Source organism: Tropicibacter naphthalenivorans (assembly GCF_900176475.1).
GTDB classification, from domain to species: domain Bacteria; phylum Pseudomonadota; class Alphaproteobacteria; order Rhodobacterales; family Rhodobacteraceae; genus Tropicibacter; species Tropicibacter naphthalenivorans.
The window spans coordinates 226,257-281,862 of sequence record NZ_FWXX01000003.1; the positions used below are offsets into that span (position 1 = coordinate 226,257).

At 59.0% G+C, this 55,606-nt stretch carries 58 protein-coding genes (2 of these 58 only partly in view); 32 read left to right on the top strand and 26 right to left on the bottom strand.

Features of this window, described 5'->3' with window-relative positions; translation table 11 throughout:
• The 5 genes in view from B9A11_RS09005 to rho are tightly spaced (at most 7 nt apart) and all read right to left on the bottom strand, a layout consistent with a single transcriptional unit that may run on beyond the window.
• Positions 1–166, bottom strand: partial view of a ParA family protein gene (locus B9A11_RS09005; protein ID WP_058248062.1) — the 5' end (the start) only. The gene continues 644 nt to the left of window position 1, outside the view; the window shows 166 of its 810 coding nt (coding positions 1–166); its start codon is at positions 164–166; its stop codon lies beyond the left edge, outside the window.
• The gene (gene rsmG, locus B9A11_RS09010; protein WP_058248063.1) at positions 159–776 is read right to left on the bottom strand and encodes a 16S rRNA (guanine(527)-N(7))-methyltransferase RsmG; all 618 of its coding nucleotides are present in this window, start codon (positions 774–776) and stop codon (positions 159–161) included. The genes B9A11_RS09005 and rsmG overlap by 8 nt, the downstream gene beginning before the upstream one ends.
• The gene (gene mnmG, locus B9A11_RS09015) at positions 777–2,654 is read right to left on the bottom strand and encodes a tRNA uridine-5-carboxymethylaminomethyl(34) synthesis enzyme MnmG (protein WP_083499872.1); all 1,878 of its coding nucleotides are present in this window, start codon (positions 2,652–2,654) and stop codon (positions 777–779) included. It abuts the gene before it with no gap.
• Positions 2,655–2,657: 3 nt separating this feature from the next.
• Complete coding sequence (gene mnmE, locus B9A11_RS09020; RefSeq protein ID WP_058248065.1) at positions 2,658–3,941, bottom strand: tRNA uridine-5-carboxymethylaminomethyl(34) synthesis GTPase MnmE; 1,284 nt, start codon at positions 3,939–3,941, stop codon at positions 2,658–2,660.
• Between the two features lie 7 nt (positions 3,942–3,948).
• Positions 3,949–5,220 (bottom strand): transcription termination factor Rho, encoded by a 1,272-nt coding sequence (gene rho / locus B9A11_RS09025; RefSeq protein ID WP_058248066.1) that lies wholly within the window; start codon positions 5,218–5,220, stop codon positions 3,949–3,951.
• 513 nt (positions 5,221–5,733) lie between these two features.
• On the opposite strand from rho, the gene B9A11_RS09030 reads away from it, so the two are divergent.
• From B9A11_RS09030 to dnaQ, 4 genes are read left to right on the top strand one after another with little or no spacing between them, the layout of a single operon-like run.
• The gene (locus B9A11_RS09030) at positions 5,734–6,333 is read left to right on the top strand and encodes a Maf family protein (protein ID WP_058248067.1); all 600 of its coding nucleotides are present in this window, start codon (positions 5,734–5,736) and stop codon (positions 6,331–6,333) included.
• Positions 6,330–7,163: a shikimate dehydrogenase gene (locus B9A11_RS09035; RefSeq protein ID WP_058248068.1), complete on the top strand. Its 834-nt coding sequence runs from the start codon at positions 6,330–6,332 to the stop codon at positions 7,161–7,163. The genes B9A11_RS09030 and B9A11_RS09035 overlap by 4 nt, the downstream gene beginning before the upstream one ends.
• Entirely contained in the window at positions 7,160–7,753 is a 594-nt protein-coding gene (coaE, locus tag B9A11_RS09040; protein ID WP_058248069.1) for a dephospho-CoA kinase, read from the top strand. The genes B9A11_RS09035 and coaE overlap by 4 nt, the downstream gene beginning before the upstream one ends.
• On the top strand, positions 7,746–8,477 hold the full coding sequence (gene dnaQ, locus B9A11_RS09045) for a DNA polymerase III subunit epsilon (RefSeq protein ID WP_058248070.1): 732 nt from the start codon (positions 7,746–7,748) through the stop codon (positions 8,475–8,477). Before coaE ends, dnaQ begins: the two co-directional genes overlap by 8 nt.
• 13 nt (positions 8,478–8,490) lie before the next feature.
• Here dnaQ and secB read toward each other — a convergent pair whose 3' ends face one another.
• Positions 8,491–8,979, bottom strand: a complete 489-nt coding sequence (gene secB, locus B9A11_RS09050) for a protein-export chaperone SecB (protein ID WP_058248071.1) — start codon at positions 8,977–8,979, stop codon at positions 8,491–8,493.
• A 55-nt stretch (positions 8,980–9,034) separates the two neighbouring features.
• Positions 9,035–9,529 (bottom strand): FxsA family protein, encoded by a 495-nt coding sequence (locus B9A11_RS09055; protein WP_058248072.1) that lies wholly within the window; start codon positions 9,527–9,529, stop codon positions 9,035–9,037.
• 104 nt (positions 9,530–9,633) lie between these two features.
• On the opposite strand from B9A11_RS09055, the gene B9A11_RS09060 reads away from it, so the two are divergent.
• From B9A11_RS09060 to B9A11_RS09075, 4 genes are all read left to right on the top strand, one after another.
• Complete coding sequence (locus tag B9A11_RS09060) at positions 9,634–10,293, top strand: Tim44/TimA family putative adaptor protein (protein ID WP_058248073.1); 660 nt, start codon at positions 9,634–9,636, stop codon at positions 10,291–10,293.
• On the top strand, positions 10,290–11,333 hold the full coding sequence (gene mltA, locus B9A11_RS09065) for a murein transglycosylase A (RefSeq protein WP_083499874.1): 1,044 nt from the start codon (positions 10,290–10,292) through the stop codon (positions 11,331–11,333). The genes B9A11_RS09060 and mltA overlap by 4 nt, the downstream gene beginning before the upstream one ends.
• Positions 11,330–11,917, top strand: coding sequence for a Smr/MutS family protein (locus B9A11_RS09070; protein WP_058248074.1), 588 nt, complete (start codon positions 11,330–11,332; stop codon positions 11,915–11,917). Before mltA ends, B9A11_RS09070 begins: the two co-directional genes overlap by 4 nt.
• Positions 11,918–12,065: 148 nt before the next feature.
• A complete protein-coding gene (locus B9A11_RS09075) occupies positions 12,066–12,509 on the top strand; it encodes a c-type cytochrome (protein WP_058248075.1) in 444 nt (147 codons plus the stop codon).
• Between the two features lie 67 nt (positions 12,510–12,576).
• On the opposite strand, the gene B9A11_RS09080 is transcribed toward B9A11_RS09075, so the two are convergent.
• On the bottom strand, positions 12,577–13,659 hold the full coding sequence (locus B9A11_RS09080) for a polysaccharide biosynthesis/export family protein (protein ID WP_058248076.1): 1,083 nt from the start codon (positions 13,657–13,659) through the stop codon (positions 12,577–12,579).
• Between the two features lie 119 nt (positions 13,660–13,778).
• On the opposite strand from B9A11_RS09080, the gene B9A11_RS09085 reads away from it, so the two are divergent.
• Both B9A11_RS09085 and B9A11_RS09090 read left to right on the top strand, forming a co-directional pair.
• Complete coding sequence (locus B9A11_RS09085; RefSeq protein ID WP_159452486.1) at positions 13,779–14,630, top strand: NAD-dependent epimerase/dehydratase family protein; 852 nt, start codon at positions 13,779–13,781, stop codon at positions 14,628–14,630.
• On the top strand, positions 14,627–15,244 hold the full coding sequence (locus B9A11_RS09090) for a sugar transferase (protein WP_058248078.1): 618 nt from the start codon (positions 14,627–14,629) through the stop codon (positions 15,242–15,244). The genes B9A11_RS09085 and B9A11_RS09090 overlap by 4 nt, the downstream gene beginning before the upstream one ends.
• Here B9A11_RS09090 and B9A11_RS09095 read toward each other — a convergent pair whose 3' ends face one another.
• Entirely contained in the window at positions 15,245–15,910 is a 666-nt protein-coding gene (locus tag B9A11_RS09095; RefSeq protein WP_083499876.1) for a YjbF family lipoprotein, read from the bottom strand.
• Positions 15,907–17,985, bottom strand: a complete 2,079-nt coding sequence (locus B9A11_RS09100) for a YjbH domain-containing protein (RefSeq protein ID WP_234988781.1) — start codon at positions 17,983–17,985, stop codon at positions 15,907–15,909. The genes B9A11_RS09095 and B9A11_RS09100 overlap by 4 nt, the downstream gene beginning before the upstream one ends.
• Positions 17,986–18,268: 283 nt before the next feature.
• Here B9A11_RS09100 and B9A11_RS09105 point away from each other — a divergent pair, with 283 nt between their 5' ends.
• The 11 genes from B9A11_RS09105 (at position 18,269) to B9A11_RS09155 (ending at position 31,963) form a co-directional block, all read left to right on the top strand.
• Positions 18,269–19,117 (top strand): flagellar motor protein MotB, encoded by an 849-nt coding sequence (locus tag B9A11_RS09105; protein WP_058248081.1) that lies wholly within the window; start codon positions 18,269–18,271, stop codon positions 19,115–19,117.
• A 99-nt stretch (positions 19,118–19,216) separates the two neighbouring features.
• Positions 19,217–20,521 (top strand): flagellar hook protein FlgE, encoded by a 1,305-nt coding sequence (locus B9A11_RS09110; RefSeq protein ID WP_058248082.1) that lies wholly within the window; start codon positions 19,217–19,219, stop codon positions 20,519–20,521.
• 35 nt (positions 20,522–20,556) lie between these two features.
• Positions 20,557–21,996 (top strand): flagellar hook-associated protein FlgK, encoded by a 1,440-nt coding sequence (gene flgK / locus B9A11_RS09115; protein ID WP_058248083.1) that lies wholly within the window; start codon positions 20,557–20,559, stop codon positions 21,994–21,996.
• A 12-nt stretch (positions 21,997–22,008) separates the two neighbouring features.
• Positions 22,009–23,007, top strand: coding sequence for a flagellin (locus B9A11_RS09120; RefSeq protein ID WP_058248084.1), 999 nt, complete (start codon positions 22,009–22,011; stop codon positions 23,005–23,007).
• Positions 23,007–24,113, top strand: a complete 1,107-nt coding sequence (locus B9A11_RS09125; protein ID WP_058248085.1) for a flagellar basal body P-ring protein FlgI — start codon at positions 23,007–23,009, stop codon at positions 24,111–24,113. Before B9A11_RS09120 ends, B9A11_RS09125 begins: the two co-directional genes overlap by 1 nt.
• Before the next feature lie 69 nt (positions 24,114–24,182).
• On the top strand, positions 24,183–25,052 hold the full coding sequence (motA, locus tag B9A11_RS09130; RefSeq protein ID WP_058248086.1) for a flagellar motor stator protein MotA: 870 nt from the start codon (positions 24,183–24,185) through the stop codon (positions 25,050–25,052).
• Positions 25,049–27,436, top strand: a complete 2,388-nt coding sequence (locus tag B9A11_RS09135; protein ID WP_058248087.1) for a hypothetical protein — start codon at positions 25,049–25,051, stop codon at positions 27,434–27,436. Before motA ends, B9A11_RS09135 begins: the two co-directional genes overlap by 4 nt.
• A gap of 224 nt (positions 27,437–27,660) precedes the next feature.
• On the top strand, positions 27,661–29,685 hold the full coding sequence (flhA, locus tag B9A11_RS09140) for a flagellar biosynthesis protein FlhA (protein ID WP_234988783.1): 2,025 nt from the start codon (positions 27,661–27,663) through the stop codon (positions 29,683–29,685).
• The gene (locus B9A11_RS09145) at positions 29,682–30,449 is read left to right on the top strand and encodes a flagellar biosynthetic protein FliR (protein WP_058248089.1); all 768 of its coding nucleotides are present in this window, start codon (positions 29,682–29,684) and stop codon (positions 30,447–30,449) included. The genes flhA and B9A11_RS09145 overlap by 4 nt, the downstream gene beginning before the upstream one ends.
• 6 nt (positions 30,450–30,455) lie before the next feature.
• Positions 30,456–31,547 carry an EscU/YscU/HrcU family type III secretion system export apparatus switch protein gene (locus B9A11_RS09150; protein ID WP_058248090.1) on the top strand — a complete coding sequence of 364 codons (1,092 nt, stop codon included), beginning with the start codon at positions 30,456–30,458 and terminating at the stop codon, positions 31,545–31,547.
• Complete coding sequence (locus B9A11_RS09155; RefSeq protein ID WP_058248091.1) at positions 31,544–31,963, top strand: hypothetical protein; 420 nt, start codon at positions 31,544–31,546, stop codon at positions 31,961–31,963. The genes B9A11_RS09150 and B9A11_RS09155 overlap by 4 nt, the downstream gene beginning before the upstream one ends.
• 42 nt (positions 31,964–32,005) lie before the next feature.
• On the opposite strand, the gene B9A11_RS09160 is transcribed toward B9A11_RS09155, so the two are convergent.
• Genes B9A11_RS09160 through B9A11_RS09200 form a run of 9 tightly spaced genes read right to left on the bottom strand, consistent with a single transcriptional unit; the run spans position 32,006 to position 36,602 of the window.
• Positions 32,006–32,515, bottom strand: coding sequence for a flagellar basal body-associated FliL family protein (locus B9A11_RS09160; protein ID WP_058248223.1), 510 nt, complete (start codon positions 32,513–32,515; stop codon positions 32,006–32,008).
• A gap of 12 nt (positions 32,516–32,527) precedes the next feature.
• On the bottom strand, positions 32,528–33,256 hold the full coding sequence (gene flgH / locus B9A11_RS09165) for a flagellar basal body L-ring protein FlgH (protein ID WP_234988785.1): 729 nt from the start codon (positions 33,254–33,256) through the stop codon (positions 32,528–32,530).
• 8 nt (positions 33,257–33,264) lie between these two features.
• Positions 33,265–33,681, bottom strand: a complete 417-nt coding sequence (gene flgA, locus B9A11_RS09170) for a flagellar basal body P-ring formation chaperone FlgA (protein ID WP_058248093.1) — start codon at positions 33,679–33,681, stop codon at positions 33,265–33,267.
• Entirely contained in the window at positions 33,681–34,466 is a 786-nt protein-coding gene (flgG, locus tag B9A11_RS09175; protein WP_058248094.1) for a flagellar basal-body rod protein FlgG, read from the bottom strand. Before flgG ends, flgA begins: the two co-directional genes overlap by 1 nt.
• A 12-nt stretch (positions 34,467–34,478) precedes the next feature.
• Positions 34,479–35,192 (bottom strand): flagellar hook-basal body complex protein, encoded by a 714-nt coding sequence (locus B9A11_RS09180; protein ID WP_058248095.1) that lies wholly within the window; start codon positions 35,190–35,192, stop codon positions 34,479–34,481.
• Between the two features lies 1 nt (position 35,193).
• The gene (locus B9A11_RS09185) at positions 35,194–35,463 is read right to left on the bottom strand and encodes a flagellar biosynthetic protein FliQ (RefSeq protein ID WP_058248096.1); all 270 of its coding nucleotides are present in this window, start codon (positions 35,461–35,463) and stop codon (positions 35,194–35,196) included.
• A 4-nt stretch (positions 35,464–35,467) separates the two neighbouring features.
• Positions 35,468–35,764 (bottom strand): flagellar hook-basal body complex protein FliE, encoded by a 297-nt coding sequence (gene fliE, locus B9A11_RS09190; RefSeq protein ID WP_058248097.1) that lies wholly within the window; start codon positions 35,762–35,764, stop codon positions 35,468–35,470.
• Positions 35,765–35,793: 29 nt separating this feature from the next.
• A complete protein-coding gene (gene flgC / locus B9A11_RS09195; RefSeq protein WP_058248098.1) occupies positions 35,794–36,183 on the bottom strand; it encodes a flagellar basal body rod protein FlgC in 390 nt (129 codons plus the stop codon).
• Between the two features lie 11 nt (positions 36,184–36,194).
• The gene (locus B9A11_RS09200; protein ID WP_306345507.1) at positions 36,195–36,602 is read right to left on the bottom strand and encodes a FlgB family protein; all 408 of its coding nucleotides are present in this window, start codon (positions 36,600–36,602) and stop codon (positions 36,195–36,197) included.
• A 54-nt stretch (positions 36,603–36,656) separates the two neighbouring features.
• Between B9A11_RS09200 and B9A11_RS09205 the strand changes: the two genes are divergently transcribed.
• Entirely contained in the window at positions 36,657–38,024 is a 1,368-nt protein-coding gene (locus B9A11_RS09205) for a FliI/YscN family ATPase (protein ID WP_058248099.1), read from the top strand.
• A 53-nt stretch (positions 38,025–38,077) separates the two neighbouring features.
• Here the strand turns inward: B9A11_RS09205 and flbT are convergent, their stop codons facing one another.
• The 5 genes from flbT to B9A11_RS09230 all read right to left on the bottom strand — a co-directional run bounded on the left by flbT (position 38,078) and on the right by B9A11_RS09230 (position 41,029).
• Positions 38,078–38,479: a flagellar biosynthesis repressor FlbT gene (flbT, locus tag B9A11_RS09210; RefSeq protein WP_058248100.1), complete on the bottom strand. Its 402-nt coding sequence runs from the start codon at positions 38,477–38,479 to the stop codon at positions 38,078–38,080.
• Positions 38,476–38,853, bottom strand: a complete 378-nt coding sequence (gene flaF, locus B9A11_RS09215; RefSeq protein WP_058248101.1) for a flagellar biosynthesis regulator FlaF — start codon at positions 38,851–38,853, stop codon at positions 38,476–38,478. The genes flbT and flaF overlap by 4 nt, the downstream gene beginning before the upstream one ends.
• 73 nt (positions 38,854–38,926) lie before the next feature.
• Positions 38,927–40,222 carry a flagellin gene (locus B9A11_RS09220; RefSeq protein WP_058248102.1) on the bottom strand — a complete coding sequence of 432 codons (1,296 nt, stop codon included), beginning with the start codon at positions 40,220–40,222 and terminating at the stop codon, positions 38,927–38,929.
• Positions 40,223–40,422: 200 nt separating this feature from the next.
• Complete coding sequence (locus tag B9A11_RS09225; protein WP_058248103.1) at positions 40,423–40,767, bottom strand: flagellar protein FlgN; 345 nt, start codon at positions 40,765–40,767, stop codon at positions 40,423–40,425.
• Positions 40,757–41,029 (bottom strand): rod-binding protein, encoded by a 273-nt coding sequence (locus B9A11_RS09230; protein WP_058248104.1) that lies wholly within the window; start codon positions 41,027–41,029, stop codon positions 40,757–40,759. The genes B9A11_RS09225 and B9A11_RS09230 overlap by 11 nt, the downstream gene beginning before the upstream one ends.
• 110 nt (positions 41,030–41,139) lie before the next feature.
• Between B9A11_RS09230 and B9A11_RS09235 the strand changes: the two genes are divergently transcribed.
• The 3 genes from B9A11_RS09235 to B9A11_RS21380 all read left to right on the top strand — a co-directional run bounded on the left by B9A11_RS09235 (position 41,140) and on the right by B9A11_RS21380 (position 45,189).
• On the top strand, positions 41,140–43,977 hold the full coding sequence (locus B9A11_RS09235) for a flagellar hook-length control protein FliK (protein ID WP_058248105.1): 2,838 nt from the start codon (positions 41,140–41,142) through the stop codon (positions 43,975–43,977).
• Between the two features lie 8 nt (positions 43,978–43,985).
• Positions 43,986–44,684 (top strand): flagellar hook capping FlgD N-terminal domain-containing protein, encoded by a 699-nt coding sequence (locus B9A11_RS09240; protein ID WP_058248106.1) that lies wholly within the window; start codon positions 43,986–43,988, stop codon positions 44,682–44,684.
• Between the two features lie 334 nt (positions 44,685–45,018).
• Entirely contained in the window at positions 45,019–45,189 is a 171-nt protein-coding gene (locus B9A11_RS21380; protein WP_159452487.1) for a hypothetical protein, read from the top strand.
• 80 nt (positions 45,190–45,269) lie between these two features.
• Here B9A11_RS21380 and ubiB read toward each other — a convergent pair whose 3' ends face one another.
• Together ubiB and ubiE are read right to left on the bottom strand one after the other, a co-directional pair.
• Entirely contained in the window at positions 45,270–46,802 is a 1,533-nt protein-coding gene (ubiB, locus tag B9A11_RS09245; RefSeq protein ID WP_058248107.1) for a 2-polyprenylphenol 6-hydroxylase, read from the bottom strand.
• Between the two features lies 1 nt (position 46,803).
• Complete coding sequence (gene ubiE / locus B9A11_RS09250; protein ID WP_058248108.1) at positions 46,804–47,556, bottom strand: bifunctional demethylmenaquinone methyltransferase/2-methoxy-6-polyprenyl-1,4-benzoquinol methylase UbiE; 753 nt, start codon at positions 47,554–47,556, stop codon at positions 46,804–46,806.
• 74 nt (positions 47,557–47,630) lie between these two features.
• On the opposite strand from ubiE, the gene mutM reads away from it, so the two are divergent.
• The 7 genes from mutM to gyrB form a co-directional block, all read left to right on the top strand.
• Positions 47,631–48,482: a bifunctional DNA-formamidopyrimidine glycosylase/DNA-(apurinic or apyrimidinic site) lyase gene (gene mutM / locus B9A11_RS09255; RefSeq protein WP_058248109.1), complete on the top strand. Its 852-nt coding sequence runs from the start codon at positions 47,631–47,633 to the stop codon at positions 48,480–48,482.
• Between the two features lie 62 nt (positions 48,483–48,544).
• Positions 48,545–49,321, top strand: a complete 777-nt coding sequence (locus B9A11_RS09260) for an enoyl-CoA hydratase (protein WP_058248110.1) — start codon at positions 48,545–48,547, stop codon at positions 49,319–49,321.
• Positions 49,322–49,481: 160 nt separating this feature from the next.
• Positions 49,482–49,745, top strand: coding sequence for a 30S ribosomal protein S20 (gene rpsT, locus B9A11_RS09265; RefSeq protein ID WP_058248111.1), 264 nt, complete (start codon positions 49,482–49,484; stop codon positions 49,743–49,745).
• 469 nt (positions 49,746–50,214) lie between these two features.
• Positions 50,215–51,576: a chromosomal replication initiator protein DnaA gene (gene dnaA / locus B9A11_RS09270; RefSeq protein ID WP_058248112.1), complete on the top strand. Its 1,362-nt coding sequence runs from the start codon at positions 50,215–50,217 to the stop codon at positions 51,574–51,576.
• A gap of 153 nt (positions 51,577–51,729) precedes the next feature.
• Entirely contained in the window at positions 51,730–52,848 is a 1,119-nt protein-coding gene (dnaN, locus tag B9A11_RS09275) for a DNA polymerase III subunit beta (RefSeq protein WP_058248113.1), read from the top strand.
• 53 nt (positions 52,849–52,901) lie between these two features.
• Entirely contained in the window at positions 52,902–53,987 is a 1,086-nt protein-coding gene (gene recF, locus B9A11_RS09280) for a DNA replication/repair protein RecF (protein WP_058248114.1), read from the top strand.
• A gap of 115 nt (positions 53,988–54,102) precedes the next feature.
• Positions 54,103–55,606 carry the 5' portion of a DNA topoisomerase (ATP-hydrolyzing) subunit B gene (gene gyrB, locus B9A11_RS09285; protein WP_058248115.1) on the top strand. It continues 932 nt past the right edge of the window, so only the first 1,504 of its 2,436 coding nucleotides appear in the window; its start codon is at positions 54,103–54,105; its stop codon lies beyond the right edge, outside the window.

A 55,606-nucleotide genomic window follows, 5' to 3' on the forward strand; every position in this document is an offset into this window, starting at 1 on the left:
CGGTCGAAGCATTCCCCTGCGGATCAAGGTCAACAACCAGCACATTCAAGCCCATTTCGCTGAGTGCCGCGCCGAGGTTGATCGTCGTCGTCGTCTTGCCAACACCGCCCTTTTGGTTGGCAATGGCGATAATTTTTGGCCCAGCCGGACGTGTGGGATCAGACATGCTCAATATCCTTAATTTCCAGAACAACCGATGACGGGTCAGTTACGCTTTTATGCGCCGTGTAGATAAATTTCCATGACGTCTGGGCGTCGGCAACTTCTTTTTCCCACGACTGACCTTTTTGCAGCAGCGCCGTGCCGGTCGTGTTGAGATGATGCGCAACATAACCAAGTAGCTTGGGCAGAGGAGCCAGCGCGCGGGCAGAAACGATCTGGGCATTGCTTTCAGGGCAATCTTCAATCCGAGAGGTTTTTACAAACACGTTTAACCCAAGCTCTCGGTTCACAGTCCGTAGAAAAGTTGATTTCCGCTGATCGCTTTCGATCAAAGTGATGCGGCTTTCAGGCGAAATCTCATGCAGGATCGCGGCAACAACCATTCCTGGAAACCCTCCGCCACTCCCAATATCAACCCAACTGCTATGCTCCTTTTTGGAAAGCACGACCAGCTGAGCGGAATCAATGATGTGACGTTCCCAAGCCTTGTCCAAAGTGTCAGGTGAAACCAAATTTATCTTTGGATTCCATTTTTCAAGAAGCGCGACATAAGCTTCTAGCCGCTCGATTGTTTCACGTGAAACATCAAGCCCCGCAAGATCAAGTTTAGGCATTTACGCAGAGGCCTTACGCAGACGAGAGTGAATTTTAGCAACCAAAAGCGACAAAGCGGCTGGCGTCATTCCGTTGATGCGCGACGCCTGAGAAATATTTTCGGGCCGCACAGAAGACAGCTTTAGCTGCAGCTCATTCGACAAGCCGGAGAGACCCTGATAGTCAAAATCTGCCGGTATGACCAAGTTTTCGTCCTTCCGAAGCTTTTCGACGTCACGATTTTGCCGATCAATGTAGTTTGCGTAAAGGGCTTCTCGACCAAGCTGCTCGAGCGTTTCTTCTGAAAGATCGAGGAGCCGGCTATCTAGGCGGACAATCTGCTCTGGCGAAACATCCTTGAAAGCCAGCATCTGAAATGCTGTCCGCTTAGCGCCATCAAGGTTGACCTCGATCCCGCCGGACCGCAATTGATTTGGCGAAAATTGCACTTCTGACATAAGGCGACGACCAGAATTCAATCGCTCAATTTTCTCATGGAACAGAGCTTTCCGCGCATCGGAAGCACACTCAAGAGCAATTGCCCTGGGAGTCAGACGTTGATCTGCGTTATCGGCACGTAGGGTCAAGCGGAACTCTGCCCGGCTTGTGAACATTCTGTACGGCTCTGTCACACCCTTCGTGGTAAGATCATCCACCATCACGCCAATGTAACTATCGGTCCGAGAGAATTGAACACTGTCTTGTTCCCTGGCTTTCGCAGCCGCGTTCATACCCGCGACGAGACCTTGGGCTGCTGCTTCCTCATAGCCTGTGGTTCCGTTGATTTGCCCAGCCAAGAATAGGCCGGAAACTTCGCGCAACTCTAATGTGCTACTAAGGGCGCGAGGATCCACATAGTCGTACTCAATGGCATAGCCAGGCTGCAATATCGTGACATTTTCGAGGCCTTTGATCGTCCGCACGTATGCCTCTTGGACATCTATCGGCAGTGAAGTCGAAATACCGTTGGGATAAACGGTCGGGTCATCCAAACCTTCAGGTTCCAAAAAGACTTGATGAGAGGTTTTATCGCTGAAGCGGACGACCTTATCCTCAATCGACGGACAGTAGCGAGGGCCGACCCCTTCAATATGTCCACCGTACATCGCGGATCGTTCAAGATTTTCACGGATGATATCGTGTGTCGCTTCCGAAGTGTGTGTTATCCCGCAAGATATTTGTTGGGCAATCGGGCGCTTGGAGAAGAATGAAAACATCGCGGGGATATCATCACCGGGTTGCTCATCCAAACCGCTCCAATCAATTGTACGGCCGTCCAGTCTTGGCGGAGTTCCTGTTTTCAATCGGCCCAATGGAAGATCAAGCTCATCAATGCGATTTGCAAGCATGACAGACGCGTCATCACCCATGCGACCACCAGGCTTTTGGACATCTCCGATGTGAATAATTCCACGGAGGAACGTTCCACTCGTCAAAGCAACAGCCTTTGCGCGCACCTCCGACCCATCTTTCAGCACCACACCATGGATCGCTTGAGCGTTCATAATGAAATCCGTGACCTCAGCCTCAATCACAGACAGATTGGGCGTGCCCGCAATTTCTTTCTGCATCGCCTGGCGATACAGCTTGCGATCCGCTTGGGTGCGCGGACCCTGAACAGCCGGTCCTTTTCGACGGTTCAGAAGGCGGAATTGAATGCCCGCTTGGTCTGCGATCCGGCCCATTATCCCATCCATCGCATCGATCTCGCGGACCAAGTGGCCTTTTCCCAGGCCACCGATCGCGGGATTACACGACATGACACCGAGATCACCATGGCGCAGAGTTATCAGGGCAGTTTTAGCACCCATCCGTGCCGAGGCGGCCGCAGCTTCTGTCCCAGCGTGGCCCCCGCCGACAACGACGACATCAAAGTCATAATGTTTCACGTGAAACACTCCTCACTTCCCAACGCAGAAACTTGAGAATATCTCATCCAACAAGTGTTCAACATCAACATGCCCCAAGAGTGACTCTAGAGCGCGAATCGCAACCCTGACCTCTTCGCTGGTGATATCATAAAAATCCGGACCATCATCGAGCCCGGACAGCGCTGACTGTATATGAGAAATCCCATCCGTCAGAACCGTTTTATGCCGCGCGCGGCTCACTAGGCTAAGATTTGCCGAACGTTCAGAAAGGATTGCGCGGATTTTTCCGACCAGAAAATCGACGCCGTTCCCAGTTTTTCCGGAAACGCCAAGCCCAAATCCGGGGACGTCCTGTTTTGCTGCGGCCACGATGTCTTCTTCCCGAACATCCAACAAAGGCATCTCGCCTTCCGGGACCAAGTGTATTCTCAAATCAGCTGAATCTGCTCGGCTTTTTGCCCGCTCTACACCAATGCCCTCGACCATGTCGTCGGTTTGGCGAAGACCGGCAGTGTCCAGCAATGTCACCGGCATCCCGCCGATGTCCATCCGCACTTCGATCACGTCGCGCGTCGTGCCTGCAACTTCTGACGTAATCGCGGCGTCGCGACCGGCGAGGTAATTCAATAGCGTCGACTTTCCCGCGTTCGGCGGACCAACGATGGCGACCTCAAAGCCTGATTTCACGCGTTCGGCCACCGACAAACCCGACAATTCCGATTGGATGTCTGCCAAAACGCCCGTAATCAACTCGCGCACTTCGTCCGTAACATCAACGGGCACTTCTTCATCGGCGAAATCAATGGTCGCCTCTAACAAGGCGGCGGCGCGGATCAGATTGGTCCGCCAATCCGTCACCTTTTCAGCCAACGCGCCGGACAAAACGGTCAGAGCGTGCTTTCGTTGTGCCTCCGTCTCTGCCTCGATCAGATCTGACAACGCTTCGACCTGGGTCAAGTCCATGCACCCGTTTTCCAACGCGCGGCGCGTGAATTCACCGGGCTCGGCCAAACGCAAACCGTCAATCTGACCCAGAACGTCCAAAATCGCCTGAACAACGGCAACGGATCCGTGAACTTGTAGCTCAGCGACGCGCTCTCCGGTGAAACTCGCACCAGCATCGAACGTCAGGACCAAGGCTTCGTCCAGGTGAACGCCATGCTCGTCGACGAGTTTGCACAGTGCTGCAAAGCGAGGTTTCGGCACCCGCCCCGCCAATTGCTTAACAACATCAAAGGCTTGTGATCCGGATATACGAATCACAGACACCCCGGCTTTACCCGGGGCGCTGGCGAGAGCAAAAATGGTGTCCATCACGACATCACTTGTTCATGGAATCGAAGAACTCGGAGTTCGTCTTGGTCTGTTTCAGCTTGGAAATCAGGAATTCGATGCCGTCCGTCGTCCCCATCGGGTTCAGGATGCGGCGCAGAACAAAGGTTTTCTGCAAGTCGACCGGATCGACCAGCAGGTCTTCTTTCCGGGTGCCGGACTTGAGAATGTCGATCGCCGGGAACACGCGCTTGTCCGCAACTTTACGATCGAGAACGATTTCCGAGTTACCCGTGCCTTTGAATTCTTCAAAGATGACTTCGTCCATGCGCGAACCGGTGTCGATCAGTGCCGTCGCGATGATGGTCAGCGACCCACCCTCTTCGATGTTGCGCGCGGCACCAAAGAAACGCTTGGGACGTTGCAAAGCGTTTGCGTCCACACCGCCGGTCAGAACCTTACCCGAAGACGGCACAACTGTGTTGAAAGCTCTACCAAGTCTTGTGATCGAATCGAGAAGGATAACAACATCTCGTTTATGTTCGACCAGACGCTTGGCTTTTTCGATGACCATCTCCGACACGGCTACGTGACGCTGCGCCGGTTCGTCAAAGGTCGAGGACACGACCTCGCCCTTCACCGAACGCTGCATGTCCGTCACTTCTTCGGGGCGTTCGTCGATTAGCAGAACGATCAGGTAGCACTCCGGATGGTTCTTTTCGATCGAATTGGCGATGTTTTGCAGCAGAACCGTCTTACCGGTGCGCGGCGGTGCCACGATCAGGGAACGCTGACCTTTCCCAATCGGCGAGACCAGGTCGATGATCCGGGCCGAACGATCCTTGATCGTCGGATCTTCGATTTCCATCTTCAGGCGCTCGTCGGGATACAGCGGCGTCAGGTTGTCAAAGGCAATCTTGTGACGCGCCTTCTCCGGGTCTTCGAAGTTGATCTTGGTGACATTCACCAGCGCGAAATAACGCTCTTCATTGTCAGGGGCCTTGATCTCGCCCTCGATGGTATCGCCGGTGCGCAGCGAGTGTTTGCGGATCATGTCGGGCGACACATAGATGTCGTCGGGACCCGGCAGATAGTTCGCCTCGGGCGAGCGCAGAAAGCCGAAACCGTCCTGAAGGACCTCCAGAACGCCATCACCAAAGATTTCCCAGCCTTCATCCGCGCGTTCGCGCAGGATCTGGAACATCATCTCGCCCTTGCGCATGGTCGAGGCGTTTTCGATCTCCAGCTCTTCGGCCATCGACAGCAGAACCTTGGGGCTCTGGGCCTTGAGGTCTGCGAGTTCCAGTCTTTCGTTGCTCATGGCACGCCCTGTCCGGACCGTGAACGGCCCGCCTGTCTAACTATCTTGGAAAAACGCTCCAGAAGAGGAGTTGATGCGTCCTACCCTACCCCTTGGCCTCGAGTCAATCTCGCGTTCCCGCTCTCGGGAATTCTTAAATAAAGAAAGAAAGATTTAAGGATTTTGATTTTGTATGGGGGCTCTGAAACGGTGGATAACTTGTTTTCCACGGGTTTCGTCCACAAGGAAACATCGTGTGGATATCTATGGGGCAAATCGGGAAAAAGTTAACAATTTTGTAACGAACGCCCTTTTGGCATGGGGTTTCTGCGGTGCAGAGCTTTTCCACAACGCGTGGACACTCCCCCGATCTGGTGAGTTGTCCAAGGGGGCAAGTTATCCTTTCCCACAGACTCAGAACTCTTGCGAGAGCTTGCACGACTCGGGGGGTTATCCGCACGCTTGCAAGTCAGCCCCTTTTTCCCCAGAAACATTCCTGTACCCACCAACAGGAATTTCCCCGATTTTATCCCCATGTCTTTTGACTTGATCCTCGCCTCCGGCTCTGAAATCCGCGCCGAAATGCTCCGATCTGCCGGGCTGTCGATTCTTACGGAATCGGCCCGCGTCGATGAAGATTCGATCCGCGCCGGGCTTGAGGCCGAAGAGGCCAACCCAAGGGACATTGCCGACGTTCTCGCCGAAGCCAAAGCCCAGAAGGTCGCCCGCAAGAACCCCGAGGCCATGGTCCTGGGATGCGATCAGGTTCTGGCATTCGAGCAGGAAATTCTTAACAAACCCGCAACGGTTGAAGAAGCTCGCGCTCAGATAGAACGCCTGCGTGGCAAGACGCACCGTTTGCTGTCCGCCGCTGTCATCTATCAAGGCGCAGAGCCGATCTGGCGGCATGTGGGTATCGCACGGCTGACCATGCGCGACGTGTCTGACGCGTACTTAGAGGACTATCTCGACCGCAATTGGCCCGACATCGGCACGTCCGTGGGCGGCTACAAGCTGGAACGCGAGGGCGTGCGCCTGTTTTCGCACATCCAGGGCGACCATTTCACCATTTTGGGCCTGCCGCTGCTCGAACTTCTGAACTTTCTTTCAATCCGAGGAACCATCCCAGCATGACAGTTGATCGTATCCCTCTGGCCGGTGTCATCGGCTCGCCGGTTGCGCATTCCCGCTCGCCTCGGTTGTTCAGCCATTGGCTGCGCAAGATGGGTTTGCAAGGGCATTACATCCCGATGGACATCGCGGCGGACAAGCTGGAAAGCGTGCTGCGTACCCTGCCCGATCTGGGCTTTGTCGGTTGCAACGTGACCATTCCTTATAAAGAGCGCGTGATGGAGATCGCCGATCACGTGTCAGATCGCGCGGTGCAGATCGGCGCGGCGAACACGCTGGTATTCCGTGAGGACGGCACGATTCACGCCGACAACACCGATGGTTACGGATTTGTCGAAAATTTGCGGCAAAATGCGCCGGATTGGGATCCGACCGGCGGTCCGGCGACGGTGTTCGGGGCTGGCGGTGCAGCGCGGGCGATCCTTGCATCCTTGTTGGACGTCGGCGTGCCGGAAATCCGGCTGACCAATCGCTCTCGGGATCGCGCCGAGCAGCTGCGCGAGGACTTTGGCGACCGTATTACGGTGCACGACTGGGTTCAGGCCGGGAACATCGTCGAAGGTTGCACCACCGTGGTGAACACCACCTCCCTGGGGATGACCGGCAAGCCGGAGCTGCGCGTGCCGCTGGATGCGCTGGAACCCGGCATGTTGGTGACGGACATCGTTTATACGCCGCTGCAAACCCGCCTGTTGCGCGTCGCGCAGGATCAAGGCTGCGCCACTGTCGACGGTTTGGGGATGCTGCTGCACCAAGCGGTTCCGGGCTTTGAACGTTGGTTCGGTGAGCGCCCCGAGGTGGATGACGCCACCCGCGCGGCTGTTCTGCGATGAGGTTTAAACTGGGCCTCACCGGCTCCATCGGGATGGGCAAATCGACCACGGCGCAGATGTTCGCCGAGGCGGGCTGTGCCGTTTGGGATGCCGACGCGGCTGTGCATCGGCTCTATTCCGCCTCGGGCGCTGCGGTTGCGCCGATGGAGTTGATCTTTCCGCAGGCGATCAAGGACGACGCGGTCAGCCGTGACGCCCTGCGCGAGATCATCGCGAGCGACCCGACCGCCCTGCCCCGGATCGAGGCCATCGTGCATCCGCTTGTCCAACAGGATCGCGCCGACTTTGTCGTAGAATACGCCGACCGGATCGGCGTTTTCGACGTGCCTTTGCTGTTCGAAACCGGCGGTGATGCCGAGATGGACGCCACCGCATGTGTCTCTGTTTCGCCTGAACTTCAGCGCGAGCGGGTTCTGGCGCGCGGCACCATGACCGAGGCGGACCTTGACCGCATCCTAGCCCGCCAGATGCCGAATGCGCAAAAATGTGCCAAGGCAAATTGGGTGATCGAGACGGATACGTTTCAGCACGCTAAGTCACAGGTCCAAGACATCATTCGCCAGATAGAGGAAAGACTAAGCCATGCGTGAGATCGTCCTCGACACCGAAACCACCGGCTTTGACCCCGAAAGCGGCGACCGCATCGTCGAAATTGGCGCGGTCGAGCTGTTCAACCACATGCCCACGGGCCGCACGTACCACCAGTACATCAACCCCGAACGCGACATGCCCGAAGAAGCCTTTGGCGTGCACGGCATCGGCCCGGATTTGCTGCCGATCCCGCGTCCGGCGAACCCCGGCGAGGTGCTGCTGAAGGACAAGCCGGTCTTTGCCAAGATCGGTCAGGCGTTTCTGGATTTCATCGCCGAGGATTCGATCCTCGTGATCCACAACGCCAAGTTCGACATGAAGTTTCTCAATGCCGAGCTGCGTTGGATGGGTCTGCCGCAGATCGACTTTGACCGCGCGCTCGATACGCTGGCGATTGCCCGCAAGAAATTCCCCGGCTCGCCCGCGACGCTGGACGCGCTGTGTCGCCGCTTTGGCATCGACAACTCGAACCGGACGCTGCACGGCGCGCTGCTCGACTCGGAAATTTTGGCGGAAGTTTACCTTGAGCTGATCGGTGGTAAGCAGCCCGATTTTGGTCTGGCCCCGGTCGAGCAAAAGCAAAGTTCCGGTGAAGTAGAGACGAATTGGCGGCCAAAACCGCGGCCGACCCCCCTGCCCGATCGCATCACCGAAAAAGAAAAGGCGGCCCACGCCGCCTTTGTCGAGAAGATGGGGGAAAACGCGCTTTGGAGCAAACTCTAAAGCACGCTTCTGATCACGCCTGACCGACAGCTTCCTGCTGAGCCGCGCGGCGCGCCAGCTCGTTGCGGTACAGCGCGAGGAAGTCGATGGTTTCCAGGTTCAGCGGCGGGAAGCCACCGTCACGCGACACGTCGGACACGATGCGGCGCACAAACGGGAACAGCATCCGCGGGCATTCGATCAGCAAGAAGGGGTGCAGCTGCTCTTCGGGCACGTTTTCGATGTGGAAAACGCCGGCGTAGTCCAGCTCCAGCAGGAACAGCTGGTCGCTGCCGGTCTTGGACTTGGAGTCCACTTTCAGCTTCATCACCACTTCGTACTGGTTCTCAGCGGTGCGCTTTTTCGCATCAAGGTTCACCTGAACCTGCACGTCCGGCTGCACTTCGCCCGACACGCCTTTTTGCGCGAGGATGTTCTCGAAGGACATGTCACGAATGAATTGAGCCAAAATGTTCATTTTGGGGGCCTGAGGCGCCTCGGCGGCACCGTTGGTCTCGGTCATGGATTTGTCTCCCATTAAAATCTGCGCTTAGGCTTAGCAGGGGCTTTGGGGGGTCTCAATGCCTCGTCCAGCCAGAGCCGGGATGATTGGGCGATTTCCCCGGCGGCACCTCGGTGAACTCGCCTTCGATGACGTCATCGGGACCGCGGCGCGGGTCGCGCGGCGCATCGCGATAGGGATCTGGCCCCATCTGAAAGCTCGAGACGGTCACGCGCTGGCGCACATAATTATAGACAGCCCTGCGCACCGGCGGGGCCAGCAGGGCAAAGCCCACGGCGTCGGTGAAAAACCCCGGCGTCAGCAGCAAAGCGCCCGAAATCAGGATCATAGCGCCATTGGCCAGCGGCTCTGACGGGTCGTCCAGCTCGGAAAAGCTGCGCCGCAGGTCGTTCATCGCCAGCCGCCCCTGCGCCTTGACCAGATAGGTACCCAGAACCGCCGTCAGAATGACGATCAGCAGCGTTGGCCACAGACCGATCAGACCCCCGACTTGGATAAACAGGGCGATTTCAATCAGCGGTACGGACAGAAAGGCCAAAAACAGCCACATGTCGCAGGTCTCCTTTTCTCGGCTCAGGTGGACTCACCCGTAGTCAGCACCTACATAGGAAGTCGAACGACCATTTTCCATGCACACCCCAACATGAGGTGCCGATGAACTCTCCCATTCTCCAGCTGCTGGTCCTTGCCGGGATTGCGATCTTTCTTGTTCTGCGGTTGCGGAGTGTCCTTGGTACGCGCGAAGGCTTTGAAAAGCCCCCCGTGCCCGCGCCTGCCCCGCGCAATGACGCCCGCCGCGATTTCGAAGTGATCGAAGGTGGCCCGGATCTGGACATCACCGACCACGTGCCCGCCGGCAGCGATGCCGCGCTTGCCCTGGCCGAGATGAAGCGCGTCGAGCCCAGCTTTAACGTGTCCGATTTCCTGTCGGGCGCGCGCGGCGCCTATGAGATGATCCTGATGGGCTTTGAAAACGGCGAGATCGAAGACCTGCGTCCCTTCCTTGACGATGACGTGTACGAGACCTTTGAGCAGGTGATTGCCGCCCGCGCCGAGCAAGGTCTGAGCATTGAGGCCGAATTTATCGGCGTGCGCGAGCTGTCGCTGGCCGATGCCACGTTCGACGCCAACACCCGCCGCGCCGAGATTTCGGTGAAATACGTGGGCGAGCTGACCTCGGTTGTGCGCGATGCCAACGGCGAGATCGTCGAAGGGTCGCCCAAGGACATCAAGCGTCAGAAAGACGTCTGGACCTACGCCCGCGTGATGGGCAGCGATGATCCTAATTGGCAGCTTTCCGCCACGGACGAATGACCCGAATTGCCCTTGCCGTTGCTTTCCTGATCGCCGCCATGACGGGGTCCGCCTCTGCTCAGACAGAGCCAAGCTTTGCGATCCTCGGGTTCGAGGACCTGCAAGGCTGGGAGGACGACACCCATCAGGCGGCGCTTGAGACGTTTCGCAACACCTGCGATCGGCTAAATGATCCCGATTGGGATGCGCTTTGCGCGCTGGCGCAAGAGGCGACCGACGCCAAGGGCTTTTTCGAGCTGCTGTTCCGCCCGGTGATGATCACCGAAGAGGGCGTCGATCCGCTGTTCACCGGCTATTTCGAACCAGAACTCAGCGGCTCTCCGGTGCCGACCGCGCGCTATCGCTTTCCGGTTTACAAGATGCCGCCCGAGGCGCGCAAAATCCGGCCTTGGCTGACCCGGCGCGAGATTGAAACCTCTGGCGTAATGTCCGGGCGAGGTTTGGAAATCGCATGGGTCGACGATGCGGTCGAGCTGTTTTTCCTGCAAATCCAAGGCTCTGGCCGCATTCGCTATCCCGATGGGCGAATGATCCGGGTGGGCTATGCGGGGGCCAACGGGCACAATTACCGCTCTGTCGGGCAGGAAATGGTGCGGCGTGGAATTTACAACGCGCATCAGGTCTCGGCGCAGGTCATTGCCAATTGGGTGCGGCGCAACCCGCAGGCGGGCCAAGAGCTGCTGCACCACAACAATTCGTATGTTTTCTTCCGCGAAGTCAGCGAGATCCCGGCAGACAAAGGCCCGATTGGTGCCATGAGCCGGTCAATCACGCCCATGCGCTCGATCGCTGTTGATCCGAAATTCACGCCGCTTGGCGCGCCGGTCTGGCTGGAAAAAGGCGGGGCGACCCCGATCAACCGCCTGATGATCGCGCAGGACACGGGGTCTGCGATCAAGGGCGCACAGCGGGCCGACCTGTTCATCGGCACCGGCGATGAGGCCGGCAAGATCGCGGGCCGGATGAAAGACCCCGGCCGCATGGTGGTTTTGATGCCGATCCAGCGCGCCTACGCCCTGTTGCCGGACACGATCCAATGAGCAAACGTCGATTGCGGCCCGATGAGGTCGAGCTTTGGCAGCAGATTGCCAAAAGTGCTGAACCTTTGGTGAAACGTCCCGCCAAAATCGACCCTGTTCCGCCCAAAAAGCCCGAACCGCGCAAGCGTGAGAGCCCCCCGCCGATGCCGTCCTTTGCATTGGGTGAAAGCGCGCCGCCGCATACGGAAACCCATTACTTCCCCAAGACCACGTCGCAGCGGTTGAACGCCACCCCCGTGCAGATGGACTCCAAGGCGTTCACCCGCATGAAGCGCGGCAAGCTGGTGCCCGAAGCGCGCATCGACCTGCATGGCATGACCATTGATCAAGCGCACCCGACGCTGGGCCGCTTTATCATGACGTCGCATTCGCGTGGGCTGCGCCTTGTGCTGGTGATTACCGGCAAAGGCAGCCGTGAAGACCCCTATGATCCGATGCCCCGGCGGCGCGGCGTGCTGAAAACCCAAGTGCCGCAGTGGCTGCGGATGCCGCCCATCGCGCAGGTCGTCTTGCAGGTTTCCGAGGCGCACCAAAAGCACGGCGGGGCAGGGGCGTATTACGTTTATCTGCGCCGGACGCGGTAAAGATACGCGGTAAATACGCCTTTAGTCGCGAATCTAGGCGGTTCACGTTCCCGTGGATGCGCAGAAGGTCGCACTTGGCCCTGGTTGTTGACGACATATCATTTGCGCTATGTAACCCGTCAGGAGACGCTCGAAAGGGAGTACTACGATGAAATTCCAAATCGCCACGATGATCGCCGCAGCGACGTTCGCGACCTCTGCTTTTGCTGACAGCCACGCCGGCGCCGGCGATGTGGCCAAGGGTGAAAAGACCTTTGGCAAGTGCAAAGCCTGCCACATGATCCAGGACGCCGACGGTGAGACAATCAAAAAGGGCGGCAAAACTGGCCCGAACCTCTATGGCATCATTGGTCGTCAGGCTGGCACCGTTGAAGGGTTCAAATACGGCGACGCTCTGGTGACCGCCGGTGAAAACGGTCTGGTCTGGGACGCAGAGACCTTTGAGGCCTATGTTGCCGATCCGACCGGCTTCTTGCGCGAGTACCTCGAAGATGGTGGCGCACGGTCCAAGATGTCCTTCAAGCTGCGCAAAGGTGCCGAAGACGTCTACGCCTATCTGGCATCGGTTGCCCCGGCCCCGGCAGCGGAATAATCCGGCCCATTTGAAACACGAAAGGCGCGTCCATCCGGGCGCGCCTTTTGCTTTGATGGGGCAGGTTTTAGTTGACCGCGTTGCCCAGCTGGTTCGTCACCCCAAAGACCGAGCCAATCAGGCCAAAGATCGTGCGGGCGTTGGTCACAGGCGATTCCGTCGCCAGAACCGTATCGCCGGGGTTGATCGGGAACTTGCGCGCCGCGAAGAGCCCATCGGCGCTGGTCAGATCAAAGGTAAAGACCACCTGCTGCATCGTCGGCCCCTTGCCCAGAGAGCTGGCCTTGTATTCGCGCAGCACCAGCACGCCTTCGGGGTCGGCGCGGCTGTCGGACAGACCGCCCATGAGCGACACGGCTTCCAAAGCGGTCAGCGTATCCTTGGGGAAGTAGATCAGGTCTTCGATCCCAGAGGCCCCCAGCGCGGTAAAGCTGCGGTCGTCCTGTTCAACGATGACGGTGTCGTTGGGGTGCAGCAGCGCGTTCTTGGAGCCGTTGTCGAACAGCAAATCCGCCGAGATTTCATAGGTGTGCGAGCCACGCAGCAGCCGCACGCGCGGATTGCGCAAGCCGGACGGGATACCGCCCGCGTCGGCCAGCAGGTTCAGCACCTTGTAGTTGCGGGACGGCATCGGGTAGGCACCGGGCTTGGCCACACCGCCGACCACATCCACCGCATGGTTGCGCCCCTGTTGCAGGCTGATCTGCACCTGCGCCGACGGCACGATGGTTTCCAGACGCGTTTGAATCTTGGCCCGCGCGCCGGACGGGGTCAGACCACGCACGCCAACCTTGTTGATATAGGGCAAAAAGATCGAGCCATTGGCGTCCACCTCGACCGCGTCGATCTTGGTAAAGCGCTCGCCGGGGTTGGTCAGCAAAGAGTTTTCCTGACTGTCCCAGATGGTCACGTCCAGCCGGTCGCCGGTGCGGATCACCGAAGAGGCGCTGCCGCTGGAGGCATTTGGCCAGTGATAATGCCCGTGCCAGCCGGTTTCGGGCCAGGCCAGCAGGCCGGGAATATTGGCGCGCGTGACCGGCACGACCTCAAAGGTCGGCACGTCAGAGGCTTGCTCTTTGACGATTTCCGATTGCAGCGCAGCCCCGCGCGGCAAACTACAGGCAGAGACGGCCAGCAGGGCCGCCAACATTGCCAAAATCCTGATAGACGACGTCACGTGCCCCCCGACATCCCGCGAATGTTTTGCGCTTTTTAGCTTATAGTCTCGGTGATACTCATGTCTGGAGTGTAATGAAAGACCTATGCGCCGTGTCCGATACAACTGATGCAACTCAGACCCGCGTGTATGTGCTGGGCGCCAGCGGCAAAGTGGGCCGTCTGCTGCGCGCGGTGTGGCGGGCCGGACAGGCGAACGGGTTGGAATTCATACCGATTTTCCGCCAGACGCCGGAGGATGCCGAGGGGTTGCAGTGGCGGCCAGAGCAAGACCTTCCCAATGTGCCAAAGGCCCGCGCGGTTTTGGCGCTGTGGGGGGTGACAGGGGCCGACCCGGCGGCCTTGCAGCAGAACGTGGATTTGGCGATCAGGGCGCAAGAGTTCGGGCAAAGCGTCGGTGCCGATCGGGTGCTGCACTGTTCCAGCGCCGCGGTCTACCGGCCCGAGGATCACCCCTTGGGCGAAGCGGCGCGGCTGGACCCGCCGACCCCCTACGGCGCGGCCAAGCTGGCGATGGAAAGGGCGTTGCAAGACGCGCCCGGCCCGACACCTGTGATCCTGCGGATCGGCAGTGTCGCGGGGGCAGAGAGCCTGTTCGGCAATATGCGGCCCGGCGGCAGCATTCACCTGCATCGCTTTGCGGACGGGCAGGGGCCGTCGCGCAGTTACATCGCGCCGCAGGACTTGGCCCGTGTGATCCACGCGCTGATCACCTCGCCCGAGGCGCGGGGCATTTATAATGTCGGCGCGCCCAAAGGGGTGCGGATGCAGGATCTGGCGCAGGCGGCGGCGTGTCAGATCACTTGGGCCCAACCGCCAAAGGGCGTCCCGCAGAACGTCGTTCTGGATACCACGCGCCTGCAAGGGCTGTGCGCGCTGGGGGCTGGGGCATCGGACGCGAGGCAGATCATCGCGGATGTCAAAGCCACCAGGGTCTGGCCATGACGCCTTTGCGCCGGGGTTTGGATATCCTCTATGCGCTGGTGCTTGGCGTGGTGCTCTTGCCGCTGATCCTCTACGTGGCGGTGCTGCTGCTTGCGCGCGAAGGCGGGCCGATCCTGTATAAATCCGAACGAATGAAGGCACCGGGGCAGGGGTTTCTTTTGTGGAAATTCCGCACCATGACCGTGGCAGAGGCCGACCAAGGCGTGTCCGGCGGGGACAAGGCCGCGCGGATCACGCCGACGGGCGCGTGGCTGCGGCGCACGCGGCTGGATGAGCTGCCGCAACTGTGGAATATCCTGCGCGGGGACATTTCCTTTGTCGGGCCGCGCCCGCCTTTGCGCCGCTACGTCGAGATGTTCCCCGAGACCTACGCCGAAGTGCTCAGGGACCGCCCCGGTATCACGGGTCTGGCCACGCTGGCCTTTCACCGCACCGAAGAGCGGCTGCTAAAACCCTGCAAAACGCCCGAACAGACCGAAGAGGTCTACTGCAAACGCTGCATCCCGACGAAAGCGCGCCTCGACATACTCTATGCCAAGGCGCGCAATCCGTGTTCTGATTTTCGTCTGATGGTCGCTACGGTGTTCCGCAGCGTGTCCATGCACCGCCGCTAGTTAGCGCCGCAGCGCCTGAGACAGCACGTAGCCGAGCGTTTTGCCCAGCCAGACCCGTGACGACAGGATATAGCCATCGGCGCTGACCACATAGGTGTTGGTAAAGGTGCCTTCGTCGTTGCCGCACTTCGCCGTGACGGTCTGCCCCTTGGTGTTGATCAAACCGGTGACCACGGGAACGGTCGCGCCGGTGTCCAGCTTACAGGTGAACTGATACGTTTCGGTCACGTCTTCGGGCGTCAGGTAGCGCTGCACGTAGGTTGCCGTGCCGACCGAGCGCCTGCGCACCAGCGACAGCAGCGCGCCTTCGTCCGAGGACATCAGGTCGCCTCCCAGACCACGCGTGGCGGTGATCATGCCATCGCGCATGACGACAACCTGCCGCGAGGACGCGCCAAAGGTGTGGTAGGGGCCGTTGCTTTCGATATCGACCATCACGACCTGGGACTCGCGGTCTTCGATCACGAACATGGTCACGGGGCCGGTGGTGCCGCCCAGCGCCTGGGCCAGCTGCTCGGGGCTGATTGCGGCGGACTGTTGCCGCGCGGCCTTGATCGCTTCGGGCAGCTTGGCGATGACATTGCTGTCAGGACCGTTGCCGCAGGCGGTCAGCATCGCCAAGGCGGCAAAGGCCATCCCGGCGCGCATTCGCAAAGAGTTCATCATCGCCAGAACCTCCCCCAGCTGTCGGTCACGTCTTGTTCGTGGTAGTCGCGGACCTTGTTATAAAGACGCCCGTTCACGTTCAGACGCGCGCCGCCATCGCGGGTCAGCGGCTGCAAGGTCACGGCGTTTTCCTTGCGCGACGGGGTGCCGATCAGGCTGGCGATCGGGATGGTAAAGCGGATGCCCTTGTCGAAGGACCCTTCACCAAAGTCGTCAAAGGACGTGTCGGTAAAGGTGGCATAGGCGCCGACCTTCCAGCCGTTGGCGAATTCGCGGTCCAAGGACACGGTTGCGCCGTAGTCGCCCGCCAGATAGCGGCCCGCATCGACCTGACCGTGGAAGCCGTTGCCAAAGTTGTAATAGGCCGAGACATGCCCGTTGACGTTGGGGATCTCACGCCGCGCGCCGGTGACCGGGTCGGTGGTGGTCATATCCTGAAAGCCGAACAACTGGTCATAGTCGCGGCGCATCACATAGTTCAGCTCTGCCCCAAGGGCGAGACGGCTGCCCACCGGCTTCCACAGAACTTCGGCAGAGGCGCCGCCATACATGCTTTCAAGATAGCCCAGCGTCAGGCGCGAATAGACATCCGCAGCCGGCCGCCCGTACATGGCCAGTTGCAGGTATTCGATGGCGGGGTCGCCTTCGCGCGCATAGACAGAGTGGTCAGTGCGCACGCGCGGCAGGGCGGATTCATCGACACGGGTCACGCTGTCACGGTTGCCGGTCAAACGCTTGGTGACCGCGCCAGAGACGACGATGTTCGGCGTGATTTCATAGTCGGCGGCGGCACGAACACCCAGGTCGGCGCGCACCGGGCTGTCCGGGTCAAACGCCGACAGGGCCACATAAGGCATCAGCGACCATGTGAACTTGGGGTAGACGCCCGGGTCTGCCTTGGGGGCCAAGCCGTAGCCTTCGATAATGCTGGCGCGGGCCAACATCTCGTCGGCGGCGTCATGTTCGTGGCGTTCAAGGTCCGAGCGCTTCAGAACGACCGCCGACATGGGCATCCCGTTGACCACCGGAACGATGACGAACTCTTCGATCGAGGCAGGCAGGCTGCGGGTCATGGCGCGGGCGGTGCGGCCAATCGCCTGCGCTTCAGAACCGAAACGCGTGTTGCGCAGCCGTACCGTGGCGCGGTGCGCGTCAAGAGAGACACCCTCGACCGACAGGCCATCCTTGGCGGCCAGGTCGCGCAGCGTCTTGATGGCACCGGCCTGTTTGGCGCTGTCGCCGGTCCAGCCCAGATCGCGCACATCCGCAGGCTGGCGCGGGGCCACCGGCAGACCCGCCGTTTCCAGACCGCCGGGAATGCCAAGACGCTTGGGGTTCGTGGCCAAGGTCAGCTGCGCGCCGACCTCGGTGCCCAAAACGTGGTAGAGCGACAGCTGCACACCGCTTTTGAAGCGGTAGTCCATGCCAAAGTTCCACGGGCTGGTCTTGTTCAGACCCATACGCGCGGCTTCGACCGCGTAATCGTCGGATGAGTATTCAAGCTTGAAGTTCAGCCGGTCGTTGGGCGCATAAGAGACGCCGCCGAAAAAGGCCATGTCGCCCTTGAACCATTGGGCAGTGGTCGGTGTGCCGCCCTTGCCGAAATCCACAGCGGGGCGTGTGCCCACCGACGCAAAGGATTTGTAGCTGCCAAGGCGCCCCCAACCGACGCCGCCGGTGGCTTTTAGCCCCGGGGCCAGCGTCTTGGTGGCGACGATGTATTCGCCGTTGTTGATACCAGTGCCGATGAAATCCTGAAGGCCGATGGCAACGGCAGGGCGAATATCTCCTTCGGTCAGCAGCTGGTAGCGCAGGTCGAAACTGCGGTCGAAGCGCTTGTTCGTTCCATCGAAGTTTTCAAGTGATGAATAGCGAAAGCTGCCGGATAGGCGTGGCATGATCTGGAAGGTCAGCGTGGTCCGCGTAATGCCGGCAAAGTTCGACACCGTCGCGGCAAGCTCGGCATCAGGCAGCATTTCGGCGCTGGGCATGTCGACCAGACCGGGCGAGCCATACAGGTTATACGATGGCGCATTCTGCGCGGTGTCCGGGATCGCAGCGGTGCTCATGAGCATCCACGATGCGCCCGCCAATAGCGCAGTTCTGGCGCGGCCTCTCGGGCGCCTGTCCAAAGCTCTGTCCGCCATGATTACCTCTACTCGGGTATTGTTTCCCTTACGTTGCTAGTGGTTTTCCCCAGCCCTGTCCATTCACGCAAGGGCAACGGTGGGCCAATGTGGGAAAACCGCACCGCCTTTGACGCCGCTTTGGGTATTTAACCTTACATTTTGAATCATTAAGCGGCTGGTAAGCGGCGGTAGCCTATACCTTTCCTTGGGTGAAAGAAAGGTGGTGGACATGAGTGGCGATGGCGTTGCGCCTATCATCATCAAACGGAAAAAAGTTTCCGGCGGCGACGGGCACCATGGCGGGGCCTGGAAGGTGGCGTATGCCGACTTTGTGACCGCGATGATGGCGTTCTTTCTTTTGATGTGGTTGCTGAATGCAACAACCGAAAAACAGCGCAAGGGGATCGCGGATTACTTTACGCCGACGATTGCCTTGACGCGGGTCTCTGGCGGCGGCGATGGCGCGCTGGGCGGGGAATCCGTCTTTGCGGAAAATACCCTGCCGCGCATGGGCTCTGGCTCGACCAGCCTGAACGTCCAGCCTCGGCGCCAAAGTCTGGATGGCGCGTCCGGCGCGCTGACCTCTGACAAGGCAGACGCCGAGGGGGAGGCCGAGGAAGAAGCCTTTAAAGAAGTCGCAGAGATGCTGATGGGCCGTGGCGGCGAAAGCATGGTGGCGGACGAGACGCTGGACCATATCGTGACCGATGTGACCGACGAGGGGCTGGTGATCGAGGTGTTCGAAACCGAAGAGGCCCGTCTGTTCGACGACGACAATCAGCCGACTCCCCTGTTGCGTGACATCGCTCGGGTGCTGATTTCTGCCTCGGTCATCGTGAATAATCCGATTGCTGTCGAAGGGCACACAGCCTCTTATCCGCTGGTGCTGGCGCGCAATCCGTCCTGGGATGTGTCCGGGCTTCGGGCGACGCGGTTCCGCGAATTGTTGACCGATCAGGGGCTAAGTTCCTCGCGCGTTCATAGGGTTACGTCTCATGCGGACCGGGAGCCGAACCACGACAACCCGATGGACGTGCGCAACAACAGGCTGGAAATCGTGTTCCTGCGAAACCTGTAAGATGAATTCAATCGCATTTTAGATGTTAGGCCCGCGTTAAACACGAGCGCGTATCTGTTGTCTCGGAATTTAGTTTCGAGACAGCAGAAAGGCGCGTCTATGACAATTTCATCCTCCCTCAATGCAGGCGTTTCAGGTCTGACGGCAAATGCGAGCCGTCTGGGCACGATTTCCGACAACATCGCGAACTCGTCGACCTATGGCTATCGCCGTGCAGAGACAGAGTTTAACTCGCTGGTTATGAGCAACAGCGGCCGTAGCTATACTGCCGGTGGTGTTGCCACCAACAACGTGCGTCTGATCGACCAGAAAGGGTCGTTGGTGACGACGGACAACGCGACGGATCTGGCGATTCGCGGTCGCGGGATGCTGCCGGTGGTGTCTGCCTCGCAGCTTCAGGCGACCGGCGAGCCCGAGCTGCTGCTGACCCCGACGGCCTCGTTCCGCCTGAACGAAGAAGGGTATTTGCAAAACCAGTCGGGCTATTACCTGATGGGCTGGCCGGCGAATCTGGATGGCTCGATCCCGTCCTACCCGCGGGACACCACCGACGGCCTTCAGCCTGTTCAGTTCAGCCTCAGCCTGACCGGTGACCCGACCACCAACGTTGAAATGAGCCTCAACCTGCCCGCAACTGATACCCAAGTGGATGCATCGGGCGATCCTTACAACCTGTCGATCGAGTATTTCGACAACCTTGGCGTGTCGCAGGCCATCAACCTGACCTTTACGCCAACGGTTCCGGTCGCCCCTGCGACTGCGCCGTCGAACACGTGGAACATGCTGATGACGGACACGGCTCAAGGTGGCGCGGTTGTTGGCGAATATGAAATTGTGTTTGACGACACCCGGAACACCGGTGGGCAGATCCTGAGCGTGACGACCATTTCTGGCGGTGCCTATGATCCCCTCACCGGGATTGCGGAGATCACCGTTGCAGGCGGCCCGATTGATTTCAACCTTGGCGCGGTTGGCGAAAACAGCGGCCTGTCGCAGCTGTCCGACAGCTTTGCGCCCATCTCGATCACGAAAGATGGGTCCGAAGTCGGGAACATGGTGGGTGTCGAAGTGGACGCCAACGGCTTTGTCAGCGCCCAGTACGACACCGGCGTCAGCCAGATCCTCTATCAGGTTCCGCTGGCCGATCTGCCCAACCCCAATGGCATGACCGCGCTGGACAATCAGACGTTCAAGCCGACGCCGTCCTCGGGCGCGTATTTCCTCTGGGACGCGGGGGATGGTCCGACTGGTGACATCAAATCCTTCGCCCGCGAGGAATCGACCACCGACGTCGCCAAGGAACTGACGTCAATGATCCAGACCCAACGGGCCTATTCGTCGAACGCCAAGGTCATCCAGACCGTCGACGAAATGCTTCAGGAAACCGCCAACATCAAGCGCTGACGGTTCTTAGATCAACTCCTCAAGGAGGCCAGTAAATGTCTTTATCTTCTGCACTTAACAACGCGTTTTCGGGGCTCAAGGCCAACTCGCGTGCTGCGGGTCTGGTGTCGACCAACATCGCGAACGCCACCACCGAAAGCTACGGAAAGCGCGAGCTTGTGCTGAATGCTGGCCTCACCGGGGGCGTCCGGGTCGACGGCGTTTCGCGCAATGTCGACTCGGCGCTGATCGCCGATCGCCGTTTTTCGGATGCTCAAACGGCCGCATCGAACGATCTTCTCAATTTTATCAAGAAAGTCGAGGACGTCGTTGGCGTCTCGGGCGAGGCAGGCTCTTTTGTCGGCCGCGTCGAAGCCTTTGAGAACTCGCTTTTGACGGCGGCGTCGAATCCAGCTTCGACCCAACGGCTGGAAATGGTGGCCACGACGGCGAACGATCTGGCGCTGACGTTGAACACCATGTCCGACAAAATCCAGACCCTGCGGACGGACGCGGACCGGACCATCGGCGCGCAGATCGATCTGATGAATGAAACCTTGGCGCGCTTGGACGAGATCAACGTCGACGTGGTCAAGGGACGGGTTTCGGGCGTCGATACGGCGAGCCTTTTGGACGAACGCAATCGCCTGCTCGACGGGATTTCGGACATCGTGCCGCTGCGTGTCGTCGAACAGGACAAAGGCAGTATCACCGTTTACACCACCGGCGGCGCTTTGCTTTTGGACAGCAAGCCCGCCGAGATAGAATTTGAACGGTCCATTGCGGTGCGGGTCGGCGACACTGTGGCAAACGGGGCGCTGTCCGGGCTGACCTTTAACGGTGTTGCCGTCAGCACCAGCGACAATGGGATGTTCGGCGGCGGGAGCCTTGCCGCACAATTCAACATCCGCGACAACGAAGGTGTGCAACGTCAGGCCGAACTGGACGGCATCGCCCGTGACCTTGTGGAACGTCTTGGCCCCGGTGGGCCGGACATGACGCTGGGTGCGACCGATCCGGGCCTGTTTACCGACATTGGACTCGCCTTTGATCCCCTCAACGAAGAGGGTCTCGCCTCGCGGATTTCTCTAAATTCGCTGGTTGCACCGGGCTCTGGCGGGTCTTGGCGGTTGCGCGACGGTCTGGGTGCGGCAACGCAGGGTGAGGTGGGTGAAGCCCGCTTGCTACAAGGCATTTCGGCCGCGATGTCCGCGTCCAATGTACCCAGCTCGACGACGCTGGCCTCGGTTTCCCGCAGTTTTGTCGATCATGCGTCCGAATTTGCCTCGACCGTGTCCGGCTCACGCGTGCGCGCCGAACTGTCGCAAAGCTATCAATCCTCGCGCAATACCGCGCTCAAAGAGGCCGAGCTGGCCAAAGGCGTCGACACCGACTTTGAGCTTCAACGGCTGATGCAGATCGAACAACTCTACACCGCGAACGCCAAGGTCATGTCCACCGTGGATGAACTCTTGCAGCGTCTGTTGCAAATCTAAGGAGAATTTCTCATGGAATCAGTCGGAGATATGGCCCGCGCGCTGGTGCTGAGGACCAATCAGGCCCAGCTTCGCAGTGAAATGGATCAATTGGCCGTCGAGGTCGCCACGGGCTTGGTCAAAGATCCCGCGCAGCACCTTAAAGGCGACTTGACCGGGCTGATGGCGATTGATCGCACCCTGTCCAAGCTGGACACCTATCGCGTCAACACCACCGAAGCGACCTTTTTGACCGGGTCGATGCAAACTGCGTTGGATGAGATTCAATCTAGAACGGAACTTTTGTCGCAGTCGTTGATTTCGGCGGAATTGACGCCGAACAGCTCTTTGCTGTCGACTATGGCGCAGGACGCCGAAAACGCATTTGCACAGGTTTTGAACGGTTTGAACCGCTCGGTTGCGGGGCGTTTCATGTTCTCGGGCACCGCGACGGATCGGCCTGCGGTCCAGGACGTGGATACTTTCTTGGGGGATCTGCGGACCGCTGTTTCCGGGTCTGTGACCCTGGCCGATGTGGAAACGGCTCTGGATACCTTTTTCGGCGCGGGCGGCACCTACGAGACGACCACCTACCAAGGCTCTACCGCTGGGATTGCACCGCTGAGACTGAGCGAGACAGAGACGGCGAACGTGGATATTCGCGCCACCGATCCGGTGTTTCGCGACGTGCTGAAACCGCTCGTTATGGCTGCTTTGTCGACGGATGGATCGCTGGGCCTGTCACAGGATGTACAGGTCGAAATGCTGGCAAAAGCCGGGCGGGATTTGCTTGGTGCGCAGCAAGGTATGGTTGAACTTCGGGCAGGCCTTGGCGCTCTCGAAGCGCGTGTCGAAGAGACGACCGCGCGCAATTCGGCAGAGCGCACGGCAACCAGTATCGCCAAGCTCGATCTGGTTGGGGCCGACGCCTACGAGACGGCAACGCGGTATGAAACGATCCGTACGCAGCTCGAAAGCCTGTATGCGATCACCGCGCGGTCGCAGCGTCTGTCTCTGGCGGAGTTCCTCTAATGCTCAAACGCCTGCTCACGTTTTTCATCTTGGCAATTGGGCTGTGCTCGACGGCACAGGCTCAGTCGGTTCGCATCAAAGATCTCGTTGAGGTTGAAGGCGTCCGGTCCAATGATCTGGTCGGATACGGTCTTGTCGTTGGTCTGAACGGCACGGGGGACGGGTTGCGAAACTCTCCTTTCACCGAAGAAATCATGTCGAATATCCTTGAGCGCCTTGGTGTGAACGTGACGGGCGAACAGTTTCGCCCTCGGAACGTGGCTGCGGTGATCGTGACCGGGAAGTTGCCCGCATTTGCACGCATAGGTGGTCAGATTGACATTACGGTTTCGGCGATTGGCGACGCCAGTAGCCTGCTGGGCGGGACCTTGATCATGACGCCGTTAAACGCGGCAGACGGGCAAATCTATGCCGTCGCCCAAGGGACGGTGATCGCGGGCGGAGTCGAAGCCGAAGGGGACGCGGCGCGCGTTGTCCAGGGCGTTCCGACGGCTGGTGTCATCCCTTCGGGCGCGCGGGTCGAGCGCGAAGTTGAGTTTGATTTCACGCAACTGTCCTCTCTTCGGTTGGCCTTGCGGGAACCCGATTTTACAACCGCCGCGCGTATCGAAGACGTCATAAACCGGGCCATCGGGCGCCGGGCCGCGACAATGATGGACGCAGGCACGGTGACGGTGGATTTGGGCCGCACTGGCACGGCAACGCCAGCCCGCGCCGTGGTCGCCATCGAAAACCTCGCGGTGGAACCGCAGCGGCGCGCGCGGGTCGTTGTCGATCAACGCTCTGGCACCATCGTCATGGGCGCGGACGTACGCATTTCTCGGGTGGCCGTGTCTCAGGGCGGGCTCACCTTGCGGATCGAGGAAGCGCCCTTGGCGATCCAGCCCAACCCCTTTGCCGAAGGCGAAACCGTCGTGGTGCCGCGGACTGGGGCTGCCATCGAAGAAGAGCCGGGAATCGGCTTGGCCGAGGTGCCGACGGGGACGTCCTTGTCCGAAGTCATCGCTGGCTTGAACGCCCTGGGCGTGAGCCCGCGAGATATGATCGACATTTTAAAGAGCATCAAAGCCGCAGGCGCGCTTCATGCTGATTTTGTCGTGATGTGACGGCGCGCACAGAGAGTTTCTTAACGGCTCCATGCCACAGTGTAGCAGAATTGGTTCGGGAGACCGGGAATGCTGGGAATTATCGGTATCGTTGTTCTTTTTGGGATGGTGTTCGGCGGCTATTTGGCCGCGGGCGGCAAAATGGCGATTATTATCAAGTCACTACCGTTCGAGTTCATGATGATCGGCGGCGCTGCGGCTGGCGCTTTCATGATCAGCAATGACGGTGCGACTGTAAAGCACACCCTGAAAGATGTCGGCAAGGTTTTCAAAGGGGCCAAGTGGAAACACGATGACTACCGCGACCTGCTGTGCCTTTTGTTCGAGTTGATCCGTCTGGCGCGTCAAAACCCGGTCGCTATCGAAGAACACGTTGAGTCCCCAGCTGAATCCACGATTTTTGGAAAATACCCCAAAATTCTGGCTGACAAACATGCCATCGAGTTTATCTGCGACACCATGCGGTCTGTTTCGATGAACTATGACGACCCGCACCAGGTTGAGGAGGTGTTGGACAAGCGCCTTGAGGGGATGGAGCATCACGCGCTGCATTCCAGTCACGCGTTGCAAAGCATGGCGGACGCCCTTCCGGCTCTTGGGATTGTGGCAGCTGTGCTGGGTGTTATCAAAACCATGGCCTCCATCGACCAACCTCCAGAGGTGCTTGGGAAACTGATCGGTGGCGCGCTTGTTGGCACGTTCTTGGGGGTGTTCTTGGCCTACGGTCTGGTCGGGCCTTTTGCGACCAAGGTTAAAGCCGTCTGCGAAGAGGACTTCCACTTCTATCATCTGATCCGCGAGGTGCTCGTCGCGAATTTGCACAACCATGCGACCAATATCTGCATCGAGGTGGGCCGCCAAAATACGCCGGACCATCATCGCCCGACCTTCGAGGAATTGGAGGAGGCTCTGAAATCCGTAAAGCAGGACGCGGCATGAAACGACTTTTTGTCGCCCTTTTTGTGTTGGTGTGGCCCTCGTCCCTTGTGGCGCAATCCATTGCCGTCCGCAGCGGGGATCATGCTGATTTTACCCGGCTTGTTGTTGATCTACCGGACGGCAGTGATTGGAGCATCTCCGACGCCGACGCTGGCCGGACAAAGGTTCTTCGTCTGTCCCGGCCAGGGCTGAGTTTTGATATCGGAGACGTTTTTTCCCGTATTTCGCGAGATCGCATCGTGGATCTGGATTCGCCCCCACAGCGGTCCGAATTGAGAATTGAGCTCGGCTGCGCATGCGAAATCAATGCCTATTCATTTAAGGATAAAATGCTGGTTTTGGACGTCCAGAACGGCCCGGCGCTATCTCCCGCGCCGGAAGTTGTTGCGGTGGATACCTCAGCCCCGGAGGAAATTTCACCTGTGGAGGTGGCCGAACTCCCCGAGCCTGAAACCGAGCATCTCGCCGATGCTGATCACGTCGCGCCAGAGCCTATTCAAGAGCCAAGGCCGCAAGATGCAGCAACGCACGCGCCTGCCGGATTGGCAGAAGTCAGGCTTGGTGAAAAGCCAGGAATCGGGCCCGAGCGGCAACAGAGCCCCTTGATGCCTGGTGTGACGATGGCGCGTCCGCAAGAACGGTCTGTAGCACCGCATGACGCTGAACCGGTAAAAGAACCGGACTTGGCCCAACACGCTCGCGGCCCATTGAGCATTGGGGACCAAATCATTGCCGATTTGGCAGCTGCGGCGACTCAGGGTTTGTTGGATCCGGCTATTTCCCCGGATGGGGGGCTGAAAATTGATCATGTGGCCGTTAGAGAGGCTGAGCAAAACCAACTGAATGCACCGGATTTGACCGCCGCTTTATCGGCGGGACTGGCGGGCGTCGAATACTCGGCTTCTGGTTCACAGCGCATTGCGATTGGTGGCGACAGTTGTGTCCCGGAAAGTTCCTTGAATTTCGCGAGGTGGGCGCCCAGTGAGTCAGAACCGAGCAAAGCTCTGTCTTCTGCGCGAAGTGCGGTTTTCGGAGAATTCGACCGTGTCGACGAGAGCGCGTTGACAAAATACATGCGCCTGTTGAACTTCTACACCTTCGGGGTCGAGGCAAGGGCGATGACACAGCTGTCTGAAGAGGCGCCAGACCCGACGATCCTTGCTTTGTCGTACCTTGTCGATTTGGAGGACGATCCCACCGATCATTTCGCCAACCAAAGCGGCTGTGAGGGATCGGCCGCGCTTTGGTCTGTCATGGACATGGAAACGCTTCCCATGGGTGGTAAAATCGATCCGTCCGCAGTGATGCGGGCCTTTGATGCTTTGCCACGGCACGTTCGGGAACATATCGGGCCAACTTTGGCGGACAAACTTGGCCAGTTCGGCCAAACTGATACCGCCAAGGATGTCCTGCGGCGGCTCGAGCGTGCCCAAGGGACGGAAACGGATCAAATTGCGTTGGGCCGCGCGCGGCTTGATGCAAAGACCGGCGATCCACACGATGCTGCGAAAACGTTGCAGAAATTGGCAATGTCCGGGGGTCCGGACACGCCCACAGCCATTTTGGCTGCGGTTGACGCCGCTGACGAAACAAAAGAGCCCGTTCCAGCGGCCTTTGTCGAACTATCAGCGGCCTTCGCGACCGAGATGCGAAATTCCGAACAAGGTCCGGAAATGTGGGATGCGTATGTGCGTCTTCTTCTGATCAACGGCGAATTTGACCAGGCATACGAAGCCATTGCCGATGCACCGGACATCCCGGAAAGCGATTTGTCTGAAATGCGCGACAAGATGTTGAAGGCGCTGCTCACCAGTGACAACGAAGTCGCTTTCCTCAAGTATACTTTCAAGTTCGAGGGCCAAGGGCACGAAGTGAGCTCCCCGGATTTGACCCTATCGATTGCAAAGCGGATGCTCGCTTCTGGTCTGCCAGACGCTGCTTTGGATCAACTTGATCATCTGCCGGAAACCCCCCCGTTGCTGGAGGCACGCTTGCTGCACGCCGAAGCTTTGCTCGACTTGTCGCGACCCGAAGAGGCAGAGCTTTTGCTCAGTGGTCGGCAAGGTCCTGAGGTGGACCGGCTTAGGGCGGAAGCTCGCCGCCTGATGGGGGATCATGAATTCGCCAAGACTGTCTACAACGATCTAGGGGCCGAACAGGACGCCCTGAATGCTGCATGGCTTTCTGGAGATTGGGCAGATGTGGCCGAGGCACGTGATAGCGCCCTTGCTCCAGCAGCCGAATTAACTCAGCAAGAACAAACAGTTGTTAATCCTCAAGATCTGTCCTTGCAAGATGCAGAGCGGCTCTCTTCCGAGAGCGCCGATGCCCGTGAAACCTTGCGAGCCCTGCTCGAAGCGACACGGATCGAAGCCCGAGATTGACGAAAAATAAAGGGCTCTAAGATATCCCAGTCAGAGTTGCAGAAAGTAACTTGAGGCCAAGAAATGGCAATCTACAAATTCCAGTGCGATGGGCAAATCGGCACATCGAGAACGACGACGTTTCCGATTTTGCGAGCATCGCTGCCGTCAGCTGAGCGGATCGCGTCATGAACCTCTCGGGCGCTGCGCTTTTTAAACCAACGATCCTGCTTGCGATTGCGCTCATGGCAGTGATCGTCATGATGATTCTGCCGATGCCGTCATGGGTCTTGGACGTCGGGCTTGCTGCGTCATTCGGGCTGGCGATCCTGATTTTCACGGTGACCTTGTTTATCGAACGTCCGTTGGATTTCTCCGCTTTTCCGACGATTTTGCTGACCTCGTTGATGCTGCGGCTATCTTTAAACGTCAGTTCGACCAAGCTGATCATCGGCCAAGGGCACACAGGTACCCACGCGGCCGGCGAAGTCATTCAGGGCTTTGCCAACTTTGTCATGGGCGGCAGCGTCTTTCTGGGTCTGGTCGTTTTCGGCGTTCTGATGATTGTGAATTTCGCAGTCATTACAAAAGGCTCTGCCCGGATGGCCGAAGTTTCGGCACGTTTTGCACTGGACGGAATGCCGGGCAAGCAGCTCGCGATTGATGCCGACATGTCGGCTGGTGCGATTGACCACGCCGAAGCAAAGCGGCGCCGCGAAACCGAACAGATGGAAACCACGTTTTTTGGCTCGCTCGATGGTGCGTCGAAATTCGTAAAGGGCGACGCGGTCGCCGGTCTGTTGATCACCCTTTTGAACTTGGTCATGGGGATGATCATGGGCGTCGTGGTCCACGGCATGGCGGTTGGCGATGCGATGGAAACCTATGCCATCTTGACGGTCGGCGACGGATTGGTGTCGCAAATCCCGGCGGTGATCATCTCGATCGCTTCCGGGCTGCTGCTCGCGCGCGGTGGCACTATCGGGTCGACTGACCTTGCGGTTGCCAAGCAGCTGGGCCGCCATCCATCTGCGGTTCTGGCGGTTGGCGTCCTGATGTTCTTGTTCGCGTTGGTGCCCGGCTTGCCGTTTTTGCCTTTCACGCTTGGCGCTGCGGTTTTGGTCGGCACGGCGTGGTGGCTATCCACTCGCCCGCCCGAAGAGGAAGCCGCGCCAGTCGAAGAGGACGAGGTCACCGAACCCAAAACCCAGCAAATGGGGGATGTGCTGGATTTGGATGACATTCACGTCGAATTTGCGCCGGATTTGGTGAACATGGTCCTTGATCCTGGAACTGGTCTTGATGTGCGGATCGCCAATATGCGGACGCATATCGCCTCGCAATTTGGGTTGATCCTGCCTGAAATTCGCCTGACCGATGCACCTTCGTTGCCGACCGGCACTTATGTTGTGAAAATTCATGGGGTCGAGATGGCCCGAGGCGAGCTGAACCCGGATTTGGTTTTGGCGCTGGTCCCCGAGGCGAGCAACGCTCTACCAGCTGGGCGGGACGTGACCGAGCCGGTCTACGGCGCGCCGGCCCGCTGGATTCGCCCAGAAGATCAAGAACGTGCAGCCATCACGGGCGTGACCATCGTCACCCCGACCGAAGTGCTGGCCACCCACCTGCTTGAAGTGATCCGCCGTAACTTTGGTCGTCTGCTGACGCTCAAAGCGCTGCGCCGATTGCTGGACGAGATGGTCTCGCTCACCAATCCGGCCCGCGCCGAGGCGAATCGCAAGCTGTTGGACGAGCTGATCCCGGACAAGGTGCAGATCGACACGCTGCACCAAGTGCTAAGGCTGTTGCTGGATGAACAGGTTTCGATCCGAAATCTGCCGCTGATCCTCGAGGCCATTTCCGAGATGCGCGGTCAGCAAACCCAGCCCGAGGCGATTTGCGAGCATGTTCGCCAACGTCTTGGTTTCCAACTGGTTGCCAGTATGCGCCGCGACGATGGAACGATCCCGCTGATCCAACTGGCGCCTGAGTGGGAGGACACCTTCCTGCGCCATCAGATCGAAGGAAACCATGGCGGCCTGGATATCGCGCTGCCGCCTGACCGATTCGAGGCGCTGTCAAACGGCTTGGCAGAGCAAATCGGCGAGGCGGGCAATCGGGGCGTCATGCCTGCGGTGGTCACTTCGGCCCGCCGTCGCCGCTTTGTGCGCACGGTAATGGCGGCCAAGGGGATGACCAATCCAGTCATGTCCTTCGAGGAAATCGGTCTTGAAGCGAGACCGGCCTTGATTGGCGTGGTCGCCGCATGATCGCTTTGTTGCCTTTGGTTGATATGTTAACCGATAGCGCATGGGCGGCCTTGATCGTTTTCCTGCGCGCCGGCGCTGTCATGGCTGCATTGCCGGGCTTGGGCGAACAGGTGATTTCGACCCGCGTGCGCTTGGTTTTGGCGATCATGTTAACCTTGATCGTGGCACCAGCCGTGACGCCCGCGATGGATTTGCCCGAGCCGAATTTCGGGACCTTTGTCTTTGCATTGGCGACAGAGACGATCTCCGGCCTGTTTCTTGGTGTTGTGTTGCGGCTGTTTATTCTCGCGATCGAAACCGCAGGGGCCATCGCGGCGCAATCGACCTCTTTGTCTCAACTTTTAGGCAACAATGGCACCGACCCCATGCCGGCGATCGGCCACATTTTAACGACAGCCGCGCTTGCCCTGCTGATGGCCACTGGTTTTCACGTTAAAGCCGCCGCCTTTCTGGTCATTTCCTACGACATGCTGCCCGCGATGCAATTTCCCAACCCGTCGGATATTGCCGAGGCAGGACGAGAGCGCGTCACCGAGAGTTTCGCCTTGGCGTTCAGCCTCGCTGCGCCCTTTGTGATCATGTCCGTGATCTACAATCTCACGCTTGGGGTAATCAACAAGGCCATGCCGCAGCTTATGGTCGCTTTCGTCGGCGCCCCGGTGATCACCTTCGGGGCGATTTCCCTGCTAACCGTTGCTGCGCCGTTAATGCTCAGCGTCTGGTTGAGCGCGCTCGAAGCTTTTCTTGCGGTTCCATTCAGGTAGAGCGCGATGGCAGAAGAAGACGAAGGCGGCGAAAAGAGCCACGAGCCATCACAGAAAAAGCTCGATGACGCGCGAAAGAAGGGCGAAATTCCCCGTGCTGCCGACCTGAACACGGCAATGGCCTATCTTGGGATGCTGATCTGCTGCACGGCGCTGGGTAGTTACAGTTTGATGCGTTTTGGCGACGCGCTGATGCCACTGATCGAGCAACCTGATCGCCTGACGGAATTGTTCTTTGGCGATGGCGCACAAACAATCGCGGGGTCTGTCATGACGGCGGGGATGGCTCCGGCGATGCCTTTGCTTTTGGTGCCGGGGCTGTTCGTCATTTTTACCCTGTTTGCCACACGCAGTTTTGTCTTTTCCGGCGAAAAGCTGATCCCCAAGATGAACCGGATTTCTCCGATTTCGAACGCCAAGAATAAATTTGGCCGTCGGGGACTGTTCGAGTTCTTTAAAAGCTTCGTCAAACTGACGGTTTATTCCATCTTGCTTGCGGTGTTTTTAAGGAGCCAGCTGAACGACATTACAGGCACAATCCGCGCGAATCCGACAGAGATCATGGTGCTTTTGACGCGTCTGATGCTGCGGTTCCTATCGATTGTCGTGCTGATTGCGGCCTCGATCGGTGCTTTGGATTACTTTTTCCAGCGGGCGGAACACATGCGGAAACACCGCATGTCTCACAAAGAAATGCAGGATGAGGCGAAAGAAGCGGAGGGCGATCCCTACCTCAAAGCGCATAGGCGCGGCCGCGCGCAGGAATTAGCGATGAACCAAATGATGGCGGATGTCCCCGAAGCGGACGTTATCATCGTGAACCCGACGCATTACGCCGTCGCGCTGAAATGGTCGCGTGCGCCAGGATCCGCGCCAAGCTGCGTGGCCAAGGGTGTTGATGAAATTGCGTTGAAAATTCGCGAGATCGCGGACGAGAACGACGTGCCAATCCATTCCGATCCGCCAACGGCGCGCGCGCTTTATGCGACGACAGAGATCGGCGATGAGATTTCAACCGATCACTATCGCCCCGTCGCGGCGGCGATCCGATTTGCAGACAGTATGCGGGCCAAGGCGCGCAAGAGTAGGTGGATATGACCCAGTTCGAGCCCCTTCTGGAAGTGACTCAAATTCTCAAGGAAAAGGCGCTGGAAAAGCACCGCCGGAACCTCGATGAAAGCGCGCGGCTGGCGCAGGAAATCGAACAGATTGATGAGCTTCGCCGCTCGGTCCAGGCCGATTCAGAGACGATTGGCGCGCGGCAGATGTTGGGTGCGGATGCGCTGTGGCAAGGATGGCTGCTGCGCAAGCGGGCAGAGTTTCTGCGGCAGGCGGCTTTGGCGCGCGCACGGGAATTCGACAGTCTTGCGCAGGCGCGCACCGCGTTTTCGAGGGCCGAAGCCGCGAAGGAGCTGGACGAAAAAGCGCGCGAAGAGCGCCGTCAAAAGCTTCTCGCGCGCGAGGCTGACACGTTGGAGGCGTTGGGAACCATGCGCCGCTTTCAGAATCGATAACGGCCCCACAAAGGGGGCCGCCTCTTAAAAGTTCTCTTTTCTTTAAGTATCTTGGCGGGCGATTTCGGTGATGAGGACATCGCTGACATCGCTGCCCAATACGGAGCGCGCGGCATCCAAAAGCCCTTCGCGCAAGACATCCATGCGGTCGCCGTTGGTAAACGTCCCCTCAAATCCGCCGATGTTCGCGTGATCAAAGAGCACTTGCAGGAATTCATCTCGCAATTTGGGCTCTCGCGCATAAACCGTTTCGGTCGTGCCGGAGGAGACCTCGACGCTGAGGGAAGCCACGACCAAGGCCACGACCGCGTCTTTTCGCATCACCGGGACCACGAACTGGTTGTTAAGTTTGACATATTCGCGGCCAACGGGCGGGCCTTCGTCCACCGTCTCTTCGGGGGGCGCTGCGTGTTCCGGATCCTCTACCGGCGGGATACATTCGATCGCGCCTTCGGCATGTTCCTCGGCTGGGGGCGGCATCAGGAATAGCCCCGCGCCGACACCTGCGCCGGTGCCGATCAGAGCGAGAATAATAGGGAGGAGTTTCTTGATCATCGCTTCGCCTTAGAAAGGCAGGACCGCGTCCAGCACTTGCTGGCCAATCCTGGGTTGCTGCACATCGGTGATCTGCCCGCGCCCGCCATAGGAAATCTTGGCCGAGGCAATCTTGTCGTAGGTGATTTCGTTCTGTCGCGAGATATCTTCGGGCCGGACAAAGCCAGACACCAACAACTCTCGCAGCTCAAAGTTAACGCGGACTTCCTGCGTACCGCTGATCGCCAGAACGCCGTTTGGCAGCGTGTCGGTGACGGTTGCGGCGATCCGCAGGGTCAGACTCTCGCTGCGGCGGACCGACCCATTCCCGGACGAAGAGCTGGCACCGTCCAGCGCAACGGCGGTGTCAAGACTGGCACCATCTGGCAGATTAGGGTTGATCCGCTGAGGAATGCCCAAAAGCTGCGGGATATTCATGCTTTCCGAGCCAGAGCGCGACCGCTGGCTGTTGTTGCTGATCTCGGCGCTTTCGTCGATCTCGATCACAACGGTCAGGATGTCGCCGCGTTTCATCGCACGCCGATCACCCAGCAGCGAAGTCTGCCCGCCGCTCCATAGCGAAGCACGCGCGGTGGGCGTTTGGGGCGGCAGCGCCTCAGGCATCCCAGAGGCGATCATCGCGACACGTTCCATGCTTTCGGTCTGCGGGGTGAACGACGGCTCTTTGCCGATGTGGTCCAAGCGGCTACAGGCCACAGTCGTCAGGACCATCCCGAATAGGCAAAATTTTCTCAGCATTATTAACCTCATTTCGACACGATGACCGCGCCGGTTGAAGAAATCGTTCCAAACAGAGTGGTTTTGGAGGAAAGGTTCATGACGCGAATGCGTTCCCCTTCTGCGCCGCGCGCCAAGGCCCGACCTTCGGCCACAATCCGCAAACCGCCCGCGTTGTAGATCAGCTCAACCACTTGATTTCGCTCAATCAACGCGGGTTCACCCACGGCGCTGCGCATGACGGCGCGGCCCGGATAGATGGCATACAGCGCCTCTTGGCCGACCACTTCGTCGATGCTTTCGAAGGCGCCGGGCACAATGGCCGGGTCCACGCGCAAATCCTGTGGCGACAGGATTTCTTGCGGGCGGATGGTGCGCGTCGCCACCACGGTGTCGGCTACGGCAGGGCCGCTCAGGATCAAGGCTATGGCGCAGGCAAGTCTCATCAGCGGACCTGAGTCGTCGCCGCAAGCATTTGATCCGCCGCGGAAATCACTTTGGAGTTCAACTCGTACCCACGCTGCGCCTCGATCAGGTCAGAGATTTCCTTGACCGCATCCACCGAGCTGTCCTCGAGATAGCCCTGTCGCAAAGTGCCGAGCCCATCGACGCCCGGCGTCGACTGCAAGGCGGGGCCCGACGCTTCGGTTTCGGTAAACAGGTTCGCGCCGATCGCTTCCAAACCCTTGGGGTTGGTAAACCCGGCCAGCGTCAGCTGACCCAGCTGCTGCCCCGCCGCGTTGTCGGCAAAATAGGCGAAAACCTCGCCTTGGGCGTTGATCGATACGCTCAGCGCATCCGCCGGGATAGTGATTTCGGGCGAGACGGGAAAGCCGTCGGACGAGACGATCAAGCCCTCGCCCGTGCGTTTAAGTCCGCCATCGCGCGTGTAGGCGGCCTGACCCGAGGGCAAAGTCACCTCCAGGTAACCATTCCCTTCGATCGCCACGTCCAGATCGCCGCCGGTGGCGGACAGCGACCCTTGGGCCAGTTGCATCGACACCGAAGAGGGGCGCACCCCAAGACCCAGCTGAACGCCGGTCGGCAACACAGTGCCGTCGGACGCGTTGATCGACCCGGGCCGCGCGTACTGCTGATAGTGCAGATCGGCAAACTCGGCGCGGCGCGCGTTATAGCCGGTGGTGCTCATGTTCGCGAGGTTGTTGGAAATCACTTCCACTCGCATTTGTTGGGCGCTCATGCCCGTTGCTGCAATCTTGAGTGCGCGCATCCTGCTGCTTCCTTATTTCACGAATGCCTTGAGGGCAGTTCTGATCCGTTCATCTTCACGTTCCATGAAGCTTTGACCCATTTCATACGCGCGCTGGACTTCGACCATGCGGGCGACCTGTAGAATGGGATCGACGTTCGAGGCTTCGATAAAGCCCTGCATCACGCGGGGATTTTCGACGGGGTTAAAGCCCGCATCGGCACGGAACAGCACGCCGCCCTCGCGCTCCATCTGGCGGGCATCGAGCGGTTCGACCACGCCGATTTGCCCAATGGGGCGGCCCTGCGTGCTGATGGTGCCGTCGCGCGCAATCGCCAAATCCGACGCGTCGGGCGGCACAAAAACCGGCGCCCCGCCCGCGTCGAGCACCTGGTAGCCGTCAGAATTCACCAAGGTGCCTTCGGCGCTGGGCATAAACGCCCCCGCTCGGGTCAGCCGCTGGCCATTCGGCGTGTTCACGAGGAAAAACCCGTCGCCTTCGATGGCGACGTCAAACATGCTGCCGGTCTGTTGCAGCGTGCCCTGCATCAAAGAGGTGTTGCGCACGCTGCCGACCGACATCGAAATGCCTTTGACGCCATCGCCGGGCAGAATGTACTCGGCAAAGATCACGCCCTCTTGGCGAAAGCCCGTGGTGTTGGCGTTGGCGATGTTGTTGGCGATGACCCGCATCTCTTTCATCAGGCCGGATTGCCTGGCGAGCGCGGTATAACTTGCGGATTCCATTCTAGCCTCCGGTGATGATCGGGATGATGTGGGACTGGAAAAAGTCCACCAAGGTGCGGGTCATGAAGCTCATCGAGATCCAGAACACCGCGACGATGGCCAAGAGTTTCGGCACGAATGTCAGGGTCATTTCCTGGATCGACGTCAGCGCCTGAAAGAGGCCGACGGTGACGCCTGCGATCAGGGCCGCCGAGAGGATCGGGACCGAGGTGATGGTCGCGATCCACAGGCCCTGACGAAGCGTGTCAAAGAAAATAGCCTCTGACATCATGAGCTTAGACCGGCATCCGCAGGATTTCCTGATAGGCCTCGACGACCTTGTCGCGGACCGCCACGACCGTATCCACGGCCAACTCGGACTGTGCGAGCGCCTCGACCAGCGCGTGCGGGTCGGCGTTGCCGGCCATGGCCTGGTGCGCTGTCGCCTCTGCGGTGCGCAGCTGATCGGTAAACTGTTGGGTTGCTTGCGCAAACTGCGCCTCGATTCCCGAGGGTTTTGCGTTTGCATCCGGCTCCATTGCGGGCCGGAAAGCGGCATACTGCTGGGCAGCATTAAGCGAGCGGACGTCCATTCTGGTCTCCATTCTCTGGGTTGGGGAAGTTAACGCCGCAAGAGTTCCAGCAATCCGCTGGACATCTGACGGGTCTGGTCGAACATTTTCAGGTTCGCCTCGTAGGACCGCTGCGCCTCACGCGCGTCGGCCAGTTCGATCAAAAGATCGACATTTGTGCCTTGGTAGTTGCCGTTGGCATCGGCCAAGGGGTGGGAGGGGTCGTAGATTTGCTCAAGATCACTCTGGTCGAGCCGGACCCTGCCGGGTTCCACCCGGACCAGCGCGGTTTCCGATCGGTCCAATTTGAAAGGCATGACCTTGCGGCGATAGCCGGGGGTATCGACGTTCGAGATGTTCTCGGTCACCACGCGCAAGCGGGCGGCCTGCGCCTTGAGCCCGCTGGCGGTGACGGACAGGGCATCTGAAAAAGCGTTCATCTTATCGGTCCTTATCTGCGGCCAATGGCGCTGCGCAAAATGCTGAGATTGCTGCGATAAATGGCCAGAGCGCGGTCGGATTGCCGCTTGGCATCAACCGCTTTGACCATCTCTTCTTCGAGCGAAACGGTGTTGCCGTTCGGATCCAGCGCTTGGCGGCGTTCGGTGAAATCCACCGACCGTCCCGTCGAGCCGTTCAGATGTTTGGCCCGCGTCGCGCGCTGTCCTTGCAGCGAATCGCGCACTGATTTGGCGAACTCGGGGATATCCTTGGCCCGATAGCCTGGGGTATCCGCGTTCGCGATATTTTGCGCGCTGTAGGCCTGTTTCAAGCCTGCATGCCGCGCCATTGCCATTGCCGTTTTGAAGACGTCCAAATTTTGGAACATCGGGGCTTCTCCCTCGATTGCTTCAATCAAGGCTTAACCGTGATTCCTTTAGAAACGGTTTGCAGACCTTGAATGGAGCGTACGATGGACGACGAGATCACTGGCCTTCGTGCCCGAATTTCCCAGATGCAGCCCGTGCGGGCGGTTGGGCGCGTTCACTCGGTGGATGGCACGACCATTTGGGTGCGCGGGTTGTCCCACAGTGCCAGCATTGGGGATCGGCTGAGGTTGTTGCGCCCCGAGGGTCCGCTGGGCGGAGAGGTTCTGCGCATTAATGATGATTTGGTGGCGATGTTGCCCGATGAGGCCGCGGATGGCGTGTCCAAGGGGGATCGGGTCGCGGTTTTGGGCCCGCCGACGCTGGCGCCCTGCGACAGCTGGATTGGTCGCGTTGTCGATGCCTATGGCCGTCCTTTGGATGGCGCGCCTTTGGGGCCGGGCGAAAAGCCCCGCCCCTTCCGGGCCAGCCCCCCGCCGGCCGCCGCGAGACATTCGATGGGGCACCGTCTGGCAACCGGACTGGCGGTGTTCGACACGCTTTTGCCCGTGGTTCAGGGACAGCGAATCGGCCTTTTTGCCGGGTCGGGTGTCGGGAAGTCACGCTTGCTTGCGTCATTGGCGCAGGGGATGCAGGCGGATGTCGTTGTCCTCGCCCTGGTTGGGGAGCGTGGTCGCGAAGTTTTGGACTTCGTCAATACGGTGCTTGGCCCAGAGGGCATGAAACGCAGCATCGTCGTGGCGGCCACCTCGGATCGATCTCCTTTGGAGCGGCGGCGTTGTCCGCTGGCGGCCATGACCATCGCCGAGCATTTCAGGGATCAAGGCAAGCACGTCTTGTACTTGGCCGATTCGATCACACGTTTTGCCGAGGCGCACCGCGAGGTCGCAATCGCTGCGGGAGAGCTGCCAGCGTTGCGTGGGCATCCGCCTTCTGTTGCGCATCAGATCATGCGTCTTGCGGAAAGAGCGGGGCCGGGGATGGGTGACACCGGGGATATCACCGCAGTCTTTAGCGTGTTGGTGGCTGGGTCGGATATGGATGAACCCATTGCCGATATCTTGCGCGGGGTGCTTGATGGTCACGTGGTCATGGATCGCAAGATCGCAGAGCGCGGCCGCTTTCCGGCAATTGATTTGCTGCGGTCCGTATCGCGGAGCTTGCCAGAGGCGGCCAGTGCGTCCGAGAACGAGTTGATCCAAAAGGTGCGGCAATTGCTTGGCGCCTATGCGCAGTCGGAAACGATGATCCGCGCGGGGCTGTATCGGGAAGGCGAAGACCCTATTCTGGATCAGGCGATTGGCGTTTGGGCTGAGCTGGATGCCTTTTTGGCAGAGCCTTCACCCAACGGGCCGGAGGGTGCGTTTAGAAAGCTGGATTTGCTTTTGAAAAGGGCGAAGGCCGGTCCGGGGCGCGGTGGCGTTCGTGTTCAGCAACAGCGCGCGAGGTCTTGAGGAAATACGGTCGAGGTCAACCCTCGACCCTTTCGCCCCAGTTTTCGGGCGAGTCAGGGCTTGGTCGCCAAGAGCCTATCTTCGCGCGGGATCAAGGCACGTAGCGCCTTTAGGCTTTGATAGAACTCCCCAGCAAGCAGCGAGTCGCTGGCCTGCGACAGCAAGCGGCGGCTGTCGGGATCGATCAAGATGCGGCTCAGTTCCTCGATCCGAGGAATAAGTTGTTGTCGAGCCTCCTCAGGCTCGACATCTCCGGTCAGGATCAACTGCGCAGCATAGCAAAGCCGCCGCACAGGTGTTTGCGCCTCATCGGGATGGATGGCGTCGCGCAAGCGCAGAACGTTGGTATTCGGCGTTACGATAGACAGACGACTGCGACGGTCGCCGTTTTCAATAACGGCGCCGTTGATCAGAACACGTTCTCTGGGGGCGAGCTTTAGAACCAAACCGCTCATTCGTTTCTCCTGTTACTGCCGAGGCCGCGCAAGATAGCTGCGTTGATCTCTAGCAGGGGGGTGATCCGAGCCTTTTTGGCCAAGACTTTGCCTGTGTGCTGCTGAACAAACTCGGCGAGATAGAAAATCCGCGCGCGCAAATCTTGGGGCAGTTCGTTGTCTTTATCAGCGACATCGACGGCAAGCGCGGTCCACAGGCGTTGATTGTCAGAGAGAGCTTCTACCAGCTTGGGGTAGGACATGGGGCCCGCTTCGGCAGCCGCCTTAATCCGATGTGTCACTTGCGCGATCAGCTCGTACTCTGTGCGTCTTGGCGTTTGAGTGCTGCGGGCCGATTGGGAATAAGCGCGTTTTGCTAGGGTCTGTGCGTTCACTTCAGAACCTTCTGGTTATGAGATCAGGAAAAAGTAAATCGGAGGCCGGTCAGCCCGGCCTCCGACGTTAATTTTAGCGGAACAGCGACAGGAGCGACTGCGGTGCCTGGTTGGCAATCGACAGAGCCTGAACGCCCAGCTGCTGCTGCACCTGAAGCGCCTGCAGTTTAGCAGAGGCTTCTTCCATATCGGCGTCCACAAGGGTGCCGATACCGGATTTCAGTGCGTCAGTCAGACCCGAGATGAAGTCCGACTGGGTTTCGATGCGGCCTTGAACAGAACCGAATGCGGAGGCCGAGTCGATTGCAGTCTGGATCAGACCTTCGATTTCGGTCAGCGCGCTGTCGACGCCTGCCTGAGTGGTCACGTCGATGTCGTTCAACGCTTCGAGGCGGCCACCGATCGTGGTGTCGGCTGCGGCGTATTCGCTGGCCAGAACCGATGCGTTGTCACCAGTGGTGGTCGAACCCGTGATGGTCACGGTGTTACCGCTTACAGTGGCGGTCAGCTCTGCGTCGGTGCCGGCTTCAGCGTCGACCCAAGCGTTGAAGGCCGCCGAAAGACCGGCCGCAACGTCAGCAGCGGTGTCACCGTCACGGGCAACATAGCTGATGTCGTTCTTGGTCGAAGTGTCCGCATTGGCGAGGCCAGCCGCACCCGCAGAGATCGCAATCGAGTAGCCGGTACCGGCGGTAATTGCGTCAGTGCCCGCAGAGCCGATGATGATATCGGTCGTCGGAGCGGTAGCTGCACCGGTCAGGGTTGCAGCAGCGGCACCACCAGCACCACCAGTGATGGTGTCGGAAGTCGCGGTTGCGGCAGACGCAGCCGCAGCGATGTCGGATGCACCCGTCCCAAGGTCCTGCTTGGTAACGTTGATGTCGGATGCCGCCACACCATCGGCCGAGCGGTCAAGAGACGCCAGAACGTTGATGCTGCCAGAGCCCGCAGTCGTGTCGGTGTTCGACAGCAGGTTCAGGCCGTTGAACTGAGCCGCGCCAACAACCGCCGAGATCTGATCGCGCAAAGCGTCGATGTCGGTCTGGATCTTGTCGCGATCGACGTTCTCTTCCTGGGCGGCAACGATCTTGCCCTTGATGTCGGTCAGCAGTTCAGTGGTCGTTTCCGCCGCTTGACGTGCCACAGAGACAGTGGACTGGCCCAAGTTGAGGCTGTCCGAGATGCCTTTGAAGCCCTTGACGTCGGCTTCCATCACTTTCGAGATGGCCCAAACGGCAGAGTTGTCTTTGGCGTTGGAAACCCGCTTACCCGTGGAAATTTCCTGCTGGGTACCGGCAAGACCGGAGTTGATGGATTTCAGGGTCTGCAGCGCAACCATTGCGCCGTTGTTCGTCAGAATGCTAGACATGATTTGTCCTTAGTTTTTAAGCGCTTTTTGGCGCCGGTTTGCATTTGCCGTAATCGGCTCTCTGACGTCTTTCTGACTGTTACAGGCCTTGGTGTTTTCGACCTGTGCCACCTGTTTTCGGTGCCTCGCCAACATCGCTTTTGAATCCTAACGCAGCGCTAAGATCGGCACCGAAGATCAGGCAGATTTGATGCAAATGCTTATGCTCGTCGTTCCAGCCGACGATCGGCAGGGGCATCAATTGTCTGGCGGCGACCCTGTGCATCATATGTGTCCGTGGACCGGCGCACGCGATTCAAATCGCTGATGCGATTGGTGACATTGCGCAAACCGGCCAAGGCCTGATCGAACAATTCTTGATTGCGCCGCATCCCGTCGCGGATGGGGGACAGCTCCTCGCTTGACAGGCCGGCCTCGTCCAGATCCTCAGCGATTTTTTGCTTTTCTTCCATGATTTCAGCAATTTGGTCAAAATCCCCAGACAAAAGAGCCTGGCGCTCAGCCTTGAGCAATTCCTCCAGGCGGCGGGTCGTGTCACTGGTCATTCATTCTCTCCTTCAATGCGTGATAAAGCGATTCTGCGAGCCCGATTCCGCCTTGGTCGGCCATTTGGCGGGCTTGTTCGAGGCGCATGAAAGAGGCGAATTGATCTTCGCCAGCGCCACCGCCAAAGGCTTCGGGAGTTTTTCCGACACCGGCGGATTTCAGCATTTCTGCAAGAAAATTTGCCTCAAGTTCTTTTGCAGCTTTGCGAAGGGCTTGGTCTTGCGAGGGCAGTGTCATCGCTGTCGACGTTGAAATCTCCATTCTTTTCTCTCCAATTCGACTCAGTTGAACTGATTTGAAAGTATCTCGGTAAAGAACCGGTAAGGATGTGAGGTCTATTGTGCAGCAGCGGAAGAATTCCCGGAGCGAACATGCTGACACAATTGACCAGTCTGCTTGGGCTGACCCAGTCCCCCCAAGCGAGCGATGCGCAAACCCCCGAGAAAGGGGACACGCAATTTTCTGATATCTTTGCAGAATTAGGCAATGACGCGTCCGGTGCGCGCCCGGAACGCAACCCGGCCGAAGCGGTGAAATCGACCGAAGCACCTGCCACGGATGAGCCAACCGACGTGCCTGACGAATCGATTCCCGAGACGTCGGAAGACGACGTTGATCTAACGAGGATTGAGGCTCCGGACGTTGTGGAAGAGCATTCCAGCGACCTGCCGCTCAAGTTTTTTGGCGGCGAGACGTCAGAGAGTCCGGAGACTCGCAAACCGGTACCTGACGCGGAGCCGCCAAAGGCAGAGATGGTGCAACCAAAGGAAAGAAACGACGCCGCAGCGCGGCCTGCACGGGCCGAATCGGGCATTGCTCTGAAGGTTGCCGCCCAAGCCACGACCGATCTGCCCAGCAAGGGCGTGCCACCGGCACCCGAAAAGAGCGCAGAATCGCTTCCTTTGCAGATGAGTCAGGTCGCGCGCCCGGTAAAAGTGCCGCCAATTGCGACAGTCGAACCCTCGGAGGTGGCCACCGCCCCTGCCGTCCGCGCGGCTCGCCACAAGCAGGTTGCCGAGGTTGACATCATAGCTCCGCCGCCTGCACCTCGCATGGCTGTATCGACTCTGGTGGGGCAACCGAATCCGGCCGCAGCGGCGACCGGAACGGCCACCGTAGAACCCAAGCAAAACGCGATCCCGGTTTTAGCAGCCAAAGAGCTAAAGCCTTGGACGGCGGGGCTTCAGTCCGCACCAAAGGCAAAAACCTTGCCGCTGATGGCTTCGGCGGCCAAAATGCCGTCTGTGCCGGCTCCCTCGGTCGCTGAGGGAGCGCCAGATGGGACGCCAAAAGTCACGCCAATTGCGCAGGATATGCCCATCAATGCGCCGAAGTTTGCGTTGTCAGAAACCGATCCTGTCAATCAGCCCAAGCCTCAAAGCGTCGAAAGATCGGTGGCGGGGCCGGTGACGGTGCCGCAACTTGTCCCGCAGTCTGCCGCAAAGACGGACACTAAAAATGTCGGCGCAGCCCTGCCCGATCTCGCCCAACTGGTTTCCGAAATGGAGAGCATCGAAGCTAAGCAGCCTATCGGACCTCGCACCGAACCCAGGGCCAAAGCCTTGGAAAGTCGCGGACAATTGGGAGAGGTGTCCGTGCGAATTACCTCTGAGCCGCGGGCGTCCGGGGCATCTTCAAAAGTGCATACTCCGGAAAGCACGACAAGAGCTGTCGTGGATACTCAATCCTTGCCTGCCGCAGACCCGCAGGCTCCGGAGCGCACAGCGTCGGAAGCACCATATACAGACAAGCCTCGGACCGTGGCGCGGCCGATTTCAGTCGAAAGGGCCGAAAAACCCTCCGAGCCTGTGCGGACCACAAGAACAACGGTTCCCGAATCGCCAACGCCCCTTGCTGAAACCGAGGTGGAACAGGCAGCGCCGACCCCGCGTACATCCGAGCCGCGCGATTTGCCCCTACCTGATATGCCTAGAGAGCCGCATAAAGCGGTAAGGGCCGATGAGGCGCGGCCAACGCCGCTGCGCGTCACGGAGCCCGCGCAAGCCCGGACCGAAGTGCAAGTGCATCCGCAAAACGGCACAAGCGTTCACACGCCCGCTCTTGAAAGCGAAGCCGACGCTCAGGTGTTCGTGACGCGGTCTTCCGAGTCGCGCGAATGGATCGCAGCTGAAAAACCGACCAAAATCGAGCCGCGAACACAGGCAAACGCCTTTTTGGCAGGTTTGGGCTCTGATGATGTGGCTGAGACAGTCGCAAAAGAGCGCCCCGTGCCCGCGGCAGCTCGAACAAATGAGATAGAAATTAAGGTCAAAGATGTGACCCCAGAGGTGCGCAGCGCGGTTGCAGCGACGAGCACAGATCCAGGTCGGCCCTCGCCCACGGTGCCCCAGCCCGTTGTGGCGCAGGAGCGAGAATTGCCGACCCAATCACCGATTTCGCCCCGGTCGCCGCAAGCAGATGGTGACATTCTCGATGATGCCGAAGAGGTTTTTGTTACTCGGAAAGCCACAAGGCCAGCGGATCCGATCGTGCCGCAAAAACCTGTGCAGCCTAACGCTCCCGCGTTAGAGGCGAAGGTGACGGATGCGATTCACCCCCGCGAGCTCATTCGAAAAGAGCGCGAAACGCAGGTTGCAATGCCGATGGCGGCCTCGGTGTCCAATGCCAAAGCGCCAGAGATGGCCGCCGTTACTGTCCCGATTCAGGCAATTGCGCCGGAAATGACGCAGTCTCGCGGTCGTGTGAACGCTCCAACATTGTTTGAAGTGACGGAAGAAGAAGGCGTGGAATTTACGACGATCTCGGCGCCGTCCGATGCGCGTGGCCCATCCGCTTCGGCGCAGATCCACCCGGCAACCCCCAATACTCCGGCAACTTCGGCTCAAGTCATACGTCAGATCACCGAAGCCGTGGCAAGAATGACCGAGGACCGGATTGAGATTCGCCTTAACCCCGAAGAGCTTGGTCAGGTGCGTTTGCAGTTGGTCCACAGCGATCAAGGCATGACCGTCAACATTCAAGCGGACCGTCAGGAAACGCTGGATCTCATGCGCCGGCACATTGACCAACTGTCTCGTGACCTCGCGGATGCGGGGTTTGAGGGGGCTGGATTCTCTTTTGGGGATGACGCTCGAGACGGCCAAAAACCGGGCGCGCGATCCGTGTCTGCGCCTGAACATGTCGAAGATCCAACACCCGCTAATGCTCCGAAATCTGCGGCCCAGGACGGGCTGGATATCCTTATCTGAGGTTCAAAATGGTAGAAATCAGTGGCACTCAGCCGTTTCAAACCACCGCGCAAAGCGGCACCACTTCCGCCCCAAGCGAAAGTGCGCGTGCGGTGGTCAGCTCGGATTTTGAGACGTTTCTCAAAATGATGACGGTTCAGGTTCAGAACCAAGATCCGCTCAATCCGATCGATTCGTCGGACTATGCAACCCAGTTGGCTACCTTTTCATCGGTGGAACAGCAGGTCCTTACGAATGAGCTTTTGACCTCGATGAAAACGCTGCTGTCCGGCGGCGTAGAGGCGCCCGGTGAGGTCTTGCGCGGCTACTCGGATTGGGTCGGCATGGAGGCCTTGGTCGAAGAGCCTGTTCAATTCAGCGGCCAGCCGATTGATGTTCGGGCAGATTTTGCGCCGAACGCGAATAGCGCGATGCTTGTCGTCCGCGATTCCGAAGGGGTTGAGTTGGAACGATTTGTCCTGAATGAAAATCAAAGCCATGTCAGCTGGAGCGGACGCGATGCCTCAGGCCAGATGCACCCACAGGGCGTCTACTCTTTCGAAGTCGAAAGCTTTTTCCTGGATGAATTGATCGACACCAGTCCGGCCGCCGTTTACAGCAACATTAACGAAGTCTGGGCAGAATCCGGCACGGCCAAACTGCGGCTGTCCGATGGGACGGAGATGGACGCAAACAACGTTATCGGTTTGCGTGAACCGGTGGTTTAAGCATCGCGATGGCGCCTCAAGCGTCAAATCCGCAACAATCCGCTTGCAATTTGAGCACGCAATTAACACAGGTTAATGCGCAAGAAAGGTCGCCCTAAAAACATGCCTAATGTACTGAAAACAATTGCTTGTTTTCGATTGTTTGATCTTCGTGTGTGATCGTCTAACCTATGATTGGCACGGCGCGTGTTCAATCGCGCCGATGGGATGGCGGGACTGCTGCTGAAAAAGCTGCGCCTGCAAAAAATGTGGTTTGAACGAGTGCTGTGTTGTGTATAAATTCAAAGGCATCGGGTGCTTTTTGCGCCCTTGTACGTATAGTCTGGAGAACACCATGAAAAAGCTTATGATTTCTGCGGCCGCAGTTCTTGCCGCCGCTCCGGCCTTCGCACAGGAAGCAGACCCGTTTGTTTCCTCCGTTGGTCTCGCATTCCTGCCGATGATGATCGTTGGCACCATCGCGACTGTTGTTGTTGTGGCAGCTGCGACCTCCGGCACCGACTGAGTTTCAGACGAACTCGGAATGATTTGAAACGGCGGCTGAGAGGCTGCCGTTTTTCTTTTCATAGGGTTAGCCCAAGGGGGTTAGCCTAGATGCAACCCGATCGAAGCGACGGTCAGACCCATAAGCAGACCAACACCGAGCCAAGTGAATCGCGCAGCCCACGGTTTGGCCCGGTTTTGCGGTTCAGGCTGAGACTGTTTGATCAGCGCAGCTTCGACCAGTTTTGGCAGTCTCGGACCGAACCGGGCCATCACCAGCGCTGTTTTCCACAAATCGGCGCCGACAGCACGCGGGCCAATCGACTGCTTGATGTAGGCCTCAACCACGGGTTGGGCGACCTTCCAGATGTTCATATGCGGATCGAGCGATCGCGCGACGCCTTCGACCACGACCATGGTGCGTTGCAGCAAGATCAGTTCGGTTCGTGTCTCCATGCCGAAACGTTCAGTGACTTCAAACAGATAGGCCAAAAGTTTGCCCATCGAAATGCCGGTGGCGTCCATGCCAAAGATAGGCTCGCCCACCGCCCGCAGGGCGCGCGCAAACTCATCGACGTCCTGATCGGCGGGCACATAGCCCGCTTCGAAATGCACTTCGGCCACGCGTTTGTAGTCACGCCGGATAAAGCCAAAGAGGATCTCGGCGTAGACGCGGCGGGTGTATTCATCAATATGTCCCATGATTCCAAAATCATAGGCGATGATGTCCCCGTTTGCGGCGACCTTTAGGTTCCCTTGGTGCATGTCGGCGTGGAAATACCCGTCGCGCAAGGCGTGGTTGAGGAACAGTTGTAAAACCCGTTCCGATAAGATCGTGCGATCATGGCCAGCGGCATCAATTGCGTCGTTGTCGCCCAGCGGAACGCCTTCTGCCCAGGTCATCGTCATCACGCGGCGGCCGGACAGGTTCCATTTGATTTGCGGCAGCTGAAAGCCTTCGTCGTCCTTGGTGTTCGCGGAGAATTCACTGGAAGCTGCTGATTCCAAACGAAGATCCAACTCTCCGTTCACCACGCCTTCGAAATGTTCGATCACGTCGCGGGGGCGCAGGCGGCGCGACGCGGGGGACAGCGCCTCGATCATGCCGGCTGCGAAATAAAAGGCGTCGATGTCCTTGCGGAACGCGCGCTCGATTCCGGGACGCAGCACTTTGACGGCGACGGTTTCGCCGGTCTCGGACAGGGTCGCCTTGTGCACCTGCGCGATCGACGCGGCTGCGACCGGATCGGAAAACCCGGAAAAGACGGCTTCGATGGGTTGGCCAAGCTCTTCGGCCACTTGAGTTTTCGCCACTTCGACCGAGAAGGGGGGCAGTTTGTCCTGCAAAACACGAAGCTGCTGCGCCATATCCGCGCCGACCACATCGGGACGAGTCGACATGATCTGGCCGAATTTGATGTAGGCGGGGCCAAGCGCGGACAGTGCGCGCACCACCGGCGGCTGCGAGGGGTCGCCTTCGTAGCCGAGCCACTTGAACGGCCAGGCCAGGACCCGTGCGGCCATGCGCAATGGCACCGGCGTGTCGAACGCCTCAAGGGCGACCCCCATTGCGCCGGTACGCTCAAAAGTTGCGCCAGTGCGGATCAGGCGCCAGATGTTATGCGGACCGCGCATCTTAGATCTTCCACCCAGAATGCAGGCAGGCGATGCCCATGGTCAGGTTGCGATACTTGGCATTCTCGAACCCGGCCTTGCGCACCATCCCAAGGAAGGTTTCCTGATCCGGGAATTTGCGAATGGATTCAACGAGGTATTGATAAGAATCGCGGTCGTTCGCGATGGCCTGACCCAACCGGGGAATGATGTTAAAGGAGTACAGATCGTAAACCTTTTGCATCAATTCGTTCGGAATTTGCGAGAACTCCAGCACCATCAAGCGCCCACCGGGCCGCAACACACGATAGGCTTCGTTCAGCGCTTCCTGCGGGCGGGTCACGTTCCGAATGCCAAAGGAAATCGTGTAAACGTCAAAGGTGTTGTCGGCAAAGGGCAGCTTCATCGCGTCACCTGTGACCCAATCCAACTGATCCGCCATCGAGCTGGCCTCGGCGCGTTTGCGTCCTTCGACCAGCATCGATTCGGTCAGGTCAAACACGGTCGAATGCGCGTGCCCGGCGCGTTTGAGGAACCGGAAAGAGATGTCGCCCGTCCCGCCAGCCACATCGAGCAGCTTTTGACCGGGGCGCGGCGCAAGCCAATCCATCATCGCGTCTTTCCAGATGCGATGGATGCCCATGGACATGGCGTCGTTCATCACGTCGTATTTTGACGCAACAGAGGTAAAGACGCCCTGAACCTTTCCGGCCTTTTCGCCTTCGGGGACCTCTGTGAATCCGAAATGCGTTGTTTTCCCGATCTCTTCACTCATGGCCTTGCTGTCCTTATGTTCAGGGCCTTCATATGACTGCCGTTCACGCGATACAATCGACAGGACCTTTAGATATGCCCGAATTGCCCGAAGTCGAGACAGTCCGTCGCGGTTTGGCCCCCGCGATGGAAGGTGTGGTGATCGCCCGCGCCCAGGTGAATCGCCCCGATTTGCGCTGGCCCTTCCCGGAAAACATGGCGCAGCGGCTGACCGGCGCGCGGGTCGAGCGGCTGCGGCGTCGGTCCAAGTACATTCTGGCGGACCTGTCGACGGGCGAGACCTTGTTGATTCACTTAGGCATGTCGGGGCGGATGCTGGTGTCGGGCGACCCATTGGGACAGTTCGTCCACGAACATCCTGCGCCGGAAAAGCATGATCACGTGGTGTTCGACATGGATAACGGCGCACGGATCACCTTCAACGACCCCCGGCGCTTTGGCGCGATGGATCTGCTGGACACGGCGACCGCGGAACAGCACCCCTTGCTGGCCAAGCTGGGGCCAGAGCCCTTGGGGAACGCCTTTAACGAATCCCACCTTGTCGGGCAGGTGAAACCTCGGGCGATGCCTATTAAATCAGCGCTTTTGGATCAAAAAATCGTCTCGGGCCTTGGGAACATTTACGTTTGCGAAGCGCTTTACCGTGGCAGAATTCACCCAGCCCGCCGGTCGAACAAGATCAGCGAAGCGCGGATTGCCGCATTGGTTCCGATCATCCGCGAGGTGCTGGAACAAGCCATCGAAGCGGGGGGATCATCGCTCAAGGATTTCCGCCAAGCCGATGGAGAACTTGGATATTTTCAGCATAGCTTTGACGTCTACGGTCGCGAAGGCGCCCCCTGTCGGACCCCCGGTTGCACCGATGAAATCAAGCGAATCGTGCAGTCGGGGCGGTCAACTTTTTACTGTCCAAACTGTCAAAGATAGCTTGATCGATATGAATGAAGTGCTAAGCCTTCCAGACTACGAAACGGACGGAGCCCGATCACATGGCCTATGAGACGATCATCGTCGAAGTAGAAGATCACGTCGCGACCATCAAACTGAACCGCCCCGACGCGCTGAATGCGCTGAACAGCCACCTGTTGGGTGAGCTGTCGACGGCGCTTGCAGAGGCGGACAGCAACGACAAGGTGCGCTGCATCATCATCACCGGCTCGCCCAAAGCGTTCGCCGCAGGTGCAGACATCAAGGAAATGTCGGAAAAATCCTATGTCGACATGTATCTGTCGGATTTCTTCGGCGGCGAAGGCAAGGCGATCACCTCGACGCGCAAGCCGATCATCGCGGCGGTCGCGGGCTACGCGCTGGGCGGTGGCTGCGAGCTGGCGATGATGTGCGACTTTATCATCGCGGCGGACACGGCCAAGTTCGGCCAGCCCGAGATCAACCTTGGCGTCATCGCCGGGCTTGGCGGCACGCAGCGCCTGACCCGCTACATTGGTAAATCCAAGGCGATGGACATGAACCTGACTGGCCGCTTCATGGATGCCGAAGAGGCAGAGCGTTCCGGGCTGGTGTCCCGCGTCGTGCCCGCCAAACAGCTGATGGAAGAGGCCAAGAGCGCCGCGGAAAAGATCGCTGAAAAGTCGATGATCTCGGCGATCGCCGCCAAGGAATCGGTCAACCGCGCCTATGAGACGACGCTGGCCGAAGGTCTGCTCTACGAGCGTCGCCTGTTCCACTCGCTCTTCGCGACCGAGGACCAGAAGGAAGGCATGGCCGCCTTCATGGAAAAGCGCACCGCGCAGTTCCGCGACCGCTAAGCGGCATATCTACTTGTCGGGCGCCTGTAAAATCTGTATAGGCGCCCATGATACATGCGCGTGATGCCCGCTCAGGCAAGAATCGGTCCCGTTGATCTTGATCGGGTCTGTGTCAGGCATTGCGCTTTTAACAGAACCTTAAGAACCAGGAACGATCATCATGGCAAATTCGCCCCAGGCTAAAAAGCGCGCCCGTCAGAACGAAACCCGTTTTGCGATCAACAAGTCTCGCCGTTCGCGCATCCGCACCGCGATCCGCAAGGTCGAAGAAGCAATCGCATCGGGTGACAAAGACGCAGCCGCAGCAGCCCTGAAAGCCGCTCAGCCCGAGCTGATGCGCGGCGTCACCAAAGGTGTTTTCCACAAGAACACCGCCTCCCGCAAGATTTCCCGTCTCGCGGCACGCGTTAAGGCGATCGGCTAATTTGCCACCAGCATATTGTTGGAATTCCGAAAGGCACCACTAGATGTGGTGCCTTTTTTCGTGCGTGTTAACCTTTTGACCGCCTTAGGGATTCTTTTTCATCGAATCCCGAGTCAAGGCGTAAGATCGGTTGCCGCGTCCCATCCGAGGTTGGTAATTTCAGCCAGCGAGTCACATCGCAGGGGGGACAGGCTGCCGATTCCATCACCGCTTGGCGGAATTAGGAATCGCTCAAGGAAGACCCGTTAGGGTTGATTGAGATTCGGGGGAAACCTCGGCCAGTCCAAGGCAAACACAGGGTCGTGCCGACCCGCCAACGTGGGGACGATGGGCGGATCGAGCACGACAAGACGGGAGCAATCCCGACTCATGTCCTTTGGGTATGGGGGTGTCTTTTGCGCTCTGTTGTGTGGGTCGGTGTCGGATTTCGGTCCGGCGGGGACGACTACTACTGAGGATCTGGGGACAAATGACAAAAGAACAGTGGGGCGCATTGCAAAAGCAGATTTGCGACACCATCGGGCAGAATAACTACAAAACGTGGATCGAGCCTCTGACCTTCGTGGGGACGGACGACGACGGCGTGGTCACGTTCAAAGCGCCGACCAATTTCTTTGGCACCTATGTTTCGCAAAACTTTGGCGACATGCTGCTAGCGCAACTGTCCCGGATTGATCCGACTGCGCGCCGCCTGTCGTTTGACACCCATCGTGGCGCTGCGCCCTCCGCGCCGGCGACCGAACCCTCGCCCAAGCCTGCCGCCGCTGCGGCTGAACCGGCCAAGGATTCGCTCCCCGGTGCGCCCTTGGACGCGCGCTTTACCTTTGACACTTTTGTCGTCGGCAAACCGAACGAGCTGGCGCACGCCGCCGCCAAACGCGTTGCCGAAGGTGGCCCCGTCACCTTTAACCCGCTGTTCCTGTATGGTGGCGTTGGCCTTGGTAAGACCCACCTGATGCACGCCATCGCGCACGAGCTGTCGACCAAGAACCCGCATCTGCGCGTGCTCTATCTGTCTGCCGAACAGTTCATGTATCGCTTTGTCCAGGCGTTGCGCGAACGCAAGATGATGGATTTCAAAGAGATGTTCCGCTCTGTCGATATCCTGATGGTCGACGACGTGCAGTTCATCGCTGGCAAGGATTCCACGCAAGAGGAATTCTTTCACACTTTCAATGCTTTGGTCGATCAGAACAAGCAGATCATCATCAGCGCGGACCGCGCCCCGGATGAGATCAAGGATCTGGAAAACCGCATTCGCTCGCGTTTGCAATCGGGTCTGGTGGTGGATCTGCACCCCACCGACTACGAACTGCGCCTTGGGATTTTGCAAACGAAGGTCGAAATGTACCGCGACATGTATCCCGGCCTGATCCTAGAAGACGGTGTTCTGGAATTCCTCGCGCATCGCATTTCCACCAACGTCCGCGTGCTCGAAGGCGCGTTGACCCGTCTGTTTGCCTTCGCGAGCCTTGTCGGCAAGCCGATCAACATGGATCTGGTGCAGGATTCGCTGTCGGACGTGCTGCGCGCGTCGGAGCGCAAGATTTCCATCGACGAGATTCAGCGCCGCGTGGCCGAGCATTACAACATCCGCCTGTCCGACATGATCGGCCCCAAGCGTGTGCGCACCTTTGCCCGCCCGCGTCAGGTCGCGATGTACCTGTGCAAGCAGCTGACCAGCCGGTCGTTGCCCGAGATTGGCCGCCGTTTCGGCGGGCGTGACCACACCACCGTCATGCACGGCGTGCGCCGCATCGAAGAGTTGCGCGTAGCCGATGGCCAGATCGAGGAAGACGTGGAAATGCTGCGCCGGGCGCTGGAAGCCTGAGACCCGGTCACAACACTTGAGCAACGGCGTCCTTTGGGGCGCCGCTTTGCCTTGACGGGGGCTTAAATCCACGGGACAAACGGCGAAAACCCGCTTGGAGACGGCGCAGACCCGCGCTAGGGTGCGTGTCCCGGCTAGGATAAGGGTAGGGCGATGAAGATCAGCATTGAACGGGCGACGCTGTTGCGCGCCGTAGCACAGGCGCAATCGGTCGTGGAGCGTCGGAACACGATTCCGATCCTTGCCAACGTGCTGATCGAAGCCGAAGGCGACACGGTGACCTTCCGCGCCACGGATTTGGACATCGAGGTTTTGGACAAAGCGCCTGCGGTTGTCGAAAAGCCCGGCGGCACCACGGTTTCTGCAGTCACTTTGCACGAAATCGTGCGGAAATTGCCCGACGGATCACTTGTGACCCTGTCCGAAGAGCCCGGCGCGGGCCGCCTGACGGTGGCTGCGGGCCGTTCGAACTTTAACCTCGCAACGCTGCCGCGCGAAGACTTCCCGGTTATGGCCTCGTCCGAGTACAGCTCGAACTTTTCGGCCAAGGCGGACGTGTTGCGCCGGTTGTTCGATAAGTCGAAATTCGCGATTTCCACCGAGGAAACAAGGTATTACCTGAACGGCGTTTACATGCACGTCGCGGATGCCGATGGCGGGCAAGTGCTGCGCTGCGTGGCGACTGATGGTCACCGCTTGGCGCGGATCGACGCCGATTTGCCGTCCGGCGCGTCGGACATGCCGGGGGTGATCGTGCCGCGCAAGACCGTGGGTGAGCTGCGCAAGCTGCTGGACGACGATGATATGGAAATCGCCGTGTCCGTGTCGGAAACCAAGGTGCGCTTTGCCACGCCGGACATCACGCTGACGTCCAAGGTGATCGACGGGACCTTCCCAGATTACACCCGCGTGATCCCGCAGGGCAACACCCGCAAGCTGGAAGTGGACGCGTCGGAGTTTGCCAAGGCCGTGGACCGCGTGGCGACCGTGTCGTCCGAGCGCTCTCGTGCGGTCAAGTTGCAGCTGGATGAGGACCGTCTGGTGCTGTCCGTGAATGCGCCCGACAGCGGTGCCGCTGAGGAAGAGTTGGCCGTTGCCTATGGTGACGAACGGCTGGAGATTGGATTTAACGCCAAGTACTTGCTGGAAATCGCCTCGCAGGTGGATCGCGAGAACGCTGTGTTTATGTTCAACTCCAGCGGCGATCCGACCTTGATGCGTGAAGGCAATGATACCAGCGCCGTTTACGTCGTCATGCCGATGCGCGTGTGACGCGGTTCGGACTGGATATTTATAAAGAGAAGAAGCGTTAAGGGTCGGGTGAGATGTATCTGTCGCGCCTGACCTTGTCGCATTTTCGTTCTCACCTTCATGCGGAGGTGGATGTCGATGCGCGTCCCGTGGCGATTTACGGGCCCAATGGCGCGGGCAAGACCAACCTGATCGAGGCGGTGTCTTTGTTTTCGCCGGGGCGGGGGCTGCGGCGGGCCTCTGCACAGGAAATGGCACGGCGGCCAGAGAGCCTTGGGTGGAAGATCACCGGGGTTTTGCATGGCGGTGGGCAGCCGCATGAGATTGCCTTTACGTCTGAGCAGGGCGCGGCGCGGCAGGTGCAGATTGATGGCAAAAACGCCAGCCAGGTGGCTTTGGGGCGTTTGGCGCGGGCGGTTTGGCTGGTGCCCTCCATGGACCGCCTGTGGATCGAAGGCGCTGAGGGGCGGCGGCGGTTTCTGGACCGTGTGACCCTGTCATTCTACCCCGAACACGCGCAGGCGGCGTTGGATTACGAAAAGGCGATGCGAGAGCGGAACCGCTTGCTCAAGGAGCAGATCCGCGATGCGCATTGGTATAAGGCCTTGGAATTGCAGATGGCGCGGTCCGGAGCGGAGCTGGATGCCAACCGCCGGGCGGCGCTCTCGCGGCTGACCGAAGCGCAGGCCGGGGCCGAGACGGCTTTTCCCATCGCCGAGTTGGAGATGGTGCAATCCGAAGGGTCAATGCCAGATGGTGAGGCCGATTTGCTGTCTGCGCTGGAGGAAAGCCGATTTCGCGATATCGCGGCGGGTCGGACCTTGGTGGGGCCACATCGCACGGATTTATACGGCGTGTTCAAAGCCAAGGGCGTGCCCGCGTCGGAGTGTTCCACCGGCGAGCAGAAAGCTTTGTTAATCTCATTGATTTTGGCGAATGCACGCGCCTTGGCTGGGGACATTGGCGCGGTGCCCATTTTGCTTTTAGATGAGGTCGCAGCGCATTTGGACGCCGGTCGCCGGGCAGCTTTGTATGACGAGATTTGCGCGCTTGGGGCGCAGGCTTGGATGACCGGAACGGGGCCGGAATTGTTCGCCGAATTGGGGTCGCGGGCACAGGGTGTCGAGGTTTCTGAGGCAGGTGAATTGCGCCGTGTTTAGAGCGCTCTTTCGAGCCGCATAAATCATGCACAGAAAAGGCAAAATTCCCTTGCTTTGCGTGACAATGCCGCCGCGTTTGGGTATAAATTCGGACAAAAGAACAAAGGATCACGGCATGTCCGAACCCGCAGGCGCACCTGAAGAATACGGCGCGGATTCAATCAAAGTTCTCAAAGGCTTGGAGGCAGTGCGCAAGCGCCCCGGCATGTATATCGGTGACACCGATGACGGGTCTGGCCTGCACCACATGGTGTACGAGGTCGTCGACAATGGCATTGACGAGGCGCTGGCCAAGCACGCCGACTATGTGAACGTCAAAATTCATGCCGACAGCTCTGTATCCGTGCGGGACAACGGGCGCGGCATTCCGGTGGATATCCACCCCGAAGAGGGCGTTTCCGCCGCCGAGGTCATCATGACCCAGCTGCACGCGGGCGGTAAATTCGACAGCAATTCCTACAAGGTTTCTGGCGGTCTTCACGGCGTGGGCGTGTCGGTTGTGAACGCGCTGTCCGTCTGGCTGGAACTGCGAATTTGGCGTAACGGCAAAGAACATTACGCTAAGTTCGAACACGGCGATTGCACCGAGCATCTGCGCGTTGTTGGCGATGCCGAAGGGGAAACCGGGACCGAAGTGCGCTTTTTGGCGTCGGCGAAAACCCAATCGCCCGAGGGGACGTTTTCGAACCTCGAATATTCCTTTGAGACGCTGGAAAAGCGGTTGCGCGAACTGGCGTTTTTGAACTCTGGGGTTCGGATTATCCTCGAAGATGAACGTCCGGCAGAGCCGCTGCGCTCGGAGCTTTATTTCGAAGGCGGCGTTAACGAATTCGTTAAATACCTTGATCGCTCGAAGCAGGCCGTGATGCCCGACCCCATCTACATGGAAGGCGAACTGGACGGTATCGGCGTCGAGGTCGCCATGTGGTGGAACGATAGCTACCATGAAAACGTGCTGCCGTTTACCAACAACATCCCGCAGCGCGATGGGGGCACGCACTTGGCTGGCTTCCGGGGGGCACTGACGCGGCAAATTCAAAAGTACGCGCAGGACAGCGGTATCGCGAAAAAGGAAAAGGTGAACTTTACCGGTGACGATGCCCGCGAAGGTCTGACCGCTGTGCTGTCCGTCAAGGTTCCTGATCCGAAATTCTCTAGCCAAACCAAAGACAAGCTTGTCTCGTCGGAGGTGCGTCCCGCCGTCGAAGGTTTGATGAACGAAAAGTTGGCGGAGTGGTTCGAGGAACACCCGAACGAGGCCAAGATCATCGTTGGCAAGATTGTCGAGGCTGCGCTTGCGCGTGAAGCTGCCCGCAAGGCGCGCGAGTTGACTCGTCGGAAAAACCCGATGGATGTTAACTTTCTTGCCGGCAAGCTAAAGGATTGTTCAGAAAAGGATCCGTCGAAAACCGAACTTTTCATCGTCGAGGGTGACTCGGCGGGTGGGTCGGCGCAGACGGGCCGGGATCGCGGCACGCAGGCGATTCTGCCGCTGAAGGGTAAAATCCTTAACGTGGAACGCGCCCGTTTCGACCGGATGCTGGGAAGCCAGGAAATCGGTAACCTTGTTATGGCCCTCGGCACCGGGATCGGCCGGGATGAATTCAATGTCGAAAAGC

What these genes read in the sequence shown, in the direction of transcription:
- mltA (WP_083499874.1), top strand. Translation starts at nt 10,290, where the DNA reads ATGACCCGAATTGCCCTTGCCGTTGCTTTCCTGATCGCCGCCATGACG.
- flgC (WP_058248098.1), bottom strand. Translation starts at nt 36,183, where the DNA reads ATGAACGCTTTTTCAGATGCCCTGTCCGTCACCGCCAGCGGGCTCAAG.
- B9A11_RS09230 (WP_058248104.1), bottom strand. Translation starts at nt 41,029, where the DNA reads ATGGAGATTTCAACGTCGACAGCGATGACACTGCCCTCGCAAGACCAA.
- secB (WP_058248071.1), bottom strand. Translation starts at nt 8,979, where the DNA reads ATGACCGAGACCAACGGTGCCGCCGAGGCGCCTCAGGCCCCCAAAATG.
- B9A11_RS09095 (WP_083499876.1), bottom strand. Translation starts at nt 15,910, where the DNA reads ATGATGAACTCTTTGCGAATGCGCGCCGGGATGGCCTTTGCCGCCTTG.
- B9A11_RS09080 (WP_058248076.1), bottom strand. Translation starts at nt 13,659, where the DNA reads ATGTTGGCGGCCCTGCTGGCCGTCTCTGCCTGTAGTTTGCCGCGCGGG.
- B9A11_RS09225 (WP_058248103.1), bottom strand. Translation starts at nt 40,767, where the DNA reads ATGACCAGTGACACGACCCGCCGCCTGGAGGAATTGCTCAAGGCTGAG.
- B9A11_RS09220 (WP_058248102.1), bottom strand. Translation starts at nt 40,222, where the DNA reads ATGTCTAGCATTCTGACGAACAACGGCGCAATGGTTGCGCTGCAGACC.
- ubiE (WP_058248108.1), bottom strand. Translation starts at nt 47,556, where the DNA reads ATGAGTGAAGAGATCGGGAAAACAACGCATTTCGGATTCACAGAGGTC.
- flgG (WP_058248094.1), bottom strand. Translation starts at nt 34,466, where the DNA reads ATGCGCGCACTCAAGATTGCAGCAACGGGCATGAGCGCCCAACAAATG.
- B9A11_RS09060 (WP_058248073.1), top strand. Translation starts at nt 9,634, where the DNA reads ATGAACTCTCCCATTCTCCAGCTGCTGGTCCTTGCCGGGATTGCGATC.
- B9A11_RS09035 (WP_058248068.1), top strand. Translation starts at nt 6,330, where the DNA reads ATGACAGTTGATCGTATCCCTCTGGCCGGTGTCATCGGCTCGCCGGTT.
- dnaA (WP_058248112.1), top strand. Translation starts at nt 50,215, where the DNA reads ATGACAAAAGAACAGTGGGGCGCATTGCAAAAGCAGATTTGCGACACC.
- mutM (WP_058248109.1), top strand. Translation starts at nt 47,631, where the DNA reads ATGCCCGAATTGCCCGAAGTCGAGACAGTCCGTCGCGGTTTGGCCCCC.
- flgK (WP_058248083.1), top strand. Translation starts at nt 20,557, where the DNA reads ATGTCTTTATCTTCTGCACTTAACAACGCGTTTTCGGGGCTCAAGGCC.
- recF (WP_058248114.1), top strand. Translation starts at nt 52,902, where the DNA reads ATGTATCTGTCGCGCCTGACCTTGTCGCATTTTCGTTCTCACCTTCAT.
- flhA (WP_234988783.1), top strand. Translation starts at nt 27,661, where the DNA reads ATGGCAGTGATCGTCATGATGATTCTGCCGATGCCGTCATGGGTCTTG.
- B9A11_RS09240 (WP_058248106.1), top strand. Translation starts at nt 43,986, where the DNA reads ATGGTAGAAATCAGTGGCACTCAGCCGTTTCAAACCACCGCGCAAAGC.
- dnaN (WP_058248113.1), top strand. Translation starts at nt 51,730, where the DNA reads ATGAAGATCAGCATTGAACGGGCGACGCTGTTGCGCGCCGTAGCACAG.
- B9A11_RS09075 (WP_058248075.1), top strand. Translation starts at nt 12,066, where the DNA reads ATGAAATTCCAAATCGCCACGATGATCGCCGCAGCGACGTTCGCGACC.
- B9A11_RS09120 (WP_058248084.1), top strand. Translation starts at nt 22,009, where the DNA reads ATGGAATCAGTCGGAGATATGGCCCGCGCGCTGGTGCTGAGGACCAAT.
- B9A11_RS09030 (WP_058248067.1), top strand. Translation starts at nt 5,734, where the DNA reads ATGTCTTTTGACTTGATCCTCGCCTCCGGCTCTGAAATCCGCGCCGAA.
- mnmE (WP_058248065.1), bottom strand. Translation starts at nt 3,941, where the DNA reads ATGGACACCATTTTTGCTCTCGCCAGCGCCCCGGGTAAAGCCGGGGTG.
- ubiB (WP_058248107.1), bottom strand. Translation starts at nt 46,802, where the DNA reads ATGCGCGGTCCGCATAACATCTGGCGCCTGATCCGCACTGGCGCAACT.
- rho (WP_058248066.1), bottom strand. Translation starts at nt 5,220, where the DNA reads ATGAGCAACGAAAGACTGGAACTCGCAGACCTCAAGGCCCAGAGCCCC.
- B9A11_RS09105 (WP_058248081.1), top strand. Translation starts at nt 18,269, where the DNA reads ATGAGTGGCGATGGCGTTGCGCCTATCATCATCAAACGGAAAAAAGTT.
- fliE (WP_058248097.1), bottom strand. Translation starts at nt 35,764, where the DNA reads ATGGACGTCCGCTCGCTTAATGCTGCCCAGCAGTATGCCGCTTTCCGG.
- dnaQ (WP_058248070.1), top strand. Translation starts at nt 7,746, where the DNA reads ATGCGTGAGATCGTCCTCGACACCGAAACCACCGGCTTTGACCCCGAA.
- B9A11_RS09055 (WP_058248072.1), bottom strand. Translation starts at nt 9,529, where the DNA reads ATGTGGCTGTTTTTGGCCTTTCTGTCCGTACCGCTGATTGAAATCGCC.
- flgH (WP_234988785.1), bottom strand. Translation starts at nt 33,256, where the DNA reads ATGCTGAGAAAATTTTGCCTATTCGGGATGGTCCTGACGACTGTGGCC.
- B9A11_RS09145 (WP_058248089.1), top strand. Translation starts at nt 29,682, where the DNA reads ATGATCGCTTTGTTGCCTTTGGTTGATATGTTAACCGATAGCGCATGG.
- B9A11_RS21380 (WP_159452487.1), top strand. Translation starts at nt 45,019, where the DNA reads ATGAAAAAGCTTATGATTTCTGCGGCCGCAGTTCTTGCCGCCGCTCCG.
- B9A11_RS09150 (WP_058248090.1), top strand. Translation starts at nt 30,456, where the DNA reads ATGGCAGAAGAAGACGAAGGCGGCGAAAAGAGCCACGAGCCATCACAG.
- rpsT (WP_058248111.1), top strand. Translation starts at nt 49,482, where the DNA reads ATGGCAAATTCGCCCCAGGCTAAAAAGCGCGCCCGTCAGAACGAAACC.
- B9A11_RS09155 (WP_058248091.1), top strand. Translation starts at nt 31,544, where the DNA reads ATGACCCAGTTCGAGCCCCTTCTGGAAGTGACTCAAATTCTCAAGGAA.
- B9A11_RS09185 (WP_058248096.1), bottom strand. Translation starts at nt 35,463, where the DNA reads ATGATGTCAGAGGCTATTTTCTTTGACACGCTTCGTCAGGGCCTGTGG.
- B9A11_RS09125 (WP_058248085.1), top strand. Translation starts at nt 23,007, where the DNA reads ATGCTCAAACGCCTGCTCACGTTTTTCATCTTGGCAATTGGGCTGTGC.
- B9A11_RS09235 (WP_058248105.1), top strand. Translation starts at nt 41,140, where the DNA reads ATGCTGACACAATTGACCAGTCTGCTTGGGCTGACCCAGTCCCCCCAA.
- coaE (WP_058248069.1), top strand. Translation starts at nt 7,160, where the DNA reads ATGAGGTTTAAACTGGGCCTCACCGGCTCCATCGGGATGGGCAAATCG.
- B9A11_RS09205 (WP_058248099.1), top strand. Translation starts at nt 36,657, where the DNA reads ATGGACGACGAGATCACTGGCCTTCGTGCCCGAATTTCCCAGATGCAG.
- B9A11_RS09070 (WP_058248074.1), top strand. Translation starts at nt 11,330, where the DNA reads ATGAGCAAACGTCGATTGCGGCCCGATGAGGTCGAGCTTTGGCAGCAG.
- B9A11_RS09090 (WP_058248078.1), top strand. Translation starts at nt 14,627, where the DNA reads ATGACGCCTTTGCGCCGGGGTTTGGATATCCTCTATGCGCTGGTGCTT.
- rsmG (WP_058248063.1), bottom strand. Translation starts at nt 776, where the DNA reads ATGCCTAAACTTGATCTTGCGGGGCTTGATGTTTCACGTGAAACAATC.
- B9A11_RS09180 (WP_058248095.1), bottom strand. Translation starts at nt 35,192, where the DNA reads ATGGAATCCGCAAGTTATACCGCGCTCGCCAGGCAATCCGGCCTGATG.
- B9A11_RS09260 (WP_058248110.1), top strand. Translation starts at nt 48,545, where the DNA reads ATGGCCTATGAGACGATCATCGTCGAAGTAGAAGATCACGTCGCGACC.
- B9A11_RS09110 (WP_058248082.1), top strand. Translation starts at nt 19,217, where the DNA reads ATGACAATTTCATCCTCCCTCAATGCAGGCGTTTCAGGTCTGACGGCA.
- flbT (WP_058248100.1), bottom strand. Translation starts at nt 38,479, where the DNA reads ATGAGCGGTTTGGTTCTAAAGCTCGCCCCCAGAGAACGTGTTCTGATC.
- motA (WP_058248086.1), top strand. Translation starts at nt 24,183, where the DNA reads ATGCTGGGAATTATCGGTATCGTTGTTCTTTTTGGGATGGTGTTCGGC.
- B9A11_RS09135 (WP_058248087.1), top strand. Translation starts at nt 25,049, where the DNA reads ATGAAACGACTTTTTGTCGCCCTTTTTGTGTTGGTGTGGCCCTCGTCC.
- flgA (WP_058248093.1), bottom strand. Translation starts at nt 33,681, where the DNA reads ATGAGACTTGCCTGCGCCATAGCCTTGATCCTGAGCGGCCCTGCCGTA.
- B9A11_RS09100 (WP_234988781.1), bottom strand. Translation starts at nt 17,985, where the DNA reads ATGCTCATGAGCACCGCTGCGATCCCGGACACCGCGCAGAATGCGCCA.